The sequence below is a fragment of the Candidatus Frackibacter sp. WG13 genome, assembly GCF_900114655.1.
In the GTDB taxonomy this organism is placed as follows: Bacteria; Bacillota; Halanaerobiia; order Halobacteroidales; family Acetohalobiaceae; genus Frackibacter.
Genome location: NZ_FOTT01000007.1, coordinates 1 through 57,671 on the forward strand (window position 1 = coordinate 1; position 57,671 = coordinate 57,671).

The following is a 57,671-nucleotide window of genomic DNA, read 5'->3' on the forward strand; positions in this document are numbered from 1 at the left end:
TTCTTTCTTCTTGCTCTTTATCTTGATTCTTAATACTGCCATACATTATATTCCAGTTAGGTCCAAAAAAATTAGGCTCTTTAGCAAAGAGACTATCTTCTATCATAATATAATCATACTTCATACCATCCTGACCAAAGACATTGCCTACTAAACCTTCTTTTATAAACTTTCGATTATTATATTGATTTAATATCTCTTTATAACTTATATCATCCTTTGCTAGATTTAGTCCATATTCTTTCGCTTCTTTGTTTAATAGGCTCTTTAATGAAACCATATGGTAATAGTCATTATCATACCATGACTCACCATACCCTACTTCTATCCTCTGGCTTAATAACTTTCTTAAGTAATCTTTTGAAAAGTTCTTCTTTAATTGCTTTAAATATGGTTTAGGTCTAGTCTCAACTTTTGTTTCAGTATTTGCTGCTTTATACATTTGGGCTGCGCCTGGGGCAGCTCTTTTAAAGTAAACTGGAGCAGTCCCTTTCTGTTCTTTGGTTCGATAGACTACTATCTGATTACTTTTGTTTCTTTTATTGTAATGGATTAACCGGGGGATATCCTTAGCATGTTCTACTTCTTTATAAGCATATACTTGATATTTCTCTTTGCCATCTATTCTTTCAAAGGTATTCTCGATAATTCTGTCCATAATTGTTGTTGCTTTTTCTTTACAATCGAAAAAAGCAACAAATGAAAAGTCCTTATCTTTATCCTTAATAAACTCCCCAATCGTTGCTAATGATCCATAATGCATTGCTATATCTTTTAGTTTAGTTTCAACGTGATACTTTTCTTCTAACTGTTGACCATAGGTTTGAGCATCAAAGGCTTTAATATCTTTACCTAGCACTAAATTTTCTAACTGAATAAATAACTTTTCAAATGGTCCATCTTTGATAAAAGCCTTCATACCACCGATTAAGCCAGGAGCATCTATCCTTCTTTCTTGAATTAGTGGTCTGTTATTATATTCTTGTCTTAAACAGAGATTACTATCTCCTATGAATCTAGTCATATCGAACCATTCTACTATGTTATCGATTACTATCGTTGTATAATCCCCGAGTCTTAATTCGTTACCTTGGTCATTATTCTCTTTGATTAATATCTCTTTTACCGAATTAGAAATAGGTTGAGCTAAAACCATTAAAATTAAACCAGCTACTGTCCCTATTGGTATAGTACTTTGAATTAATAGTGACCCTAACATCATCATTGTTTCCATTACATGGGCTGCAATCCTGTTATACTTGGCGATTAATTGTACATCTTCTTTGAACTCTTCTATCTTCTTAGCCCTTTCTACTTTCCCAAGGCTTTGTAAATTATTATACTTATCCCAACCTTTTACCTCAACTATTGCTGGAGCCCAAACCGCAAAGAATGCCCCTAACTGTTCTCGACCAATTTTTTTTGTTTTAGCTAAGTCTTTCTCAAAATTTATCCTCTTACCTTTATTAAATTTATCATAGACCTTCTTAGCCTCATTGATTGTCTCTGCCATACTATTAATATCTTCTACTCTATCCTTCGTCTTACTAATTACTGCCCCTACTATATTACCTGATATCCTTTCATTCACCACTTTGATATCTTCATCCTTAATCAAGCCACCTTCCACCTCTCGATTTGCTAATTCTACTTCTATTTCACTGTGTAATAAGGTACCATCTACTGCCTTTTCACCAACTTTAGATAAAATCGGATGCCCTTTAGAATAAGGGATGTAATTATTCTTTCCTATGCCTGTTCTACCTTTTAGTTGATATGGCTTCTTAGCAATATCAAATGTAAGTTCGCCAGTTTCTGTTATTAACTCACTAGCACTATTCCATGAATCTATAGCTGTGATACCTAAGTCAGTTAATGCTAAGAAGGCTTGTTGAGCTTTATTCTGTTCTTCTTGTTGGATGTTGTTGATTGTTCTGGTGTAGAATTCTGCTTGTTTATTTAATTGGTCATTGGTGGCATTATTTGATAATGTATTGTGAGCAAAAAATTCACCCGTTTCTTTTACATAAAAACCTTCTTTCCCATTATATCTATCTTGTGCAGCATTACCATTTACATATATAATCTTTTTAATCATTTCATTCTCCTTTCTTTATTTTTATTTTATCAAATTTATTTGTCCATATAGAAGTTACTTCCCCATTTTTATTCTTAAATTTTTTATTTATAATAATACCAGCATTATTATAATTGCTTACTATCCAAGAAAATAATTCTTTTTTATTGCTATTAATAAAGAAACGTTTATATTCTATTTGGTTCCCATCCTCATTATACTTATATTCTTTCCACTCCTCTATTTGACCATCTTCATCTTTAACGATAAACTTTATTTTATTTCCTCTATTATCATATCGCCATTCATACCAAGTATTAATTCTTCTCCCATTACTGATACTCTTTATCTTTTGTCCTTTTTCATTGTATTCAGTAATAGTTGAAGCAACAGTTTCTCCATTATAAATTTCTTTTCTTATTTGCTTTTTTCTTCCTCCATTCTTATAACGCTCAATTACATATTCTATTTTAATCTCTTCATCATTTGAAGTTATAATCTTTCCACCCATTGGTTCACCCTGCTTATTATAATTTATCTTTTCAATCTCGCCAAGGTTATAATAATTAATTCTTTTTCTATACTTCAAATTCCCATTATCCCAATATCGATAATCAGCACCTTTTATATTGTAACCTGATTTATTTTTAGTCCGCCATTTTATCCTTTGACCTTTATCATTATATCTATAAACAAAATGCAAATAAGAATCATTAGTGTCTCTTATTTCTTCTAATACATTACCCTGTTTATCATATTTCCAAATCCGTTTTTCAATTATTTCTCCATTTTTATTATAATTTATTTCCTTTACACGATTACCATATCTATCATACTGATACTTTTTATCTAAATACTTCTCTCCCCTTTTCAAATTTTTATAAATAGTTGTTGCTACCACATACTTCTCATTAGGACCTAACTTTGACATATCTAACTCTGAGCCATCTAATAATTCATCTTGACATCCGGTAATCACCACTAAAATCATTAAAATGCTTAATACAAACGCTATTCTTCTAGTCTTTTTTCTCATTTTCTATATCTCTCCCCATTTCAAAAATAGTGACCGTATAATAAATATATCCCGAAATCCCTATACCTCCACTATTTAAAAGTGCAATAGATAAAACTAAATTAACCACAACCATTATAGACAGAATTCCTAATAAAGTCTTAAACTTTGAATTAAAATTAAGCATTTGAATTTCCCTTTCTAATAAGCAATTAAAATTTTTGCTTACCCGCTTCTATTCTACCAAACTTAATTATATATGTTATATAATTACAAATATATTATATTATAACTAGTTCTATCAATCAAGAAATTTTTACCATTGAACCTAGAATAATTAAGTATATCTATAAATAATAAAAACTCTTACTTATATCTCAATATATAAGTAAGAGTCACAGTTAATTTTTGAATAGCAAACTATTAAATAAAATCAATGTAAATAATCGTCCAGTTCTTTACTCCTTTCTGATGTCTATCTTCTTAATTAGCTATTCTCCTCTTTAATTCTAAAATCTTTTCTTTTGATAAACCAGTCGCTTCCTCTATTTCTTCTATATTTAAATTCATTTTTAACAAGTTCTTTGCTACATCTTCTCTAACTTCTTCCCTTAATTTTTCAGCGATAGTCATCAATTCTTCACTCCTTTCTGATGATATTTCTTTAGTTGCCTTTTCTAAATCATTAACACTCAAGTCTTCCTTAGCATTCATCACATACCGAACTATAACTTCAAAATACTCAATTCCTTTTTCTTTCTCTTCTAGTTCTTCTAATACTCTTAAAGCTTTTTTAAAACGCTCTATAAAGTCTTCTCTAAATACTCCTCTTAAAATCTCCAGGAAGACTCTCAGCTTAGCTCCACCTCTTATTTCATCGTCACTATACCTCGACAAATCATAAATTAAATATTGATAATCGGGTACATACTTATCTACTACTTCTGATATATTTACTAATAAATCATTTAAGTTTAAAGCTCCATTCCATTCTCTTTGACCATGATAAATAACTAAGGGAATAATTATCGGCAAATTATCCTTCTTATCCTGTTTAAATTTTGATTCCCAGATCCTTAACATATATTTTAATAGCTGTAATGCTATTTTAGAAGAATGGTAACTTTTATGTTCGAATAAAAAGTATAGATAACCTTCCTTATCTTGAATCTCTACCTTATAAAGCAAGTCTGAAAATACTTCCTCTAATTTATCATCAATAAAACTATCCTTTTCTATTTTTAATTTATCTATATTTATTATATTCAATAATTCCGATGGAAGATAATTTTTTATAAAATCTTTACTAGTCTCTAAGTCTCCCAAGACCTCTTTGAAGAATTTATCATGAGGATTATTGATATTACTCATTTAACTCAATCCTTTCTAATTAAATTATACCATATAACAAGCTATCTGTTAAAATAGATTAGATGATATATATAATTACAAATACATTATAATATAATCACTTCTATCAATCAAGAAATTTTTACCATTTAAAGATAATAACCCTACCTTTCCCTTATCTTTAGTCTGTGTCTGGTCTGTGTAAGTCTGCGTATAATTATTATAATCAAAAAAGCTCCCCGAATAAATCAGGGAGCTTCTACTCTCATCTTATTTTATAACTAAATTAACCAACTTTTTAGGCACAACTATTGTTTTAACTACTTCTTTATCTTCTAAATACTCTTGTACTTTATCTTGGCTTAAAACAATTTCCTTTAAGTCCTCTTCGCTAATATCTGCATCTACCTCTACCCTGTCCCGAACTTTACCATTAATCTGTACAACAATTGTGATCTCATCTTTTTTCAATGCTTCTTCATCGTAATCTGGCCATTCTTGTTGATGAATACTATCCCCATAACCTAATTCAAACCAGATTTCTTCGGTCATATGTGGTGCAAATGGTGCTAGTAATAAGATAGTAGTCTTGATTGCAGTTCCTAATAGCTCAACATTCTCTTCTTCAACATCGTTGAGGTAAGAATAGATAGCGTTTACTAACTCCATAACTGCACTGATTGCTGTATTAAAGTTCTTTCGTTCATCTAAATCAGCACTTACCTTCTTAATTGCTTGGTGTATCTCACGATTAAGTTCTGCTTCTTTTTTATCTAAATCAGAGAGTTCTAAGTTATCTAAGTCTAACTCCTTAATTTGCTCTACATAATCAGAAGCTAATCGCCAAACTCTATTTAAAAATCTTGATGCTCCTTCTACTCCTTCGTCACTCCATTCTAAGTCTTTCTCTGGAGGCGCTGCAAATAAGATGAATAAGCGAGCAGTATCTGCACCATATTTATCGATAATTTCCATCGGGTCTACTACATTACCCTTAGATTTGGACATCTTTGCTCCATCTTTAAGAACCATTCCCTGAGCAAGTAGCTTTTCAAATGGCTCTCTAGCATCAGCTAGCCCTAAATCATTAATAAATTTCATAAAGAAGCGTGCATATAGCAAATGTAAAATAGCATGTTCAATTCCACCGATGTACTGGTCTACGTTCATCCAATAATTAGACTTTTTAGAATCAAATATTTGCTCATCATTCTTAGGGTCAGTATATCTTAAGAAGTACCAAGATGAATCAACAAAGGTATCCATAGTATCTGTCTCGCGTTTAGCATTAGCTCCACACTCTGGACAGGTAGTACTTATAAAATCATCTGCTTGGGCTAATGGTGATTCACCAGCCCCTGTAAATTTAACATCTGTTGGTAGTTCTACTGGCAATTCTTCTTCTGGTACTGGTACGACTCCACATTCATCACAATAAACAACTGGGATCGGAGTTCCCCAATAACGCTGACGAGATACTAACCAATCACGCAGACGGTAATTAACCTGTCTACTACCAATATTATTCTCTTCCATATAATTTGCTATCTTTTCAAAAGCTGCTTCAACGTCTAAACCATTTAGGATATCAGAATTAACTAACACCCCATCTTCTGTATATGCTTCTTCTAAAGTTTCACCACTTAAATCTTTATCTTCAGGTTCTACTACCACCTTTATCTCTAAGTCATACTTCTTAGCAAAATCAAAGTCTCGCTGGTCATGAGCCGGTACCGCCATAATTGCACCTGTTCCATAACCCATTAAGACATAATTAGCTACTAAAATAGGAATTCTCTCTTCAGTCATTGGATTAATAGCATACGACCCGGTAAAGACTCCTATCTTTTCCGACTCAGGTGAAGTTCTTTCTTCTTCATCCTTCTCTTCCATTTCAGCAACAAAGTTAAGAACTTCTTCCTCTTCTTCATTACCTGCTACTAATTCTTTTACTAATGGATGGCCTGGTGCTAAAACCATATATGTAGCCCCATAGATAGTATCTGGTCGAGTAGTAAATACCTCTAACTCTTCATCTAATTCCTCTAAAGGAAACTTAATCTCAACTCCTTCACTACGACCAATCCAATTTCTCTGCATAATCTTTACCCGTTCTGGCCATTCTTCTAATAGTTCATGGTCAGCTAATAGATCATCAGCATAATCAGTAATCTTAAAGAACCATTGTGCTAAGTTCTTTTCTATCACCTCAGTATCACATCGTTCACAAGCATCATTAACTACCTGCTCATTAGCTAATACCGTTTCACAGCCAGGACACCAGTTAACAGATGCTGCTTCTTTATAAGCTAATCCTTGCTTATAAAGCTGTAAGAATAGCCATTGAGTCCATTTATAGTAATCAGGATGACAAGTCGCTACTTCCCGGTCCCAATCATAACTAATTCCCAAACTTTCTAACTGCTTCTTCATGTTAGCAATATTATCCCAAGTCCAGTTATTAGGATGGATATCACGTTCGATTGCCGCATTTTCAGCTGGTAACCCAAAAGCATCCCAGCCCATTGGATGCAAAACATTATAGCCTTGCATTCTCTTAAACCTAGCAATCACATCACCGATTGAGTATACTCTAACATGCCCCATATGTAGGTTCCCAGAAGGATAAGGAAACATCTCTAATGTATAATACTCTGGCTTGTCTAAGTTTAATGTGCTTTCAAATAAATCGTTTTCCTCCCAATGCTGCTGCCATCTTTCTTCAACATCTTTAAAATTGTAGTACTCTTGCATCTAATCTGCCTCCTCTATACTTATAGATGAAATTTAAATTATATAAATTAAATTTAAAATTAAAAAAATCCTCACCACTAACAACGAATCTTCATTGCTAGGGACGAGGATTTTTAAATCTGGTGGAGATAGGGGGATTCGAACCCCCGACCTCTTGTCTGCCAGACAAGCGCTCTCCCAACTGAGCTATATCCCCAATACTTTTTCAATTCACACCCTACATTATAAGCCATCTAACCTAGCTTGTCAAGCAATTTTTGATTACTCTTGCCAATCTAATTCTTTAGCATCGCCCCATAATCTTTCCAACTCATAATACTCTCGTTCTTCTTGATGGAAGATATGGACAATAACATCACTATAATCTAATAATACCCAGCGAGCTTGGTCCATACCTTCCTTTCTTGTTAACTCTATATCAAATTCATCTTCTAATTCATCCATAATAGCCTTAGCAATAGCTTTCACCTGAACATCCGTCTTACCACTACAGATTACAAAGTAATCAGATAAGATTGAAATGCCAGCCAAATCTAAAACAACAATATCTAATGCTTTCTTATCATCAGCTGCTTTAGCTACTGTTTTTACTAATTCTTCAGTCTTTATTTCCATTAAATTAGCCTCCTACGTCTATTCTCAATAATACATTCCTATATTTAATAAAATTTCCCATTCTCCATATAAAGTATTAGTTACTAATAAAAAAATTCCTTTATAAAATTAGAATTAGACTATAACTAATTTATATTTTCTCCTAAAATAACTTTAATATCGACTTCATTTTTATTTTTTTCCTCTACCTCTTGCCAAACTTCTAATTCTCCATGCAGATAATTAGCCATTTTTTCTGCATTCTGTTTAGCAGAAGACTTATAGATAACTTTAGTCTTAGAATAATCAAAGCGCTTAGCATTACCTACCTTAATAATATTATAACCAGACTGAGATAATAAATCTCCTATTTCATTAGCTAAACCTACTTTCCCATTACCATTCAGAACCATAACATTCAATTGAGAATTATTTAGATAATCTTTACTTCTAATCAAACTTGAAGTTACTGCTTCTAATTTAGCTTTATCAGGAACCCAATAGCTGATCCCATCAGCATATTTAGGGGTGCCTGGTAGAGTCTCCATCTTAATCTTACTTCTATTAAAGTCTCTAATCTCATCAGTCAACTCCATGGCTAACTTAAGTCCTTTAGTCATTGGTAAGTCTGTCTCAATATTATCTGATAATTGCTTAATAAGTTTTGGAATTTTAAATATTACTTTGGGAGTTAATATCTTATCCATTACTGCTTTTATGAATTTCTGTTGTCGTCTAATCCTACCAATATCACCTAATCTATCATGTCTAAATCTAATATACTCTAAAGCCTGTTGACCATATAAAGTCTGATTCCCAGCCGGAATATCTATATATAAACCTCCTGCCTGGTCAATATACTTTAAATCTTTAGCCACATTTACTTCTATTCCACCTAAAGTATTAATAATAGACTTAAACCCATTAAAATCAGTGCTTATCGAATAATCAATAGGAACTTTAATTAACTTCTCTACCGTCTCCTTTATTAATTCCGAGCCACCATAAGCATAAGCAGCATTCAATTTATGATAGCCTTCCTTCCCTGGAATCTGTACTCTTGTATCCCGAGGTAAAGAAAGAATACCTATTTGACCATCTTTTAAATCAACACTAGCTACCATTATCGAGTCTGCTCTATTAATTCCTTGATTTAAAGCATCTGAACCTAAGATTAAAAAGTTTAATTTCTGTTCAACTAATAACTCCTGTTTATCACTAATCCCTAAGTCATTCATTAACCCAAATACGCCTACACTAACTATTATACTTAATAATATAACTAAAATAGACATTTTTAAATAAAGCTTCTTTCTAGCACGTTTCGTCTTACGTTCTTCTTGTGCTTTAAGACGATCCTTTTCAAACCGATTATACTTACTCATCATTTTCACCCTTTCTAAGAAAAGCATTACGAGTAAGCAAAGTCTGGGGGTGAATCAATTTTTGGTTATTTAAATGGTACATTAAAGTATTATCACAAGCAATTCTAATAGCAAGATCAATATTGACTTTAGCCTTCTTTCTTACTTCAATGATACCTGGACAACTCCGTCCTGGTTCTATATAATCTGCTAATAATATAACCTTCTCTAAAAGATTCATCTCTTCAGAACCTAAAGTATGAACCCGAATCGCATTTAATATCTCCTCATCATCAACCTCGAATTCCCTTTTAGCAAGTTCTGCTCCCACAGGTGCATGCAACAAAGCAGGCACCTTCTTTATGACACCGTCTATTACTATACCAAACTCATCGGCCATTTTCAATAGGTTATTGTTGGTTATCCCTTTAGCACAGTCGTGTAATAACCCGGCTATCCTCGTCTTTTGGGGATTGACACCATATATTGTAGCCAAATCAATAGCTGTATCTCTTACTCCTAAACTATGCTCTAACCTCTTTGGAGAAATCATCTCTTTTAATTTATCAATTCTCTCAACCTCTAACATTGATGTCACCTCAAATATAGTTTTCGTTTCTTGATATATGCCTCGACCGTCTGAGGTAGTTGATACTTTATTGGTCTCTTAGCCCTAACCCTATTTCTAATATCAGTCGATGAAATTCCTAATCCAGGAATTTTCAAAAGAGAAATCTGGTCTTGGTACTTTTCATAAAGACCGGTCTTAATTCTAGATAATGAATAACCTGGTCTAGTCGCAGCAATAAATCTACACTCTTTTAAAAGGGTCTCTGCTTCCTTCCAAGTAAATATTTCTAGTATAGCATCAGCCCCGGTAATAAAATAAATTTCTATCTCTTCAAATAATCCATTTACAGCCCTAACAGTATCTATCGCATATGAAGGGCCTTCCCTTTCTAATTCAATCCTCGATACTATAAATTTAGGATTAGTCATAGTAGCTAGAATAACCATAGTATACCGCTCCTCAGCATCAGTAATATTCTGATTATTCTTGTGTGGAGGACTAGCTGATGGAACAAAGACGACTCTATCCAATTCATATTGATAAGCTGCCGCTTCAGCAGTGACTAAATGTCCATTATGGATTGGATCAAAAGTCCCTCCCATAATTCCAATTCTCTTGATATCTTTATTAACTAAGCTTTTTAGCATTGTCTTCAACCCCTATAGTTATTATCTTCTATACCTATTATAATATAACAATTAACCTATTCTCTCAAGGAAATTTTAAAATAAAGAAGATATAATAAGAATGTTCTTTTTAAACTAATGAGTAATTAGTAACCTTCCTGGACAAAATAACATAAAATAAGTTAGAAGGTGATATTTAATGTGCAGACGAAATGATTTCAGTTTTTCTATATTTGATTCATTGTATAATCAACCGATGAATGAAATAGAAGAGAATAACTTTTATCTATTAAAGCTAGAAAAATTAATTAAAAATAATCCAAAAGAGACTTTAAACTATTTATTCTTTAACTACTATTATCCAAGAAGAAAAGACCTAAATTTAGAAAAGTTCGAGCGAATCTTGCGATTAGTAATTGACAGAACTTACTTACAAGTTATTAATTATATTAATTATTTAGAGGAACCCTATAAAAACGCTTTAGAAAATTTTGACCAGTACCAATTACTTTGTAAATTCATTAAAAAGATTAGAAGTAAATTAAGAAGATTATTAGAAGAAATGCTATACGATGAAGAAACACCCCGTGCTGTAAAAGGAGTAATTAAGAATGGAATATATAAGATGGCCAAGTTCGATGCTTATGCAAAACGAAAACTTCAAACTGCCGAGCATGAATTTGATAGTGAAGAAATAGTAAATAATATAACAGAATATCTCCAAAACTCTGAAACACTTGCTGACCTTGCATATTTTAGTCAATTATACTTTTCTCAATCTAAAATAAAACCTATTGAAAATCAACTACAAACTAAATCTCTTAATAAATTTACTCAACAATTTCTTAAAAAACAGTTATTAAATCCTCATAAGAAAGAAAAGATCCTTAATAGATTAAAGAAATTCATCGATGAATATCCTCTAAGAGAACAAGCCAAACAGGCCTATGCTATTTATTTAACCCTAGGCAAATCTATTCCTTGGGAGAAGCATCCTTTTATCAAACGCCTCTTAATTAATAGCCATTTAGAAGCTAGAGTGAACAGAGCTAAACTATACGATATTAAAGACAACTAAACATGAACAAAACTGGTGGTTTAATAGTTAACCACCAGTTTTTTACTTTTACTAATAAATATCATATATTTTTTATCCAATGCAGGAATATATAAGACTTATATCTAATATTATGTATTGAACACATATTTTTATATAGGGGGTAAGTTTTATAAGTTTAAAGGGGGTGAAATAATTGAAAAAGAAGATTTTAATTTTAACTGTACTAGCTTTTGTATTATTACTAAGTAGTAATGTACTAGCAGCAGGTACACCAACAATCCCTAAGTCGCATCCCGTCTTTAAAGACAGCATGGATGCCACAAAATGTGCAGATTGTCACAAAGTTCCAGAAGAAATGAATACTAAGGACGGTGCATTCTGTAACCAATGTCACCAGTTCGGCCCTGCACACAAGACAGGACCTAAGCCTGCTCACCAGGTAGAGCTTGACTGGAAGGTAAAGGACTGTGAAAATTGTCACCGTGCTCATACGGGACCTAATCCGACTCACCAGATTGCTACTGACACTAAAAATGCTGATTTATGTGTTAAGTGTCACGTACCTGGTAACAGACCATCTAGTGAATTAGCAACAGCATTTTGTGCTAGATGCCATAACTTAGGTGACCCTAAGCAACATATTAGCCTTAAGGGTAAGAAGGCTAATGTCTGTGTAAGATGTCATAAAAGAGAAGACTAAACTCTCTTAAATTTTTATTATTTTAAAACAAAAGCCCTATTCCTCACTTATAAAGAGGAATAGGGCTTATTGTATAATATCACACCTATATCCCTTTCGGTAGTTTGACAATCATAGCTTTATACCTTAGATTCAAACCTTTGCGACTTTATCTTTCAATAAATGTGCCATTATCGAGGAATATCATAAGACTTTTATTTTATTGTTAATTCTACATATTTATTCTTCTTTTCTAATATTATAACAAATTACTTAGATTTTATCAAGCATTATTTTATCAAAATAGATATTAAAAATCTCTGAGGAATATTCCTCAGAGATTTTTAATCAAAATTTATTATATATTACTAAGCCTTCTTACTTTTACCTTCGCTTTCACTACCTGGAGGCGTAATTCCCAATCTCTTTGCTGAATGATCACGTCCCATAAAGAAGTTAAGCCAAGAAGCAGTATGATGAAAATCCCAGTTAACCGGTGGAATCTGATATTCTTGTAACTGCTTTTCTTCACCATATGCTTTTAATCTATCATAGACTCGTACATATAGACATTTCTTCTCATTAGGATATACCTCGCAATAACCATCTCTACTACCGCCACAAGCTCCGTTACGCTGATTTTTAGGGCATTGTGACATTGGACAGATATATGCTAAGTCGAATAATGCACAATCTCCACACTCTTGACAATCATTAGAAACAGTTTTAATAACTCGTTCCATAAATTCAAATGGTTTTTCTAGTGAACTATCGTCAACAGATTTACATAGATACTGCATCGGCTTAAAGAACGGACTATCTGGTTCAAATAGAGCATGATGCATAACTCTAAATGTTCTATTCATTAAACCCTTGCTCGGTTTATGAGTTCTAGCAGCTGGCTGTTTTGTATTTAAGCCAGTTTCCTCGTCCTTTTCGAAGTAATAAAATCCGTCTTCCATTGGAAATTCAAATTCATGAATATAATCTTGCCAGTTAGGTGCTAGCTCTTCACCTTTATCTACAATAAACTCTACATCTTCAATCCCCATACCGTGTCCACCTAAGTGAACTCCAGCATAGCCCATACCTTTCATGTAAGCATACATCTTAGCTGCCCTCATTAAACGAGCATGCTTACCTTTATCATCAGCTTCTTTTTCTTCAGCCAATTTATCGACTAACTTATCAGTTACTACACAACCAGGAATACGATTAGCGTTCATTGCTCTACTTGCGCCATAAGATAATACATAAACGTTACCAATAACCGGAATATCCCAATCATTCATTTCAATAAATTGAATTAATTCATGAAACTTACGAGCATCGTATCCTAACTGAGGAATAATAAATTTAGCTCCTGCTTCTATCTTCTTCTTCAGCTTATAGTACTGAACCATCTGTTCAGATTCTAATTGCTTAAATGGTGAAACTGCTGCTCCTGGGAAGAAGTTAGTCTCTTGTAACTCAACACTTCTACCAAAAGCATCCTTATACTTTAATCCATCATTCAAATCCGTAACCATTTCTAAAACTTGAGTAGGGTCCATGTCATATACAGGTCTTGAACGACTATCATATCCCCCCACTGGATAGTCTCCGGTCATAACCAAAATATTATTAACTTCTTCCCTTTCTAGAGAATACAAAAAACTCTCCATCTGGTTACGGTTTTTGTCCTTACAAGTAAAATGCACTAAAGCTGGAATTCCAATTTCTTCAGCCTTCATACCTAAGTATTCAGCTGAAATCGCTGGATTCCCTCCAGGATTATCAGTAATAGTTATCCCATCAACTTTGTCACTTTCTGCTGCCTGCTCTGCTCCTTCAAATATAAATTCTTGATTTGCTTCTCGTGCCCCTCGTCCAGGTACTAGCTCCCACGTTACAGTAAATTCATCCTTGTTAAGAATAGACTCCTTAAGCTTATTCTGTCCCATAATTAATAATCTCCCCTCTTGAGTTTAATAATTAATTTATTTAAAACTGCATTCCTTTATTATGCAGTTATAAACCAAAATACTTCCTAGTTAAATATTCTAACTTAGTCTCATAATAGAATATTTTGAAAATTATAATTTTCTGAAATTAATCTACCTCTTTTACATATATGAGTAAATATTCCTTTATTTATTATACTTATTCTAGGGAGGGTATGCTTTATCCTTTTTTTATTGACTTTTTTATAAAAAAATTCTATTTATTACTATCTAGAAGCAGATAATACAAATTAAACAAATCTCATAATTAAATTCTGAGCATAATTAAATACCTGTTATTTTTTAAAAGCTATTAACTAAAACTCTTGTATAAATGTTTTTGGAATAACGTTACCCATTCTTTTTTGACTGGAAAAACAGTAACCAATTAAATAAGATTCATCTCACTCCAGGGACGTTTTCCAACTCCCTTCGGTCAAACAGAAAACGTCCTTATCTTCCGTTCAATAAATCTTATTTAATACTGTTTTTAAGGTCTGCAAAAGAACGGGTAACTTTGAGTAAATAAAAAATTAAACGTCACATTTATTTCAAACTTTCTTCATAGCTTCATCATATTTTGATTATACAATATAATTACAGAACAAAAAAGAAGACTCCCGCTGGGAACGAGAGTCTTCAAATCGTACTTCTTACTTTATTTAACTTAGCTTAGAATTACTAATTAAAATCCGCCTTCTAAGCCTAAAGTAATGATGTCTGCTGAATAATCGTTAGCGTTTGTACCGTATAATGCTACATCACTTGGCGTCTCATCGTATTCAACACGACGTAAATCTAAAGTGACATCCAAGTTATCATAGATAGGTACAGCTTTAGTTAAGTTAAGACCAAAGTCTGTATACTCATTCTTGAAACTTTCATTATTAATATTAGATACAGATTCTTGACCTTCAATGTAATTACCATAGAAATTGGCACTGAAGTCTTCACTTGCTTGATATGTTGCATTCACGTTATAAAGATCGTTATTGACTTTAGTAGTATATTCAAGGATTGTACCTGAACCATCCGAGTTAAAACCATTTACTGCTTCGAAAGTTTGGTCAGAATAAGATAATCCCAAGTCTAAATTAACTACTGGCTGATAATTCACACTAAATGTTTGAATTTCATTTTCTCTTTTAGCATCCTCATAATGCCCTGCTGGATAACCAACATATGCTCCATAATGAGAGCCATCATCTTCTTCCTTTCTATATTTACTAGTTAATTTTAAATTGTCAAGTACTTCCCATTCAACTTCAAAATCAATTTCTTCATTATCAGCTATTTCTGTTCCTTCTTCTTCAATTGCTGTATCTTTATAATCCAAGTCGAGTTTGACTGTCTCTATCGGATTATATAAAAAGCCTAGTTGATAACCATCTTCTGTAGTTTCTCCTGGTCCATGTGCTCCTTTATCTTTCTCTTTAGTATAAAGATAACCTACCTCTGCCTTTAGTTCATTATTTAAATAGTGTTCTCCTTTAACGTAATACTTATCTTTTTGATTATAGAAATTCTTATTCAATTTCTTCCACTCACCTGAACCATCTCCTGGCCAAGCTGATATATGATCATCAGATGTGTCATTAGGGGTTCCATTATCAAAATAATAAGCAAAGTAATCAATGTTATTTTCTGTTTCTGTACTTTTATACCCACTGTGTAAATAAGTATCCTTATTAATTAATAACGTAGTGTCCATACTGCCTATGAAACTATCTGAATTTGTATTACCATAAGTAGTCTTTCTTTCTTGAACTGTTTGTGTAGTATCCACTAAATTACCATTATTATCATATGCATTGTGACTATAAGCATCAATATATCCTGCTACAGAGAATGCTCCATCTCCTCGAGCATCTTTCAAACTTAATGTTACATCAAAACGATCATTAAATATCTTATGAACTTTTAACTGATCAATTCCTCGGTCTAAACTTCTTGTTTCGTGATCTTGATACTGCCCATCTTTATCTCCTATATTATCTGTTCCCAATGCTTCCGCCGGTTCCTGTAATACACTACCAGTATAACTATCTTGAGTATGAGCTAAATAAAAATCATATCCAGCATAACTAAACTCAGTACCTACAGTTGCATCTTGACTCGTTTCATTAATTGGCGTATTCATTAAAAATTCAGCATGAGTTTCATATAAATCTTTTGTTAATACTGATATGCCTTCTCTATCTAACTTTCTTTTAGAAATAAAGAATTTAGGTAACCCTTCTGGAGTAATTGTCAAATGCATTGAGTCTTGTGTTCTAGTAAAATCATAAGTATGGTGGTCAGCATCAGCACCATTTTCATAGACATAATCTCTTTCACTACGTTTAACTCCAAAATTGTAAAGACCATACTCTTTTAATTTCAATTCATAAGTAGGCGTTGGATCTCCTACATCTCCTAGACTGAAACGAGCTAAATCTAAATATCTATCAGCTTTATCAGTTGTTGGAACAAAAGTAGCATCTAAATTTAATAGACGTAAACCATCATCTAAATTAATGTCTGAATTATAAACTCCTTTATTTCCATCAACACTGACTGACCGCAAACCTAATTTATAATCTACCGCTTCCAGCTTAAGTGCTGAAGTATCCAGTTTAGCGTTTGGCGTCCCTGCCTTCATCACATTAATATCTTTAGCATGTACAGGAACTACTAAAATACTTAAAACCAATATTAAAGTCAATGAACATTTTATTTTCTTCATTACTTAACTCCTCCTTCCTATTTTCAATTTATTCTTCTAGCATCATGAAATCTTCATTAGAACCATGAATAGTTCCGTGACAATTTGTACAGTTAGCAAAATCAGTAGTGAAAGCTGCATTACTATCTACGGCAGGATTAGCATCTAAATAATAATAATGCCAGCTTTTTACTTCGCCGTGACAACTTAAACATAACGTGTCAGTTTTTTGATACTTTAACATAAATCGATTCTGACTACCGTGTGGCGTATGACAACTTGCACAACCCTCTTCAGCTACTACAGAACTATGTTGATTTACAAATGGACCTTCTTTTTCAGCATGACAACTCACACAAGTTTCATTTGGAATGTCATTAGCTCTTCCAGCTAGTGGAGTATGCTTCTTTAATGACGCATTTACGTCACCACCTGGACCTCCGTGTGGAGTGTGACAGCTTGAGCAAGTCATTTCACCACTCTCTAAGTTATGACTATTTCTCTGAGCAAATTTCAACTTCACATCCTCGTGACAACTATAACATAACTCTGGCTCCTCCATCTTTAATGTAGCCTTGTTAGATTGAGTTGTCTTCTTGTCATGAGATTCGTGACAATCCATACAATTCACATCATTTAAACTGTGCTGTGAACGTTTAAATTGGAATTGAGTCTTTACCTTACCGTGGCAGGATAGACAAGCTTCTGAAGCTTTTGCCTGAGCTTCTACATCTGCCGGCATCGCAACTACTGCTGCTAATGCCAATACTAAAACAAAACTAAAACTTAACAACAGATTAACTTTTTTAGTACTTTTCATTAATTAGTACCTCCTTTCGTTTTTAAAACCATACTTAACTGTGAACCTTTCCTCTCCATCTTTTAATTTATTATAATTCCTTTATTCCCCTATCCATTTATCCCCCCTTCATCTAACTTGATATTTATATTTAAAAAGTTAGATTCCTCTGGACAAACTTTTATTATAGAATAATGCTATCTATATCCAACTATCTAAAATAATTAAAACTTCTAATATGCGATTAACTTTCTGTTATATGTATATAATATTCGGTTATAATACATAATTAGACATAAATGTCGTTAACCCTTTCACAAGTAGTTGTTTTTTAAAAAATGTGACATTTGTCACATGAATACCATACGGCAGTATGATATATGTCACATTCCATCTCTTTATACTTCTTTAGTTCATAAATAGTTCATATTTATATTTAAACATCTATCATATAAATTCCTGCAATTTTCTCTATTTTTCTCTTAAAAAAGAGAAAAAATATTAATTAATTGGGTATTTTAACCAAATTTTTATCTTAACATACAAAAATCCGGATTAAATTGCACTATAATACAATTCAATCCGGATTCAGTATATTAATCATATAAATAACTAATTAATAGTCTATTTTCGTAAATAATTAGCTGCTTTTTCAATATTTTCTCTAGTTGCCACTAGAAAGACTTTATTATTACTATTAATTCGCTTATTCCCACGTGGAATGATCAATTCATCTACTTCTTGGTCAAAAATCCCTGCTATTACACACTTTTCAGGAAATCCTTTGCTATTTACTATCTCTGAAACTGTCAACCCTGAACATTTTGCTTTTTCTGGAATAGTAACAATCGAAATCTCTGCCTTACCATCTTCTAATGAAATAACCTTTTGAATCTCTGGTTGCTCAATATCCACTACAAATTTATCGACCATCATCTCCATTGCGCCAGCAATATTAGTTGCTCCAGCCATCTTATAAGCACTTTCATACTCTGGCTCTCTCATCCTTACTAATATTCGTTCTAACCCATAGTTCTTAGCTAATAATGAAAAAGCTAAATTATCAGCATCATTACGCATTACCCCCACAGCTACATCACATTTTTCAATTCCAGCCTCTCTTAAAACATCTATCTGGGTTGCATTACCACAAATACTAATTGCCCCATATTGAGAATAGATTCGCTCACAAATCTCGCGGTCTACATCTATAACTACTACATCATGATTAGCTGCCAATCTTTTAGTTAGATTACGACCAACTATTCCACCACCAGCGATTATAATATACATTATATATCACTCCTACTTATTATCTGCAGATTTTCTAATACCGTCTGTAAATTCGAGAGTTTTATTAAAATTCTCCCGTTACCTAACTTTTTTGACTAATATATTACTTTATAAACAATTTATATCAATTGATTATGCGTGAAAGCCAACTCTTTAGCCGATATTACTCTACTTTAACTATAGACTATTAATTATCTCTGTCTTAGTCTTAACCTTATTTTTTAGTCTGTGTTTTGTCTGCGTCAGTCTGTGTCCAAAACTTTTTAAGGTTCTAATGTTTTTTCCTTAGCCTTAATCTAAACCTCAACCTAACCTTTACTTCCAAGCCTGCTTAGTAAACAAAATAAATACCGGTAAAATCTCAAGTCTTCCTGCTAACATACCAATAATATAAGTTAACTTAATTACTGGTGATAATGAAGCCATCTTCTCCACACTAAAATAAAAAGGACCAATATTACCAACTGCTGAAAACATTCCGGAAAACGCCTGTAATGCAGATAAGTCGGAAAATAAAGCTGTAATCATACCACCGATTAAAATTAGAACTAACCAACCAAAGAATAGAGCAGCAATCTTTAATACTTCTTCGTCTTCAATAATTCTTTTATCTAATTTCACCGGCAAAACTGCCCTTTTAGGCAAGTAGATCTTTTTAATTTCGCGAGTGAATAACTTATTTAAGATAGCTATTCTGATAACTTTAATACCACCAGCTGTTGAACCAACACAACCACCGATTAACATTAACATAAGAAATAACTGCTTAGCTATCGCTGGAAAGAAGCTAGCCATTATACTTTCTGTTCCATAGCCGGTAGTAGTTATAATTGAAACTACCTGAAAAAGAATTGTTCTAAAATCAGATTCTAAATTAACTAAATCTAAACCTCCATTCTTCACTACTACTCCAACAAAGATTAATAAAGTAACACCTAAAATTAATCCCCAAAAATATCTTAACTCTAAGTTATTAACTAATTCTTTAATATTCCCAGTTAATACTTTAAAATGAACTAAGAAATTAATTCCGCCTAATAACATAAAGAAGATTATTATATATTCAATAACTTTGTAAAATGGATGCCCTATCTGTTGAAAGTGCCCAATACTACTGTCATAATTAGAGAATCCACCAGTTGATAGAGTAGTTAAGCTATGGATTAAAGCGTCATAGACTGAGACTTGAAATATAGTTAACAATATAATCTCTAAAAGAGTAAAGCCGATGTAAATTCCCCATAGGATCTTAACAGTTCTAAAAACATTAGGCACCGGTCGCGAAGTACTTATTTTATGGCTTTCAGCAGTAAATAGCTGCCAAGCGCCACCTTCACTACGAAAAGTAATAACTAAAAAGAAAGTTAAAATCCCTAAACCGCCTAACCACTGAATTAAGCTCCGCCAAAAGATAACCGATTTAGGCATCTGCTCTAATCCTTGAAAGACAGTAATTCCGGTTGTTGTAAAGCCACTCACTGCTTCAAAAAAAGCATCTATAAAGCTTTTTCCTAATCCAATTTGAAAGGGAATTGACCCAATTATAGAAAATAGAAACCAACCCAAACCACAAACTACCATACTAGTAGTCAAAGTTAATTTCTGTTTTTGTTCAGTAGTCCAAGTTAATAAAATACCAATAGCTAATGATATTAATGCAGGAATTAAAAACGACTTATATAATAGCAAACCTTCCTGATATAAAAGAACTAATATAATAGGAATAAATAATACTATTCCTAAACTAATTAATAGAGAACCTAATAAATAAAAGATAGTGGAGAATTTCTGATTAATTACCATTGTTTAAATTACTCCTTTCAATACATCTCTTCTCCACAAACCATAAAATTCCTCTGAAATTATGCTCTTATTATCGGTTAGCCCTTCCTTTTAACCTAGTAAGTAGTTGATAGTCATTGCCATCGACCCCACCTAATTTAACTTCTGGCTTTAATTTACCATGAAAATCACTGCCAGCCGTAATTAATACCCCTTCTTCTTTTGCCCAAGTAGTAAATTTAATTACCTCTTTAGGAGAATGGTAAGTGCTATAAGCTTCTAATCCATCTAAACCTCTCTCAATTAACTTATATAAAATCTCTTCATTCTCATCTAAGCTAATAGCCGACCCAGGATGCGCTAATACTGCTACTCCTCCTAAACTATGGATCAATTCAATTACTTCCCTAGCATCAGGTAATTCATTCTTAATATATGCTGGTTTTCCTGGTAAAAAGTAATCTAAATAAAAGTTAAAATACGGCTGACCACTTCTTTTACCATCTAAATAAGGTATTAATCTCTCATCATCCTCATTCAAACCATTATTGAGTAATACTTTAGCTATTATTCCTCCTACCGGAAGAATAGATGCTTCTTTCTCAACCACTTGCCAAGATAATTTAAATCCCATCTCTTGCAACAGTTTAACTCTAGCCTTAGCTTGCTGATACTGACTATCACGAATCTGCTTAGTAACTTCATCTAACTCCGATGATTTCCAATCTAAATAATAACCTAAGATGTGTAGATTCTCTTCTTGGTATTCAGTATCAAACTCAATACCCGGCACTACTTCGATATTATATTCTCGTCCTGTTTTAATCGCTTCTTCTAAACCATCTACAGTGTCATGGTCAGTAATAGCCACTGCTTCCAACTGCTTCTTAGAAGCTAATTTTATAATATCTGCTGGCTTAAACTCTCCATCAGCACTATAACAAGTATGAATATGTAGATCTATTTCTGACATCTTATAACCACCTCTCTTCTTACATTAAAAAATAAACATAATGAGTTTTATAATTATAAAAAGTCCACAAGAGTATTAACCCTAATGGACTTTATATTTAACATTCCCTTATTTAACTTCTTTATAAAACTTTAAAGATAAGACCCATTATAGCCGCCTCATCAACGCCTTTAACTGAAATCCAATAAGCCTTCTTACCTTTCTGATAGTAGTAATTATTCATTCCCATTCCTTTAGTCTGGAAGAAACGAGTTCCACTAACTTGAAATACACTCGGCTTGGCAAATACATCACTATTCTTCATAATCATTTCAGTCATTACCTTAATCTGCTCAGCAGCCTTTGCTTTTGTCTTAGCTTCTGAAAGCCAAATCTTAACTTCCTTCTGCCCTCCACCATAAGTTGCTACATAACCATCTACTATATCTATACTAGTTCCGTGTAACTTTTCAATACTCTTAATTTCTTTTTGACCTGATAAGAAGTTGTTTAGCTTCACACCGGCAACCTCTTTCGGAAACCCATACTTGTTTGTCTCAACCTTAACATCTGTGTCATGTGGAGATTTTTTTGAAGTTTTTCCTCCTTGTTGACCTCCTCCGCTTTGACCAGTAAGCTGTTCCATAGAAACTCCTGACTCCTCTTTTGGAGTCCAATTCGATTGATTAGTAGCAATTAAACCAACCAATAATAAAACAGCTAGACCTAAAATTATTAGTTTTTGCTTATCCATTCTCTATTCCCCCTTAGATTTAATAATTCTTCCTTTAGAATTAATTTAATTTATCTAGAGTTCTTTTAATAAACTCCACTTCTTCTTCTAAGTTCTTCTGTTTCTTACCAACAAACATAGTATAACTAAATATAATAATCCAGATTATTAAATAACCAGCAAATAAGTAATCTAAATTTTTCATCCTAACGCCTCCTCAAATAAGCCTTAGTTACTTAATTATATTGTAATTTTCGCAATTCTTCTTTCATTTCCTTAACTTGATTCTTTAACACTTCTACTTTAACTCTTCTTAATAATAAATAGAAGTAGATAAAAGTAAAAGCAGCAATACTAACTAATAGAGTCTGAACCATAGTAGGTGCTAAATTCATACCGCCACCTTCTATAACTTGAGGATGAATTGTTCTCCACCATCTAATAGACATAAAAACGATAGGCACATCTACAAAACCAACTATCCCAAAGATAGCTGCAAACCGTGCTTTCTTTTCACTTTCATCTGCTGAAGCTCTAAGTATAATGTAAGCAATATATATAAACCATAAAATTAAAGTAGTAGTCAACCGCGGATCCCAAGTCCACCAAGCATTCCAGATAGGTCTTGCCCAAATTGGACCAGTAATCAAAACGATAGTAGTAAATGCTACCCCAATCTCTGCCGAAGCCAAAGCAATATTATCCCAGAATGTACTACGCTTCTTAAGATAGATGATACTACCGACAAAGACTACAAAGAAAGCAAAAAAAGCAATCCAGGCTGCTGCTACATGAAAGTAAAATAGCCTCTGAATATGTCCCATAACTCTTTCAGTTGGTGCATATTCAAAAACCATATAAAGAGCTACCGAAGTAACTAAAAAGGCTAACCAACCTAGAATATTGCTATATCTATTATCTTTATCAAATGTCTCCAATATCTACACCTCCAAAACAAAATCAAATAACATAAACGGAACCGTGATAAAAATTAAATCATAAATACCTAATACCTTCAACCAGGGCAGAATCTCACTCATTTCCTCACCAATGAAGATAGCCCCTGTCGATTCAACTGCTCCAATTACTAAAGGAACAATTACCGGAAAGAGAATAATTGGCAATAATACTTCACTAGTCCTAGTATTAGCAGTTAATGCTGCTAAAAAAGTCCCAATAGCAACAAAACCAAAAGTTCCTAACAAGATTACTAAAATTAATTTCAATATAGAGCCACTAAAGGAATAATCAAATAAAATTATAAAGATTGGTAAAGAAATGGCTTCCATAATCAACATCAAAACTAAGTTAGTAATCACTTTTCCAAAATAGATTGCACTTCTATCAGCAGGACATAACATTAAACCATGAATACTATTATTCTGTTTCTCAGCTACAAAAGAACGATTCAATCCTAGAATCCCGGCAAAGATAAAAGCAACCCATATGATTCCCGGAAACACTTCTTTTAAAGTCTCATCCGTAGGATCAAAAGCAAAACTAAAGATTACTATTACTAAGAAAGCAAAAATTAACATTGAACTTAACATTTCTTTTGTTCGAAATTCTGATTTCAAATCTTTCCAGACTAATGCTTTAATCTGCTTAAAGAAAGTCATCTGCTACTCCCCTAACAATTCTTTATATTTCTCTTGTAATTCTAATAAATTAAAATCATTACTTACCCCTTCAAACCTGACTCTACCATTAACTAAGATTAAAAAGCGATCACTTAAATTTAATCCTTGTTGAAAATTATGAGTAATCATTACTATAGTTCTTTGAGTAGTATTAAGTCCATTAATTACTCTATTTAACATTTCGATAGCATGCTGGTCTAATCCTGTATATGGTTCATCTAATAATAAAATTTCTGGAAAATGTAAGATAGCCCGCGCAATAGATAACCTTTGCTTCATTCCCCTAGAGAAAGTACGTACTAAATCATGAAGACAGAAGTTTAAACCTACCTCATCTATCACATCAAAAATTCGATCTTTTAAATTATTCACTCCATACATTTCACCATAGAACTTTAAATTTTCGTAAGCCGTTAAATCACCATATAAAAAAGTATGATGGGAAATCACCCCAATATCTTTCCTTAAATGAATTGTATTCTCTACGACTGATTCGCCTGCAATCTTTAATTCACCTGTAGTCAAGTCAGTTACCGTAGAGAGCAATTTAAGGAGAGTAGTCTTCCCGGCTCCATTTGGTCCAAAAATACTTAACACTTCTCCTTGATTTAAAGAAAAATTGATATCACTCAATATATTCTTCTTTCCTATATCTTTCTTTAATTCTTTAACTGCTAATAGTGGCTGATTCCCCATTGCTTTCACTCCTTAAGCTTTTTAACTAGCTTCTTCTTCCTTCATAACTTCTACAGCTAACTTCTGTAATCTACCTTTTAGTTCTTTATAATCATCTTCTGATAACTTATTCATCTGATAATCAAGCTCTATCTCACCTAACTCAGAAAAGATAGCTTCTTTTCTTAACTCTATATCATCTTCTAGAGTATTCACTCGTTCCCTATAATCAACTATATCTATTTCTTCTTCCGTTACAATCGGGTAACCTATTAAGTAAAGTACCATCGCTCCCAAAACGAGACCGGTTATTAAGCTCATAAGAACCCCTCCTTAAATCTATATTATAGGTATTTTTTAAACTCTTCATCTAATTGTTCCTTGTATTCCTCTTCCTCTTCTTTGCTTAAATGTTCCGTTGTCTTATTACTAGTTCCAAACTCATAAGCAGCAGACCACTGACGAGCGAAGTAATAGATAACTCCTCCCCCAACAATAATGGCTAAGAAAGGCATAATCCAAGCAATCAGATTAAAGCCTTTTTTAGTTGGAGCTGCATAGACCTGTTCTCCATACTTTTCAATAAAGGAAGTAATTATCTCTTTTTTAGTCATACCTTTATCTACCATACCCGCAATAGTATTCCTCATTTCATTGGCAGCATCAGTCCGACAGACTGAGACTAACATCTCACAACCTACCATCTTAATCTCTTTTGCTACATCTTTGACTGTTAAAGCATAGCTAACTGCCGAAGTAAAAACCACCATAATACTAACTAAAACTAAAATCGTAGCAATTTTCTTACGCATCTTTATGCATCTCCTTTAGCAGTTCAATAGAACGCTGTCGGTCATCTGGCCAAACAGCAATTAAAGTACCAACAATCAAAATATTGATACCAAAGAATAACCAACTAACTAGAGGATTAATAACTACTTTTAAGATCGCCTGTGCTCCACTATCTGACCATCCTGCTAAAATTATATATAAATCTTCTTCAATTCCACTTTTAAAATCAACTTCAGTAACAGGTTCTTCCCAAGTCTTAAAGTACTGTTTAGCCGGTCTTAATGTGGTATATGGTTTTCCATTCTTCTTGACACTTAAGTTTGCATAAACAGTATCCTTATTAGGGTCCTTTTGCACCTTTAAACCATGGTAAGTAATATCATACTCTTCAAAATGAATGACTTCTCCTTGATTAACAGTTACCTCTCTTTCTAATTTATAAGCACTCGAACCCGTAATTCCTATAATCATAATAACAACAGCTAAGTGAACTATATAACCACCATATCGACGACGATTACGTGAAACTAATCTAAATAGAGCCGTCATTAGTCCTTCATCTGTCATCTTCATTCGTGCCTTAACACCACGATAGAACTCCATAATAATAGTTAAAAATACAAAGAATGAACTTGTTAAAGCTAATAATGGATAAATTTCATTAACTCCCATAGTTATATAAATCCCTGCTGCAAAAATGATACTTAAAACTAAAGGAGCTAAGAAGTTTTTCCTAAAGTTCTGCCATGAAGACTTCCGCCAAGCAATCAATGGACAGATTCCAGTTAAGATTACTAATAAGATACCAATTGGAACGTTTACCTGATTAAAGAATGGAGGTCCTACTGTAACCTTAACACCTCTTACTGCCTCAGAGATAATCGGATAGATAGTTCCCCAAAAGACAGCAAATGCTGAACCAACTAATAATAAGTTATTAAATAAGAAACTACTCTCTTTAGATAAAGTAGATTCAAATTCATTTTCACTCTCAAGGCTCTTACGTCGAATAGCAAATAAGTTAAGTGACCCTGCTAATATAACTCCCATAAAGATTAGGAAGTATAATCCAATCTGAGACTCGCCAAACGCGTGAACCGAAGATAAGATTCCACTTCGAGTTAAGAATGTACCAAATAGAGTTAAAGCGAAAGTGATGATAATTAATAATACATTCCAAATCTTTAACATACCTTTCCGTTCCTGGATCATCACTGAATGAAAGAAGGCAGTACTAGTTAACCATGGCAATAAGGAAGCATTTTCCACCGGGTCCCAAGCCCAGTAACCTCCCCAACCTAACTCTACATAAGCCCACTGTCCACCAGAAACTATACCGATACTTAAGAATAACCAAGCAATGAGCGTCCATCTTCTTGTTAACTTAATCCAGGTAGCACCTGTCTTTTTTAAATATAAAGCCGCCATCGCAAATGCAAATGGTACTGCAAAACCTACATAACCAAGATAGGTCGTTACCGGATGAATTACCATTCCGACATTCTGTAACATTGGATTTAACCCTTGTCCATCTTGAGGTGTAAATCCTAACTGAGCAAAAGGACTCGCTTCAAAATTTAATACAAGTGCAAAGAAAAGACTAATAAACATCAATACTGCACTAGCATAAGGCCGCATCTGTGCACCTTCTGGTTTCTTAGAAGATGCAATAATAGCTGCATAAATAGATAAAACCCAATACCATAATAATAATGAACCACTATTCCCCGCCCAAAATGCTGATATCTTATAAGCTAAAGGCAGAGCAAAATTAGTGTAATGAGCGACATACTTAATACTAAAATCACTAGTAACTAATGCATACAATAAAGCAGCAGAAGCTACAGTAGTCAAAATAGCATTAGCAAAGACTCCATTCTCGGCACTCTTTAATAACCTCTTATTCTTCTGCTTTAAACCTAAAATATAAGCTACTATTGAATAAATAGTAACAACTAAAGATATTAATAACGCTATCGAACCAACTTCAGCCATCTTAATTCCTCCTGACTATATTCTTATTCATTATTTTTTGCTTCTTTAACTCGTTCTGGGTTTTCCTCTTCATACTTAGAAGGACATTTAAGCATCAATTTATCTGCTTTAAAGTAACCTTCTTTAGTAAATGTTCCTTGTACAATAGCTGTTACACCCTCCTTAAAATTATCAGGTCTAACACCACTATATCTTACAGCCATAACCTCATTCCCATCTTTCTCTTTAATCTTAAAGTTTAGCTGTAATTCTTCTGCATTCCAATCTATGGATTCACCTATAATTAAACCAGAAACTTTTAACGGCTTACCATAAACCTCCTTGCCTTGGGCTAACACTTCTTCAATAGTTAAAAAATAACTAGAAGAACTACTAATTCCAGAAAACATTAAATAACCAAATCCAATTAATAGGATAAGAATTCCTATTCCCATTTTAGTCTTTTGATTCATAATTATCTCCTCCTCGAAGATAAACTAGAGGCTAATTTTCATCTTCTATATCTTTTAATATATCTTTATAAGTCTTTTCACTAATCTTTCCATCTAATAATAATTGACGAGCTCGTTTCTTCTCTTCTGATGGATTTAAGTCATTCTTTAAATTAGCTTTAGACTTTGATTTAGATTTACGATTATTCTCTACAGGCTTAGACCTTTTAGATTTATTATTACCTGCAGTAGCAGATTCATTATTCTGCATTGTATAATAAATAAAGTAACCCATAACACCTAAGATAGCTACTACTAAAATAATTACCATTGGATTATTGCCAGAACCTGCTTGAGTGGCTGGTTGCTGCTGAGTAACCGTTGGTTGTGTGCTTTGACTATTCTGAGCTGTTACTGAAGCATTAGTTGTAGTTCGGTCATAATTAACCTTTAAATCTACACTTGCCCCTTCTTTTAAATCTGTTAACTTATAAATATGTTCTTTAAGACCATATTGGTCCCTTTGAATTCCTACTTCCTCTAAATTAGCTGTAAAGTTACTAGCTTGGGATGGTTCAGTAATTCTAAATGTAAAGTTCTGCACTGGATAAGTAGTTACATAATTAAAATTGAATTCTCTACTATTATTGTTAATCTGTAATGGATTAAAATAAAACTCTAAATAAGCATGGTACTCTTCACCTGGCTGTAACTTACCTGTCTTCCAGACGATTAATTTCTTATCTCCTTTAACTTTTACATCATATAACTGACAATTATGTTCTCCTGCGTCCGTTATTTCACAAACACTACCAAGATTAATATCTTTAGGAACTAAAAACTCAACAGTCCCAGAATAAGTTTTTGATGTTGTATTCTTTAGATAAGCATCATAAGTACCTAATACATCCGGACTATCATACTCTGGCTTAAATTGAATCTGCATAGTAGTTGCTTTTAATGATCCTTTAGCCTGAGCCGTAGTACCAATAATTAATGCCCCTATCATTAATAATAAGACTACAATACTCTTCTTTGATAAATTATTCATTTTCTTCCTCCTCTTTATTATATATCTTTGTAAATAAGGATGTTTAAAATAAATCTAACTAACCCAACACCTCCTAACTATACCTTATTATACCTCTCAGTACTTTAACTTTATCTAATCTACCACACATTATACCTTTCTTCACTAGTATAATTCTATAAGTCATATACAAATCCTTTAAAACGCTTTTACCTTTTTTGTGAAATTTTTGTGAATAAAAAAACCAACCGACTTCAACTTGCAAATCGGTTGGTAGAATTACTACTAACTATTCTCTAATTTGACCGCTACCATAGATAATAAATTTATTAGTAGTCAATTCATTAATACCCATTGGACCACGGGCATGAAGTTTTTGAGTACTAATACCGATCTCTGCTCCTAAACCAAATTGTCCACCATCGGTAAACCGAGTAGAAGCATTGACATAAACCGCTGCTGCATCTACTACTTTTAAGAATTCTTGTGCTCTATGATAATTATCAGTGATGATTGCTTCTGAATGCTTAGTGTGATATTTATGAATATGGTCTACTGCTTCCTCCAAACTATTTACTGTCTTAATAGCTAAGATATAGTCTAAATATTCTGTCTCCCAATCTTCTTCAGTAGCAGCAATAATATCCAATCCCAAATCCTGAACTACCTCATCACCGTGAATTTCTACATTCAACTCTTGTAATTCATCTATTACTTCCGGTAATAAATCTTCAGCGATATCTTCATGAACTAAGAGAGTTTCCATAGCATTACAGACACCAGGTCTTTGCGTTTTAGCATTAATAATTATCTCTTTAGCCATATTTAAATCGGCTTCATTATCGATATAAGTATGGCAATTCCCAACTCCTGTTTCGATTACTGGTACTTTTGAATTATTAATTACAGCCTGAATTAAACCCGGCCCTCCTCGTGGAATTAAAACATCTATATACTCATTTAATCCGAAAATAACTTGCACAGCTTCCCGGTCAGTAGTTTCAATTAATTGAATAGCTCCTTTAGGAATTCCGTTTTTATAAGCTGCCTCAGCAATAATCTTGGCGACTACCTTATTAGAATTGATCGCCTCCGAGCCACCTCGCAAAACAATAGCATTTCCTGCTTTTAAACATAGTCCAGCGGCATCCACTGTCACATTAGGTCTAGCTTCATAGATCATACCGATAACACCTAAAGGCACACGTACCTTACCAACCTGCATACCATTAGGTCGTTTCTTCATCTCTATAACCTCACCAATTGGATCACCAAACTGTTCTACCTCTCTTAATCCGTTGGCCATCTTTTTAATTCGCTCTTCAGTCAGCAACAGCCTATCCATTAATGCCTCAGATAAACCTTCTTCTTTTCCATATTCTAAATCCTTCTTATTCTCAGCCAAAATCTCTTCTGCATTATCCTCTAATGCATCAGCCATAGCCAACAATGCCTGATTCTTAACAGTAGTGTCTAAGTTAGACAAATTTCTAGCTGCAGTTTGAGCTGCTTTTGCTTTGGTAAGCACCTCTTCTTTGATACTCATCTGCTCATTACTCCCTTCATTTTAAAATTAACAACATCCAAAAATTTTATAATAACGCTCCTCATTTTTTGACTAAAAAACAGTAATCAGGTAACTTCACAATTACTTAAGCTTTCTAAAAACAGGCCAAATTATCACGATGAATAACCTCGTCATAATCCTTATAGCCAAGTTTAGCTTCAATTTCTGTGGACTGTAAACCTTTAATCATATCTACTTCATTGAAAGAATAGTTAACAATTCCTCGACCAATATGCTCTTCATTCTGAGTCATAATATCTACTACATCACCAGCTTTAAAGTCTCCTATTACATCTACTATTCCACAAGCCAAAAGACTTTTACCTTGACTTAATAGTGCTTTAGCTGCTCCCTCATCTACAACTACTCTACCTTGTACTGAAAGATTAAAAGCAATCCATTTCTTGCGAGCCGCTAATTCTTTCTGTTCAGGAATAAAGATAGTCCCTGGATTCTCTCCTTTAGCAATTAAGCGTAGAATATCGTCTTGACTACCGTTAGCTATCACCATAGGAATTCCTGCCTTAGTGCTTATCTTAGCTGCTCGTACCTTAGTTACCATACCTCCGGTTCCACGGTCAGTTCCGGCTCCTTTAGCTAAACCTTCTAATTCATCATCAATCTTATGTACCTCGGGAATTAGTTCTGCATCTTCATCTTGGCGAGGATCACCAGTATAGATTCCTTCTACATCCGACAGTATAACCAGTAAATCAGCATCGATTAAGCTTGCTACTAAAGCTGATAAGGTATCATTATCTCCAAACTTAATCTCATCTACTGCTACGGTATCATTTTCATTAATTACTGGAATGATATCATAGTCTAGTAATTTAAATAACGCATTACGTGAGTTCAAATATCGCTTGCGTTCTGTAATGTCACTTTGAGTTAATAAGACTTGGGCTAAAGTCTGACCATATTCACCAAAAATCTTCTCGTAAATCTTCATTAATAATCCTTGACCGACTGCCGCCAAAGCCTGTTTTTCTGGAATTGTCTGCGGAGACTTCTCTAACCCTAACTTTCCACGTCCAGCACTAATGGCTCCCGAAGTTACTAAAAGGACTTCTTTATCTTGATTCTTAAGGTCAGCTATCTGACGAATTAATAATTCGATTCGTCCTAAATTCAATTTCGAAGTCTCATGAGTTAAGGTACTACTCCCTATCTTAATTACAATTCTTTTTGCTTCTTTTAAATCTTCTTTAATTGACATTTAAATCACCAGCTTACAATTAATTAATTTGGTAAATTATATTTAGGGTCCTCGTCATTGCGACGATATATAAGACATACATTTCCAATTACCTGTACAACTTCTGCACCACATTTCTTAGCTAATTCTTGTGCTGCTTCTTTGGCAGTGTAGAGAGAATTATTTAAAATTCTCACTTTAATTAGTTCTCTTGCTTCAATAGTTTCATTCACCTGTTCTACAAGACTAGAACTGATTCCATCTTTCCCAACCTGAATTACTGGTTTCATTTGATTCCCTTTACTTCTTAAATAACTTCTTTGTTTCCCGCTTAACATCCTGCATCCCTCCTTAGAATTCTATCTATTAAAAATTAATCTTCATGATATTCAAATTCTATACCACCAATTCTAACTGTATCACCTTCCTGAACTCCTTCTGCTTTTAAAGCTTCTTCAACTCCCATCTTCTGCATTGTTCTTGCTAGATGGTAGGCCGCATCTTCATTAGCAAAATTAGTCATTGCTACTTTTCTTTCTATCTCTTTGCCTTCAACTATATAGATTCCATTCTTCTTACTAATGAAGAAATTCTCTTCTTCATCATCAAGTTGAGGCCCTTTAATTACTACTTCCTCTTCTTCCTCATCTACCTCAATTATATCTTCAGCCTCTTGAACTAATCTATCAACTCTTCTAATCAGCTCTTTTACTCCTTCCCCCGTTACTGCTGAAATAGGAAAGACTTCGTAACCTTTCGCTTCTAATTCCTCTTTTAATCTTTCAATATTCTCCCGAGCTAAAGGTAAATCCATCTTATTAGCAGCTACTACTTGTTCTCGTTCCATAAGCTTTGAATTAAATTCTTCTAATTCTTGATTAATTACTTCAAAATCTTCTATCGGGTCTCTTCCTTCCATCCCTGATACATCCAAAACATGTACAATTACTTTAGTTCTCTCTAAATGGCGTAAAAATTCATCGCCTAAGCCAACTCCCGAATGAGCACCCTCAATTAAACCAGGAATATCAGCCATAACAAAACTACTATAGTCTCCTGTCTTAACAACACCTAAATTGGGCTGTAACGTGGTGAAGTGATAATTACCAATCTTAGGTTTAGCAGCAGAAACATTAGAAATCAAAGTTGATTTACCGACGTTAGGAAAACCTACTAAACCTACATCTGCTAGCAATTTTAATTCTAACCTTAATCTCTTCTTTTCACCAGGCTCTCCGTTCTCTGAAAATCTAGGTGCCCGTCTAGTAGAAGATTTAAAGCGAGCATTACCTCGTCCTCCTCTTCCCCCCTCAGCAACAACTACTCGGTCACCGTCATTTGTTAAGTCTGCTATTACTTCTCCGGTCTCTTCATCATAAACAACAGTCCCTGGCGGCACACTTATTATCAGATCATCACCGTTTTGACCATGCTGATTCTTACTCTTACCATTCTCCCCATCTTCAGCTGTATAATGCTTCTGTTCTCGAAAATCTAATAGAGTATTTAAACCTTCATCTACTAATAAGACTACATCACCACCTAAACCGCCATCACCACCATCCGGACCACCTTGTGGTTCGAACTTTTCACGTCGAAAGCTAGTCACTCCGTGTCCACCATTACCACCTTTAACCTCAATACTGACCTCATCAACAAACATAAAGAACACCGCCCTTTGTTACTACAGTTTATATGTAATCTGCCAGTTATTATATCCATCTATTAAAAAAGTTATAGTCTATGATGCTAAAAAACTCCCAGCAGATAACTACTGGGAGTCAAAAGTCTATCTTATTTACGCCATCATTTCTAACTGCTCTTCAGTATAAACACTAACCTGACGAGTCTTCTTACCTTTTCTTTCGAAAGTAACAAAGCCATCAGACTTAGCAAATAATGTATCATCACTACCACGACCAACGTTCAATCCTGGCTTAAACTTAGTCCCTCTTTGTCTTACAATAATACTTCCGGCAGAAACATATTGTCCATCATGACTCTTAACTCCTAATCGCTTGGAGATACTATCTCGACCGTTCTTAGAACTTCCTACTCCTTTTTTCTGAGCGAATAATTGAAGATTCATTTCCTTAAGCATCGTTCCTACCTCCTTCCTCTTCAACTTCCTGTATTTTTAAATTATCTGGATAAGATTCTTCTGTCTTTTGTAATCCGGTAACCATCACCTCTAAAATTAAGCCTACCTCTTCTTTAGAGGCATATTCAGCTAAGCTACAATCTAACCAACCATCATCAGTTTTAACTTCTACATCTAATGATAAGTTTTCAGTTAAACCAAAGATTGCAGTCTGTAAGATAGCTGATACTGCAGCACAAACTATATCATGACCATGCTCATCATATTCAGCATGCCCCTTTGCATTAAAGGCAACTATTCTATCTACTTGATTACGCTTAATAGTTACAGTTATCATCTTAAGCCTCTATCTTATCAATAACTACTTTAGTATAAGGCTGTCGATGACCTATCTTTTTACGGTAATTATTTTTAGGCTTATATTTAAAAACGATAATCTTATCGCCTTTACCATGCTCTAATACTTTACCGACTACTTTAGCACCTTCTACTGTAGGCTGTCCAACTTGTAGTCCACCATCAACAGAAAGCATTTTAACATCACTAAATTCTACTTCTTCACCTTCGGCGGCATTCAACTTTTCAACTTCAACGATCTGTCCTTCTTCTACTTTATACTGTTTACCACCTGTTTGAATAATTGCATACATTATCTTGACACCTCCTATACCTAAGACTCGCCAGTAACTAGGCAAACATAACGTTATTTTAAGGCCCGTACTGTGCGGTTTTGGTAAAAAAACTATACCATTTAAAAATACCACTTACAGGTCAACATTCTAGCATATTTCAAAGCTAATGTCAAGTAATATCTAGGCTTTGCCCAATATTCAATTAACAACTTCCGCTTTAGCATAAGTACGATAAACATCAGTAATCTCTACTTTAATAGTCTCACCTACTAAATGACCACCTTCAATAATATCTATAATAAAACCTTCAATCCGAGAAATTCCATCTTGTTTATTCGTTACATGTGTCTCTTCAACATCTACTTTAATTGTTTCACCTACTTCTACCGGTGAAGCTAATTCAGCTATCTCTTTTCTTGTACCGATATCTACTATCTGAATATCCTCCATATGTAATTCCTCTGAACCTTTAACATAAATATGTCTATCTAATTCTTTTTCTAATTCTTTAAGGTTATTTCCTCCTAAGCCAATTAAACGGGAAGCAACCCTTGGATGTACTTCTAATAGTACAGCATCGTCATCATGTTCATTAAAGAGGTGTCTCAACTTCCGAATTGCCTTCAATGCTACTGTATCCTCAGATAAGACCCTTCCTCGGCCTTCACAGTAAGGACAGGAGGTCTGTAAGAACTCTTCTACTTCTTCTTTTTCTTTTTTACGTGTCATCTCTACTAGACCTAATTCAGTTAAACCTAAGATCGTCGTCTTCGTCTTATCTTTTGCTAATTCTTCATCTAATACAGATACGACTTCTTCTTTATCGGCTGCATTATCCATATCTATAAAGTCAATAATGATAATTCCACCGACATCTCTTAATTTAATCTGACGGGCAATCTCTTTAGCTGCATCTATATTAGTCTTGAGTACTGTATCTGCTAAATTAGTACTTCCAACATACTTTCCTGTATTCACATCAATGGCCGTTAAAGCTTCCGTTCGATCAAAGACAATATAACCACCACAGTCTAACCAAACTTTTCTTTGTAAAATTTCATCTATGGATGATTCAAGGCCATAATACTCAAATATCGGTTCATCCTTATCATATAATTTCACTTTTGACTGCAAGTGTGGTGAAATAAAGCTTAATAATTCTTGAATCTCTTCATACTCTTCTTCATCATCAATTAACATTCGACTAATCCTATTAGTAAACTTATCTCTAACTAATTTGTTAACCAGACTCAAATCAGAATGAATTAAAGCCGGAGCACTACTATTATAATAATGATGAATAATCTTCTTCCACAACTTAATTAAAAAATCTAAATCATGTTTTAATTCCTCTTTAGACTTATAAGCGGCTGCAGTACGAACAATAACGCCTTTATCATTAGGCTTGACCTCTTGTGCTATTGACTTTAATCTCTTTCTTTCAGCTTTATCAGTAATCCGTCTTGAAACTCCTACATGATCTACCGATGACATTAAAACTAAATATCTACCAGGCAAGTTCAAATCACAAGTAGCTCTAGCCCCTTTCGTCCCTAAAGGTTCCTTGGTAATCTGTACCATAATCTTCTGTCCAGGTTGAACTACATCCTGAATCGATAATTTCTTCTTCCTCTTCTCTGAACTCACCAGTGCTAACGCATCACTAACATGCAAGAAAACATTCTTTTCTAAGCCAACATCCACAAAAGCAGCCTGCATCCCGGGTAAAACATCAGCTACTCTACCTTTATAGATATTGCCTACTATTATTTCATCATTATCCCTCTCAAAATATATCTCGGATAACTCTTTATCTTCTAAAATTGCTACTCTTGTTTCGCGCGAATCAACATCAACTAAAATCTCCTTAACCATAACTTCTCATCTCCCTGTTAAAATTCCAACATTTATTCTAAGGCTACTTCAAAAGGAGTAAGTAACTCTTCTTTGCGTTTAACATACATCCCCAAACGATGAACATTAGTTAGATTAAACTCTTCACTGATCGGATATCTTTCTTTTAAAGCCTTAACTAACTCTTCCGGTCTTAAGTTACCACTACTTCCGGTTTGAATTAATGTTCTAATAAGAATACTTTCGTCTTTAACATCTGATAATCCTAATTTAAAAACCATCGGTCGCAAATTAAATTTTCGATCAGATTTATTTCTACGCTTACGTACAACTATAATCTCCTCTTCTTCCATAAAATCTTGTAGCATCTTTTCTATTTCTTCTTGTTTCACTTCTTCTTTAAGTTGTAGTTTTATTTTATATTCGGCTGCATTAATCTGTGCCATTAACGATTTAGTCTGTTGAGGAATCTCTTCTACTTCTAAGACCTTAATTCCTATAGGTAATTCTAGATTTAATTCCTGTTTAAATTTAGCCACTCTATACTTTTCCTTTAATTCGAAATCGATATATTCACTAGAACTAGTAATCCCTACTGCTAGTGCTGAACCAAATGAAATTAACGGTCGCGGATTATATCCTTGTGAAAATCCAATTGGAATTTTCGCTCTTCTTAATGCTCTAGTTAATGTATTCATTAAATCTAAATGTGAAATGAACTTAACCGGATCTCTTTTAGCTAATTTTGCTCTAATTTTCACTATACTTTTCACCGCCTATTAAGCATTCATCAATAGCTAAATTCTGTAAGATACCACAGGTAGTACATTTGTCTGATCTGCAATCTGAAGTCAACTCAGCATCTAATGCCTTCTGATATTCTTCTTTTAAATAATCCTTTGTAACCCCGATATTGATATGATCCCAAGGCAGTCTAGCTCCTAAATCAAAATTACGATAAGTATAATCGTCTAAAGATAGACCAGATTCATTAAATGCTTTTTGCCACAACTCAATATCAAAGTGTTCAGACCAGCTATCAAACTTACAGCCTAACTCCCAAGCCTTAAATAACACTTCATTTAACCGGCGGTCTCCTCGGGCAAAAGCTGCTTCTAATAAACTCAAGTTTGGTTCATTCCAGCTTAACGATAAACCTTTACCACGAAGATTTTTCTGCAAGTAATTAATCTTATCTTTTATTTCAGTTAATCTATTAAAACTAACCCATTGAAAAGGAGTATGTGGCTTAGGAACAAAGGTAGAGACACTGACATTCACCTTTATCTTCCCAATCTTTGCTACTTTTTTAGCAAGTGATACTATCCCGGCTAAATCCTCTTCAGTTTCTGTAGGTAGTCCCAGCATAAAGTACAATTTAACCCTTTGCCACCCAGAATCATAAGCAGCTTGTATAGTCTTTAATAGGTCTTCTTCAGTAACCCCTTTATTAATCACATCTCTCAACCGTTGAGTTCCTGCCTCCGGCGCAAAAGTCAAACCTGTTTTACGCACTTTCTGTACTTTTTCTGCTAATTCAATAGAAAATGAATCAGTCCTTAAAGAAGGCAAACTGATACTAACCCCTAATTTAGAATAATCATCTACCAAATTACTAATCAATTCTTTCACTTGTGAATAATCACTAGTACTTAATGAAGTTAAGCTCAATTCTTCATATCCGGTATTATTAATTAAATCAGAGCTTAATTCTTCTAACCGTTCTTGACTCTTTTCTCTCACTGGTCGATAGATCATTCCTGCTTGACAGAATCTACAACCTCTAGAACAGCCTCTAGCTACCTCTAAGTTAATGCGGTCGTGGACTATATCCATAAAAGGAACTAAGAATTCAGTTGGGTAGTATACTTCATCAAAATCTGTAATTACCTGTTTAAGAATCTCCTCTGGCACTTCATCATTTTCGACCTTTAAGCCTAATACTTCTGTTTTCCCATAATCTATCTTATAAAATTCTGGAATATAAATACCGGGAATTTGAGCTAACTCTCTTAATAATTGATCTCTTGTAGCTTCTCTATTCTTCCCCTCTTTGTATCTATCTATCAGTTCCTCAATTAGCTCTTCAGCCTCTCCAACTACTATTAGATCAATGAAGTCTGCTAACGGTTCAGGATTAACTGCACAAGGACCACCTGCTATTACTAGCGGGTCCTCTTTAGTTCTATCCTTACTCTTTAAAGGAATCTGAGCTAGGTCTAACATATTTAATATATTAGTATAGCTTAATTCATATTGTAAAGTGAAACCAACAATATCAAATCTATTTATAGCTTCTTTACTCTCTAAACTGAACAAAGGGATCTTCATCTCACGAATTTTATCTTCTAAATCAAACCACGGAGCATAAACTCTCTCTGCTACTATATCATCTCTTCTATTAAGCAGATGATATAAGATCTTAATCCCTAAATGCGACATTCCTACTTCATATCTATCAGGAAAAGCTAAGGCAACACTAACCTTATCTTGACTAAATTCTTTATGAACAGCATTTAATTCATTCCCTAAATATCTAGTAGGCTTACTAACCTTAGGCAATATCTTTTCTAGTCTCTTCTCTATTTCTTGCCGTTCCATAGTAATTGCTTCCTCCCTAAATGTAAAAAGACTAATTTTTAAGCTTAGTATCTATTAATTAAAGATATTTTATTATTTATTTTTTCACTACTATCTGTTTACATTCTAGATTAATTTTGAAAAACCTTTATTTACCACTACATTTACTACTACTTTAAATCAACTCTTTCATTGATGTATTAATCCCCAAGTCTAACATCCCATTAATTACATCTTCTTCAGTCAAAGTCGCTACTATATCTAAGTCATAGTCTAAAATAACTACCGTATGAAAACATCTAGGTTTAAATTTCTCTATAATCTGTTTAATTAATGTATTTTCCATAACTATCAATTCCTGATTCCATAGGACTCCTTCTTCCCGCAGTCTATCTTCTTTCTGGGTTAAGTATCTTAACATTATGTAAATACTACTGCTGTCTTCTCGACAAGCAGAAATATAGATAAAAAAAGCAATTATCAATAATAAAATATTAAAATATCCTAGCCATAAACCAATAATAGCTAAAATACCAACAATTAAAGCCAAATATTTACTCAACTTAATTGCTAGCTTAGTTGCAGACCGAAAACCTAATCTTTTCGTTTTAAACGCTCTAAATATTCTTCCCCCATCCAGTGGTAAAGCGGGCAGTAAATTAAATAAACCAATAATTAGGTTACACTTAATAAAAAAGATTCCCCAATTAACTGAAAATAGAGAGTATCGCAAACAAATCACCATGCTAATAGCTAAAAACAGATTACATAAAGGGCCAGCTAATGCAGTCTTAATCTCTACCTTAGGATTTAGCTCTAAAAGGTCACCATACTTAGCAACGCCCCCAAAAGGTAATAATTCAACTTCATCGATAGGAACAGAATTATTTTTAGCTACAACCACATGAGCAAGTTCATGTATAAAAGCAACCCCAAAAGTAATTAATGCTTTATCTAAAAGACGTAAGTATCCAAAAATCAAAATCACCAGTAAAAATAACAAGTTTAACTTAAACTTAATCCCTTTGACCTTAATTATATACATTTGCATTCCACCTTAATATACTCATTCATTATAAATATATTAAGGTGGGATTTAGGTTATGATACTCTAAAAGAGTAATTTCTGCTTACGTACATTCACATTAATAATTAAACTAATAGCTAAGATATTAGTTAATAATGAACTACCACCATAACTAACAAAAGGTAATGGGATACCTGTAATCGGCATAATTCCAATTACCATCCCGATATTTTCAAAGATGTGAAAAAGAAACATAGAAATAACACCCACTACTATTAACTGACCAAAATCATCTCTAGCATCTAAAGCAATCTTTATTGCCCTCCATAATAGAACAAAATAGCAGATTAAAATCACACTTGCACCTAAAAATCCAAGCTCTTCTCCTAAAACAGAAAAGATAAAATCAGTATGCTTCTCTGGTAAAAAACCTAACTGTGTTTGAGTACCATCAAAGAGTCCTTTTCCTAATAACCCACCAGAACCAACTGCAATCTTTGATTGAATTATATTATAACCATACCCTAATGGATCTAATTTAGGATTCCAGAAGATAATCAATCGCATTAATTGATACTCTTTTAATGGAATCGGAACTCCGAACTGAAAGTGGGCTATTAACATCCCAGCAACTGAAAGGAAAGCCACTCCTACTATACTAAAATAATACTTGGCATTGGCCCCAGCAATATAAAAAACACCAGCAAAGATTGATAACATCACTAAAGCTGTTCCTAAGTCATTCTGTAATAGCACAAGTAACATAAATGGAAGAAAATATAGACAAGCAAAGATAAAATGCTTTAATTCTGTTAACTTCTTTCTACGCTTAGCTAAAAAATCAGATAAACTAATAATTAATCCTAACTTAACCAATTCAGAAGGCTGAAAGTTAACAGGACCCAATTGCAACCAACTTTTTGAACCAGAAATTTCTGTTCCAAATATAAGAACACTAATTAGTAGAATAATGCTTCCTACATAAATTACATCAGAATAATCTCTTAGAATACTATAATCAAATCCTAAACTTATAATCAAAAATATAATACCTAAGATAGTAGCAATTAACTGTTTAATGACAAACCTATTATTTAAAAAACTATAATCCTGGGTAGCACTATTAATGATAAGTATACCGCTTGCAATTAAGATAAGCACTGTAATTGGAACTAAATAGTCTAAATTCTGCAACAACCTCCTTGGCCGCATTAATTCTACCTCCCCTAGATGACCATCTCCATTATCAATTATATATTAATTTAATAGAGTAGTCTACCCATTAGGCAAAAAATCAGACCAGGTTCCCCTGGTCTGATTATAAATTATTTTCTAGCTCTACGTTTTAATTCCTTAACAGGAATATTAGCTACTAAAGCTAATGCATCATCATCCTGTTCTTGGAAATCTATATCTAATTCATGTCTTTCAACTTCAACATATTTAGAAACTACTGTAAGTAACTCCTCTTTCATATTATCTAATAGTTCAGGAGAAATACTGATCCTATCGTGAATTAAAACTAACTTTAAACGTTCTTTAGCTAAATCTTTACTATTGGCCTCATCACTAAAAAAACTTTTAATCTTGTCTAACACTAAATATTCCCCCCTCTCAAGTTATGCTAGTCCAATCATTCGCTTAAACTTATTGACCAATCCTTCATCTAAAGACATTAACGGAACCTCTTCTCCTATAATTCTTCTCACAATATTATCAAAAGCTTGACCTGATTTTGCATTATTATTTAAGACGATCGGTTCCCCTGTGTTAGTAGATACTACAATCTTCTCATCATCAGGTACTACCCCTAATAATTTGATTGCTAAAATTTCAATCATATCATCAATATCCATCATATTGCCTTTCTTAACCATATCCATTCTAATTCGATTAATAATTACTTCTGGCTCTTTAATACCTTCCGCTTCTAACATCCCTATTATTCTGTCAGCATCTCTTACAGCAGAAACTTCAGGAGTAGTTACAATAATAGCTCTATCAGCACCAGCAATTGCATTCTTAAAGCCTTGTTCAATTCCTGCTGGAGAATCAACAATTACATAGTCGAACTCTTCTTTTAATTCAGAACATAATTCAGCCATCTCATCTGGATTAACTGCTGTTTTATCTCTAGTTTGCGCTGCTGGTAATAAACAGAGACTATTATATCTCTTATCTTTAATTAAGGCCTGCTCTAATCTACAGTTACCTTCCACTACATCAACAATATCATAAACTATCCTATTCTCTAACCCCATAACTACATCTAAATTTCTCAAACCAATATCAGCATCTATTAAAGCAACCTTATTGCCTAATTTAGCTAATCCAGTTCCTAAATTTGCTGTGGTAGTAGTCTTGCCTACCCCACCTTTACCTGAAGTAATTACTAATACTTTACCGGCCATATAAACTCCTCCCCTTTTTTAAGCTTATTAATTTCTTAAATCCTCAATTAAGATAGTATCATCTTTTACTGAAGCAATTTCTGGGTTATTAGGATGTTTCACCTCACCATCAGGTGCTCTACAAATCTTGTTACCAATTCTTAATTGCGTAGGCTGTAAACGAAAAGCAACAATTGTTGCTTCATTGCTTCCATCTACTCCAGCATGAGCAACCCCACGGAAAACACCCATTACTACAATATCTCCTTTTGCTACTACCTCTGCTCCAGGATTTACATCACCTATAATTACTATATTCCCATCATACTCAACTGACTGCCCAGAACGCAAAGTACGATGCAAAAATAAAGTAGATGTTTCAGGTTCATGCTCAATATTTTGAGCTTTATCTTGAAGATTACTTTGCATATCATCTCGAATAATTTCTATGACTGACAAACCAGGTAAAGAAGCAAAAGTATCAATTAATACTTCCTTTTCTTCAAAACTTAATTCTCTTCTCCCAACTTCAATTTTAATCTTAGCATTTATAAAAAAATTTTTAGCCTTAGTCACTTTCTCCTTTAAGTCTTCCACTAAATAATCGAACCTTAAATCCTCATCTAAGGTAATTATTAAATGTCCTGCTTCCCACTTAAAGAGAATCCTATCTTTCTGCATAATCTACTTTCCCCCTGGTCTTAAATCACCATATTAAATCTCTTATATTTAATATTTCGTGAAAAAGTTTACATTCCCTTTTTTTATGCAGGAATTATTTGCTTTTTAGATATTATTCTTCTTTTTCCTCCGATTTCATCTTTGAGTCTAAATAACTACGTAAAATCTTTTTAGCAATTGGAAGCGTATTACTACTTGAATCACCATATTCTAAAAAAACAGCTATCGCTATCTGCGGATTTGAAGCAGGAGCGTAACCTGCAAACCAGGCATGATTATTTTTGCCAGGACCAGTCTGAGCAGTTCCTGTCTTTCCTGCTACCTTAAAATTAAAATCTTCAAATGCTGACCTAGCCGTTCCATAGGTTGTAACACCTACCATCCCTCGCTGTAAAATTCTCAAAGTTCTATCTTCCACTGGCAATTTATTAAGAACTTCAGACTTGAAATCCTTGACAATATTACCTTTATAATCGATTACTTTATCTACTATCTGTGGTGAATATAAAGTTCCTCCATTCGCAACAGTTGCTACCAAACTGGCTAATTGCACTGGAGTTGTTCTTAAATTCCCCTGACCAATAGAAAGATTTATAGTATACCCTGGTAACCAAATTTGATTAATTCGTTTATCAAAAGTCTTCTTTCTCCAAGCAGCATCAGGTACTAGACCACTTTCTTCATTAGGAAGATCGATACCGGTTTTACTACCTAAACCATATTCCCTAGCATATTTTTGTAATAAACCTTTATCTAACTTATATAATCGATGACCTAATTTATAAAAGACCGTATTATTAGAAAAGGCAATTGATTCAATAAAATTAAGAGACCCTTGTCCTCCAGTCCACCAGTTCTCAAACTTTATATTTCCTACTTTATAATAACCGGGATCATAGAAATGACTTCCTCCAGTTATTCCTAATTCTTCAATTGCTGCTGTCCCTGTAACTAACTTAAAGATTGACCCAGAAGGTGGAGTACTTCTAATCGCACGATTAAATAAAGGTCGTAGAGGGTTAGTATTTAGAGCACGCCACTTACTAATCGAAATCCCACCGGAAAAATATGATAGGTCATATTCAGGAGCACTTGCTAAAGCTAGTACTTCTCCTGTCTTCGGATTCAGCGCAACTACTGCTCCTCCAGTTGGAGGTTGTACACCTTCATTCACACTACTACTATCATTCTTCTCTCCTTGTGCCATCTCTTTTCGCAGTCTTTTCAATCCATTCTTTAAATACTTTTCAATAGCCTTTTGTAATTCAAAATCTATATTTAATACCAAATCATTACCAGAAATCGGCTGATCAATACCTAAAGTCCGTATCTTCTGCCCTAAACTATTAACTTCAATCTGCTTTCTACCATCTATTCCTTGTAAGTACTTTTCATATTCTTTTTCTAAACCTGTCTTCCCAACAATATCATTAGCCTCATAACCTAAACTACTAAGTCTTTTTAGCTGTGAAGCTGATATTTCTCCTACATAGCCTAACATGTGACTACCAAAACTATTATAGACATAATCCCGCACTGGGACTTTATCAATAATTACACCTGGCAATTCATTCTTTCTCTCTTCAATTATTACTAGTTCCTTTTGACTGATATCTCTCTTTAAAATAATAGCCTTATTTTTTAACTTATCATTAACCTTTTCTTTCATTTTTTCAAAATCAATATTTAAAATCTTACTTACTTTCTGTAAAGTTGAGTTTAATTCATCATTAGCTTTTTCAGGAATAATTGAAACAGTATAAGCTAAACGATTCGAAATTAAAATCTTACCATTCTGTGCCCTTATCTTCCCTCGTGGAGCTTGAATCTCTCTAATATCAATCCGATTACCGTTTGCCAACTCTTGATATTTTTCACCTAAGACTACCTGTAAATAAAATAACCTTCCAACCAGAATTATAAATAAAAGAATAATTATCATTCCAAAATATTTTACTCGTTGGTTAAATCTATCTTCAACATCCAACCTTATTGCCTCCTATTCACCAAAATAATGAGTAAATAATATGGTACACCCACAAAAAGGTCACCTTTCGCGGCAGAATACATTTTTCGAAACATCTAAGGTTCGTATCCGCCAAAAATAAGGCTTCCTAATCTATAGGACGTCCTGTCCTGAGATTAGCTCACCACGTCCTGTGGTTCGGCCATATTTTCAGCTCCTACTCACCAAGATGTTGACCGAAAAATGTATGATTTGCTCAATATGACCTTTTTGTGTTCTAATCATTTATAGTCTTAAATGATTCATTTATGCTTCATCTAGCTTTTTATGTTTCAATCATATCATTCTTCAAAATATTTATTATTAATAAAGTAAATAGTTGGATATATAGCTAAGGCTAATATAAGATGATAGACAGTTAATGGAAATATAATCTCTTTAAAATGGTTCCATAACTCAACCTTTAACATAATGTGATCTGTCAATAAAACAACTAAGAGTTGATTTAGAACTGTAGCTAATATCATAGTAAAAAGAGGAGTAATAATATTTCTATGATATATCTTCTTTTCTAAAAACCCAAATATATAACCTAGAAGCATTTTAGTTACTGTATTAATCCCAAATAAACCACTAGAGAATACATCCTGTAAAATACCAGCTATAAACCCTATATATGCTCCTTGTCGATAACCATTAAGTAAAGATAAGCTAATTACTGTAATTAAAAGTAAGTCTGGAGTTATCCCCCAGACAGGATTAAACGCAAATATAGTGATTTGTAAAATCAATGAAATTAATATTAGCAGAATATATACTGGATACCGCATCCATCTGCCTCCTGTAATTAAAAATCAGTAATAACTAACACTTCTTCAAAAGTACCTAAGTCAACAAAAGGTTTTAACCTTGCTGAATGGGTTAAACCATAATCTTCAGGTTCTACCTTAACGACTTTACCTATCAAGACTCCTTTAGGGTAAAGCTTAGAAAGTCCTGAAGTTATTACTTTATCTCCAACTTCAACATTAGCATCCCAAGGAAGTTTATTCATCTTTAATAAATCTGTTTCTGCTAAACTCCCATTAACTATTCCTATTTCTCGTGATTCTTTTTTAGCAATTAAGCCACCAATAGTAAAGTTAGAATCATTAAGCAATAGTACCTGAGCACTATAAGTAGAAACCTGCTCCACCCTACCTACTAAATAACCATTATAAGTAACTACTAACATCTTGGGTTCTAGCCCAGACTTGCTACCACGATTAATAGTTACTATCTGGGACCAGTTATCAGCACTCTTGCCAATAACCTTAGCACCAATAAAAGTAAATGGTTTTCGAATTTTGAATTCTAACAGTTCTCGTAATCTATCATTTAACTTTGCTGTTTCGTTCAATTGGTGTATCTTCCAGTTCAACTTTTTAACTTTCTTTTGTAACCTGTTATTCTCTTCTTTTACTTCTTTGTAGTTAAGTAAAACATTAAGAGTATCATTAAAAGTATCATTGACCCAATTTATCACACCTAAAAATGGGGCGACCGCATCAATGACTAAACCTTCTCCCCAATCTTTTTCAGGAGCCACAGCTCCAACCAAATTAACCAAAGTTAAGATCAAAATCAGCATTACTAAGATTAAAATGAAACGATGATGTTTTTTGAATAAACCAGCCAAGCATACCACCCACTTTAAGATACTTTCTTATATTCTAGGATAAACGTTTAGGACTAATTAAAACATCTCGTAAAGTATTTAATTCATCTAACACCTTGCCAGTTCCATGCACAACACAATTAAGTGGGTCTTCAGCTAGATAGACCGGCATTCCGGTTTCTTCACATAGTAACTGATCTAACCCGGTTAATAGTGAACCTCCTCCAGCCATGATAATACCTCTATCCATAATATCAGCAGATAACTCCGGAGGTGTTCGCTCTAAAGTATCTTTTACTGCTCTTATTATATCGTCTACCGGTTCTATTAATGCTTCTTTAATCTCTCCCGCACTGACCTTAATTGTCTTTGGTAAACCATTAACTAAATCTCTACCTCTAATATCTACTTCTTTATTCTCTTCAGTTCCATAAACCGAACCAATCTCCATCTTAACAGATTCAGCAGTTCTTTCACCGATCATTAAATTATATTGACCTTTAATATAATTAACAATCGCCTCATCCATTTCATCACCGCCGATTCGAATCGATTGCTTAGTAACTATACCGCCTAAAGAAACAACGGCTACTTCAGTAGTTCCTCCACCTATATCAACTACCATATTACCTGTTGGTTCATGAACAGGAAGTCCAGCTCCAATTGCAGCAGCCATAGGTTCTTCAATCAAATATGCTTCTCTTGCTCCAGCATGTAAAGCAGCATCAATTACTGCTCTCTTTTCTACTTCAGTTACCCCGGAAGGAACACAAACGATAATTCTAGGTCTTACTAATCGCTTTCTTTTATGTGCTTTAGTAATAAAATGTCTTAACATCTTTTCTGTAATCTCAAAATTAGCAATAACTCCGTCTTTCATAGGCCTAATTGCCACAATATTGCCTGGAGTTCTACCAATCATCTTCTTTGCTTCATCGCCTACTTTTAAAACTTCTTGACTATCTTGCCTAATTGCTACTACTGAAGGTTCTGTAATTAAAACACCTTTCCCTTTAATATAAACCAATGTATTAGCCGTACCTAAGTCAATCCCCATATCTCTAGAAAATGGCGCAGTTAAAAAGTTCATTACCATCTTTATTTGCTCCTTTCTCCCAACTTTATTTAAAATGACCTCTCTCTTTAAGACTAATATAATCTTTATTACCGATAATTAAATGGTCTAAAACTTCAATGCCAACTAATCTGCCAACTTCATATAATCTTTTAGTCACCTTAATATCTTCAGTACTAGGTTCAGGATTCCCACTAGGATGATTATGCGCTAAGATAATTGCTGCACTGCTACGTTTAATCGCAGGCTTGAATACTTCCCGTGGGTGAACAATAGAATTATTTAAACTACCTACTGAGATCTCTTCTATAGAGATTACTTGATTCTTGGTATCCAACAATAGAATAACAAAGTGCTCCTTACCTAAAAAGGATAATTTAGCTAATAGCAAGTTAGCAACATCACGAGGCGAAGTAATCACCTGCTTCTCGCTTTCAAAACTAGCCATCCTAATACGACGACCTAACTCGATAGTAGCAGTGATTTGAGCTGCCTTAGCTACTCCAACCCCTTTAACTTCTTTAAGTTCTTCAATACTCAACTCTTTTATGAACTTCAATCCACCAGCATGCGTCAACAATTTATTAGCTAACTCTACAGCTGTATCGGTCTTAGTTCCTGTTCTAATAATTAAAGCTAATAATTCTGCTGTAGACATAGCCTCAGGACCAAACTTAACTAATTTTTCTCTTGGCCTCTCTTCTTTCGGTAAATCCTTAATCGTCAAATTATATTCCACCAAACATGTCACCAACCTTCTTTCAGACTAACCGATAACCTAATTCTTGACAGATTACAAATAACTTTGTTAAAGGTAAGCCGACAACATTAGAGAATGAACCAGTAATCTTATCTACAAAGATTGCTCCTCTTTCTTGAATAGCATATGCTCCTGCTTTATCCATTGGTTCACCTGTTGCAATATAGTCCGAAATCTCCTGGTTGGTAAATTGACGCATAGTTACTTCTGTCACTTCATAAATCACTTTCTGGTTAAGAGTATTAGTATCAATAACTGCTAATCCTGTTATTACTTGATGTTCTTTTCCACTTAACTTAGATAACATCGTAAAAGCCTCATCCTTAGAATTAGGCTTGCCTAAAACTTCGTCTTCATAAACTACAATAGTATCAGCACCAATAACTAAACTATTCCCTACTCTTTTAGCTACATTCTTCGCCTTAGATAAAGCTAAATGCCGTGCTAGTTTAGTAGGACTTTTAATCCTAATCTGACCCTCATCTATATTACTTGGAATTGTAACAAAATCCACACCAATCTGTTCTAATAATTCTTGTCTTCGTGGTGAAGCAGAGGCTAGTACTATTTTTTTCATTATCACTCCTCCATCTGCTATAAAAAAGACACTATTAAACTGACTTCTTCATTACTACGTAAATTCCTGTTTAAATCAAAGATTTAATCTTAAATGTTCTTCTAAATAGATAACTGCTAAACCAATAAATATTCCCGTAGGTAAAGCAAATAATAATAGATAAGGTAAATAATAAATTATACCCCAGTTATCTATAATTAAATATGCTACTAATATTTGACCAACATTATGGGCCACGGCACCTAACAAACTAACTCCTATTAAACTAAATTTATCATTTAAATACTTATACGCCAAAGCCATTAAAGTAAAGCTTAATAAACCACCAGCTAAGCTCAAATAAAAACTAGTAGTCATGAACGTACCAATTAAAAAGGAAGAGATGATAGTTCTCAATAATAATACCTGAAAACCAGCGCTGTAGCCAAATAATACCAATGATAATAAGATCATAATATTAGATAGACCTAGCTTAGCTCCAGGTACTATGATTGAAGTAGGGATTAATGCCTCAATCATATGCACTACTACAGCTAAAGAAGCAAATAGAGATATATATAACAAACGTTTATATTCAATCACAATCTCCCCTTCTTCCTTCCTATTTATTATAACAAAACAAATTGAATAATAATCAAGTTTTAAATTATAATTGGAATTTATCCAACATAAGTAATCTTACTCTTTTAACCTAAAATTATTTATCTATTACTTCTTGCACAATTAGGTCTACTACCTTATTGATTTCTTCATCAGCAAATAACTTGTTAGAATTATCCTTATTCTCAACAATAGTCAGTACCTTATCATCATCTAAGTCAAATAAAGGTTTAGCAAATTTAGTTGGTCGAAATATCTCTATCTTTGGTTTATCACCTGTCTTATATCCTTCAGTTATAACCAAATCAATATCTTCACTGATATAATTAGCAAGTATGTCATCTAAACCAACCTCTGTATCCAATTCTCTAATCATAGCTAATCTATTCTTAGCCGATAAGATAACTGTTTCAGCGCCAGCTTTACGATGTTTCCAACTATCCTTTCCTGGCTTATCTATTTCAAAGTTATGAGCATCGTGTTTAATCGTTGCTACCTTATAGCCCCTCTTTATTACTTTAGGAATTAATTGCTCTAAAAAAGTAGTCTTCCCCGAACCAGAATTCCCTACAATAGATACAACCGGTAACACCTAAAATCACCACCTATTAGTTCTAATAACACAAATTAGAATTTTAATACTTTAAACTCCATAAACATTCTTCTTCATAATTAGAGAAAATTCCTTTAAGTTATAGCTATTATTTAAAACAAATTCCTAGATTATCACTTCTGCTACGTATTGACAATTAAAACAGACTTTTTGCTCATTTTTAGCTGTATAAAACTCATCATCACATTGTTGACATCTAGCCTTATATCCAGAAAATAACTCATAATGCCTATCTAAATCATTCGCTGCAAGTTGAACCTTATTATTATTCTTAAAATCAGTCAATCTTACAGCATTATAGAAACAACTAATCTCACATAACTGACACGAAGTACAAAATAATGGGTTAAATTTAAAAGTTAAACGCTCCTCTTCTTCTTCTACCTTAAGCGCATCGGTTGGACAAAGATGACTACAACCTTGACAGAAATCACAGTCAGAACTAAATTCAAGCCAAGGCAAGTTAGTTGATCTTATATCTAAGCTTTTTATTAATTGTAATAATCTATCCTGTTTTGAAGGAAGAGCTCCCTTGTCCTTGAGCTGCTTAGCACTTGCTTGTCTAACTCCTTTTCTTAAGACTTTAAAAAGATCACGCCGATTAAAACTTTCTTCTGAAGTTTGGCTATTATTAGCCTCTATCTTATTAAATTTTAATGAACTTCTTTTTTCTTCTATCGGCTCATCATTAGTATAATAAATTCGGTTCTGAATGGAATTTGCTTGTAGTAAGTCTTGGCAAGTAGACAATACTTCTTTAAATAATTCTTCTCCAATTTGCATTTTACAATCTGTACAATCTGTATCTACAATCCAAATATCTGTTGCTCCTGCTAATAGACCTTCTAAGAGCAACTTCTCATCTAGTCTTCCTAAACATACTATTTCTAATCCATCCTTAAACTTCCTTTTATGTTGAGAACAATAGATTTTAAGCCTAGATTCTTTATTTGCTAAATTCCTAATTTCACTAGTTAATTTAGCATTAGACCCTTCTAAGATATTAAAGACTCCTGTCGGACAGACTTGATAACAGAATCCGCAACTGTTACAATTATCTTTTTTGACTATTAATTTTCTGCCTTCAACGTTAATTATACTATTAGGACAGACTTCAGCGCATCTATTACAAACCTTTTGCTTAAAACGATAATTCAGACATAATTCCTCTTTAACCTCTAATCGTGTTAAATTAAAATTACTAAATAATTCGAATATCTTTCCTAATCCTAACATAACCTTATCTCTCCTCAATCTTCTTCAAAATATAATTAGGCTTGATAACTCCTGAATTAGGTAATGAATTGTTCGCTATTAAATTTTTTTCTTTGTTAGATAATTCAACTTCTTGCTTTAATTCTATAGCCTGCATTAAACAACTCTCTACACATTTCGGTAACATCTTATTATTTAATCTATCTAAGCAAAGATCACATTTGTAAGTCTTCATCTTAGTTTCTGAAAAATAAGGTGCTTGGTATAAACATCGTTTGGCACAACGCTTACAGCCAATACATTCTTCTGAATTAACGGTTACTATCCCATCTTGTGGTCGCTTATTAATTGCATTAACTGGACATACCTCTTGACAAAGCGGTTCTTGACAGTGGTTACATGAAATAGAAATAGGATGAGGAAGTACTCTTCTTAATTGTCCATCTATTTCTTCGTTTTTTTGTACACAAGCAATTACACAACTGTTACATTCTGTACATAACTCTTGATTAAAGATAAAATAATACTGGGTCATCTGTTGTCCCTTCCTTAATCTTTATTATTTAAAAATCCTACGCCTAAAATTTAGACGTAGGAATTTTATAATTACTTTTTATTATAGCTTACTCTTCATCTTTATCCTTTTCAGTATCAATCGCTGTTGCATCTTTAAATTCTCTAATTCCATCACCAACTGCTTTTCCTATCTCTGGCAACTTACTAGGACCAAAAATAACTAAAGCAATAACTAAAATCAAGATTAATTCTGTAGGGCCTAATCCAAACATTTTATTTCCCCCTTTGAATTTTAATTATTATTCTTTATTTGCTTCTTTCTAAAGTTAAGTAAGGTCATTAAACAACAAATTAGTCAAGTCAATAATATATGTTATCTTTATTCTAACATAGGTAACCCTAAATATCAATTAGTAAATATTAAAGATAATGTTAAGTTACTGCAGAGTTACAAAAAGCTCTACACCTAAATACTAAGTGTAGAGCTTTTATTAGCCTACTTAGTTTAAAACTATTCTGTAACGTGACAACTTACACAGTTAGGACGTTCTGGATGAGAAGTTACGGTTGCTCCCATAACTCCCTTTTCGTGACAAGCTAAACAGTCTTGTCTATCTTCTATACTATGAGGTACAGTGGGTGGATACCCTTCGTTAGGGATAGCTTCTGCTTCTACTTTAAAATCTTTCTTCAACGCTTTCTTTACTCTTGGGTCATCTGGGTTACAACCAGTTAATACTAATAAACCTAATACAAGAACCAATAGTCCTATGATTAACTTCTTATTATTTATCATCTTATTCACCTCCGGAGTTATGCCTTTTCGACTTTAACCGCACAAATTTTGAATTCAGGTTCTTTAGATTGTGGATCAAACGCATCTTTAGTTACTAAGTTAATTAAATGTTTGCTATCGAAGAATGGCACAAATAACATCTTTGGTTGTGGAACACCACGTCCACCAACCTTAGCCTTAATCTTTAATTCCCCACGACGAGAAATTAATTTAACCATATCCCCACTCTTAATACCTAAACGTCTTGCATCATCCTTATGAATCTCGACATAAGCCTCCGGAACTGCTTGCTTCAATTCAGGGACTTGCATAGTCATCGTTGCTGTATGCCAATGCTCTACAACTCGTCCAGTTGATAAGATGAATGGATACTTCTTATCAGCAGACTCTGCAGGTCCAGTATATTCCCGGGCATAGATAACTGCCTTTCCATCTGGTTTACCGTAGAACTCAATTCCTTCTTTTACATATGGATCATCATTTGCTACATAACGTCGGGTCGTTTCTTTACCATCTACAACTGGCCAGGTTAGCCCTCTTGTATGACGATAAGCATCATATGGTGCTAAGTCTTTACCAGTACCGAGAGTACACTTTCTATATTCTTCAAAGATCTCTTTCTCTGGATGGTCTTTATATGGGAATAGCTCACCATATCCTAATCTTCTAGCTACTTCTAAGAACTGCCATAGGTCTGGCTTAGCTTCACCTGGTGCATCAACTGCTTTTTCAAAATGTTGTGTTCTTCGTTCGGTATTACCAAAAAACCCTTCTTTCTCTACCCACATGGCTGATGGTAGTATTACATCAGCATACTTGGTGGTCTCTGTTGGATATACATCGGAAACTACTAAGAATACATCTTCTAATCCTTGGCGATACTTATTAAAGTTAGGTAGTGAATGGGCTGGGTTGGTCGTTGTTACCCATAATGCATTGATATCACCTTTATTAATCGCCTCAAACATAGCCATTGTATGATAACTCGGCTTAGGAGGAATCTTATCTACATCAACACCCCAGTGTTTAGCCATCTCTTCTCTATGTTCTTTCTTCATAACTACTCTATGAGCTGGTAACTTATGTGTAAATGTACCTACCTCTCTTGCCGTACCACAAGCACTTGGCTGTCCTGTTAAAGAGAGCGGGGAAGAGCCTGGTCGACAGATTTTACCGGTTAATAGGTGTAAGTTATGAATGGCTTGGTTAATAGGTACTCCCTGTATCTGCTGATTGACTCCCATTGTCCATAGACTTAAACTCTCTCGCTTAGGGTCAGCAAACATCTTAGCCGCTTTTACAATATCATCTGCATCTAAACCAGTGATTTTAGCTGCCTTTTGTGGTGTATACTCTGCTAGAAACTCCTTAAATTCATTTAAAGTAATATCTCTTCCATCCTGTTTTAGATTAGTATGGCTATTAATAAAGTCTTCATCGATTAAATCTTCTTCAATGATTACATAAGCCATGGCATTTAATAAGGCAGTATCAGTACCTGGCTTAAATGCTAAATCTAAATCTGATATCTTATTAGTTCTAGTCTCACGAGGGTCAGCTACGATCACCTTTACATCTGAACCTTTTCGCTTTCGCTGTACGACTCGCGAATAAAGAATTGGGTGGCATTCAGCCATGTTCGCACCAATAATGAAGAAAAGATCGGTCTCTTCAAAATCAGCATAGGCTCCCATAGGTTCGTCTTTACCATAAACAGATAAGTAGCCGACTACAGCACTAGCCATGCATAATCTAGCGTTACATTCCAAGTTATTAGTACCGATAGCCCCTTTCATTAACTTACTCAATACATAACCTTCCTGAACAGTAGATTGTCCAGAAGAAAAGACAGCTACAGAGTCCGGACCATATGTATCTATAGACTCTCTATATTTTTTAGCTACTAAATCCAATGCCGTCTCCCAATCTGTTTCAACCATCTTTCCATTCTTGCGAATCATTGGCTTCTTTAATCTATCTTCTGTAGCATTCATTAATTTTCCTAAAGAATAACCTTTGATACATAAGAACCCTTTATTTACAGGATTCTTCTTATCCCCTTTTACTGCAACTACTTTACCATCTTTAACGCCAACTAAGACTCCACACCCTGTTCCACAGAAACGACAAGGCGCTTTAGTCCACTTATCAACTTCACTACTTGCCTTCGCAACAGAAAGTAATGACTTCTCCTTAGGATTAACTCCTGCTGCTGTCATTACTGCCGCTGCTGCTGATGCTTTTAAAAAACTCCGTCGTGTAAGTTTCATTAACTTCCCTCCTGAATAAATATTGATAGTTCTAGCTCTTATATAACTAATTTAAGAGACTCATTTCATCATTATTCTTAAAGACTTCTTCTTCATAATTTATATATGAAGGAAATACACCAATAACCTCATCTAAATCTTCTATCTCTTTTATCTTATCTTCTAATATATTAGTATTTTGTGCTTCAATAACAACTACTACTTTCCCAGTCTCCTCAGTCTCATAAAGAGTTAAAGCTTCTTTGTTCTTAAGTAAGTTTAAGACTCTTTTAACTAAATTCTCTTCATATTCAACTAAAGCTCCAGCTATTAACACTCAACCCCCTCCCTTCTAAAATTATTCTGCTAATATATGTGATAAAAAGAACTAAATTAAGTAAAATAAAACTGACTAACTAATTCAATACTCCTTTTCATGACTTATATCATATTTTAACTTTATTATATTATTTTCTTAGAAAAGTTCATATGATATTTATCATAATTTTATCTAAAAACAAAAAAACTCTACCATGAGTAGCCATGATAGAGTCATTCAAAGAACTTCATATTTTGAGAAACTTACATAATTTTGTCTTTTTAACTAACCTCCAGTCGTAACAGCTTCTAAACCAGTAGCATCTTTAATAATTAAATGTTTGCCTTGACCAGCTATTAATCCTTCATCTTTAAAATCACTGATAACTCTAATAGCTGTCTCCATAGAAACACCTAACATCTCTGCCATCTCAGCACGTGATAGACTCAAACTCAATTCCATTCCATCTATTAAAGCTTTATCGTCAGCTGTAGCCAAAGAAATTAATAAATTAGCTACCTTCTCTCTAGCAGTTTTGGTACCTAATAAGAAAATTCTCTCATAGGCAGTACTAACTTCTTCAGTCAAAGTTGCAATGAACTTCTCTGTTAAAGAAGGATTAATAGCAAATAATTCATTTAATCTAGTTTTATTTAAATAACAGACTACTGAATCCTCCATAGCTTCAGCTGTATGGCCATAATTACTCTTCTTTCTTAAGGCACAAAGCCCAACTATTTCTCCTGGATTTATCACTCTAAGAATCTGACCTTGTCCAGCCGAGGAATGTTTATATAGCTTTACTCTACCAGATTTAACAATATAACAACCATGCATCTTTTCGTTTTGACGAAAGAGAACTTCACCTTTTTTCAACTCCTGGTCAACTAATAATTCTTCTACCTTGACTAACTCTTCTGGAGTTAGATCTGCTAAAATACTATTCATTCTAACTGAACATTGTACACATCTTCTCATCTTTAAGCCCCCCTGCCTTTATTTCTTCTTTTAAAAAGATTCATTTACAATTCTAAGCGCGCGGTTATAATCTTCTCTAGTATTCACATTAAAAAAAGAATATAGATTAGGACTAAACTCTCTAATCTTTTCTTCCTCTATATATTGTACATCTACTTTAGGCCAAAATTCCATAATTCGATATCTATTTTGCTTAATAACTTCTTCAATGCTAGGAAGACAGTCTTTACTATAGATAGCATGCAACGGTTCAAAATTATTACCAACCCTAGGCACTAATATATCTGAAGCAGAATGGTTAAGCATATACTCTATTAGTTCTAAGCTTAATAACGGCATATCGCAACCTATAATTAAATTATATTTATCAGGACTTGCTTGTAATCCAGCATGCATTCCACTCAAAGGACCTTGATGAGTAAAGAAATCATCAACAACAACTTTAGCCCTACATTCATTATATAATTCCTTATCTTTAGCAGCTATAATTACTTTTGAAAATATTTCATTTAACTTATCTACTATGTGAGCAATCATAGTCTTTTCTCCAAATTCCATCAAAGGTTTATTAGCCCCCTTCATTCTAGAGCTTTTCCCTCCTGCTAATATTATAGCGGCCATTAATTTCTCCTCCTTATTAATTAAGAGAATTTCATAATTAAACTCCAAGCATAATTAAGACGGACTCTTCAAGCGTCAGTCATTAATTATGCAAGCCTTAATTAGCTAATAAATCTTTAAACCCTGTGCTCTGCCATTCTTTACCACTAGTAGTCACCAACATTCCTTCAATATCCGCATGTTCCGCAATATACTGTTTTGCTTTATCAAAGCCTAAAAGGAATAATGAAGTAGAGAGCAAATCACCCTTTAATGACGAATCAGCAATTACAGTTACACTAGCTAACCCTCTAGCTGGATAGCCAGTATTTGCATTTAAAATATGATGATACCTCTTCCCGGCTTCCATAAAGTACCTTTCATAATCACCAGATGTAACCACATTAGTGCCTTTGACCTCAATAACCTTAAAGTAATTATCATTTGGGTCTTCTTCATCATCTCTTGGATTCCGAATACCTAAACGCCACTTCTCTCCATTATATTTAGTTCCAATAGTTTTTATATTCCCTCCGGCATTAATTAATACTGATTTTATCCCTTTATTTTTAAGAAAGTTAGCAGCTTTATCTACTATATATCCTTTCGCTACAGCACCTAAATCGATCTTCATTCCCGGTTTTGCTAGCATAATAGTCTTTTCCTCTTCATTAATGATAATATCTTTATAACTGACTAACTTAAGCTTGTTCTCAATTGCTTGAGGTGTAGGCACCTTCTTCTCATCTGTTCCAAACCCCCATAGTTCAATTATTGGAGTAACCGTTATATCAAATCTTCCTTCTGTTAACCTACTATATT

At 33.6% G+C, this 57,671-nt stretch carries 58 protein-coding genes, 1 tRNA gene, 1 riboswitch and 1 other annotated feature (1 of these 61 running past the window's edge); of the genes, 2 read left to right on the forward strand and 57 right to left on the reverse strand.

Annotation, left to right across the window (positions count from 1 at the left end; all coding sequences use genetic code 11):
- The 9 genes from BM077_RS05120 to nadD all read right to left on the reverse strand — a co-directional run.
- Positions 1-2,098: hypothetical protein (locus BM077_RS05120; RefSeq protein WP_143078996.1), on the reverse strand; the 2,098-nt coding region annotated here is incomplete at its 3' end.
- 1 nt (position 2,099) lies between these two features.
- The gene (locus tag BM077_RS05125) at positions 2,100-3,113 is read right to left on the reverse strand and encodes a hypothetical protein (RefSeq protein ID WP_089748741.1); all 1,014 of its coding nucleotides are present in this window, start codon (positions 3,111-3,113) and stop codon (positions 2,100-2,102) included.
- A gap of 462 nt (positions 3,114-3,575) precedes the next feature.
- Positions 3,576-4,463 (reverse strand): Rpn family recombination-promoting nuclease/putative transposase, encoded by an 888-nt coding sequence (locus BM077_RS05135; protein WP_089748743.1) that lies wholly within the window; start codon positions 4,461-4,463, stop codon positions 3,576-3,578.
- A 249-nt stretch (positions 4,464-4,712) separates the two neighbouring features.
- Positions 4,713-7,196, reverse strand: coding sequence for a leucine--tRNA ligase (leuS, locus tag BM077_RS05140; RefSeq protein ID WP_089748744.1), 2,484 nt, complete (start codon positions 7,194-7,196; stop codon positions 4,713-4,715).
- A gap of 120 nt (positions 7,197-7,316) precedes the next feature.
- Positions 7,317-7,392: transfer RNA gene (locus BM077_RS05145), tRNA-Ala, on the reverse strand.
- 65 nt (positions 7,393-7,457) lie between these two features.
- On the reverse strand, positions 7,458-7,811 hold the full coding sequence (gene rsfS / locus BM077_RS05150; protein WP_089748745.1) for a ribosome silencing factor: 354 nt from the start codon (positions 7,809-7,811) through the stop codon (positions 7,458-7,460).
- A gap of 125 nt (positions 7,812-7,936) precedes the next feature.
- Positions 7,937-9,175: an LCP family protein gene (locus BM077_RS05155; protein WP_176941648.1), complete on the reverse strand. Its 1,239-nt coding sequence runs from the start codon at positions 9,173-9,175 to the stop codon at positions 7,937-7,939.
- Positions 9,168-9,743 (reverse strand): bis(5'-nucleosyl)-tetraphosphatase (symmetrical) YqeK, encoded by a 576-nt coding sequence (yqeK, locus tag BM077_RS05160; RefSeq protein ID WP_089748747.1) that lies wholly within the window; start codon positions 9,741-9,743, stop codon positions 9,168-9,170. The genes BM077_RS05155 and yqeK overlap by 8 nt, the downstream gene beginning before the upstream one ends.
- A 5-nt stretch (positions 9,744-9,748) precedes the next feature.
- Positions 9,749-10,372, reverse strand: coding sequence for a nicotinate-nucleotide adenylyltransferase (gene nadD, locus BM077_RS05165; RefSeq protein ID WP_089748748.1), 624 nt, complete (start codon positions 10,370-10,372; stop codon positions 9,749-9,751).
- 178 nt (positions 10,373-10,550) lie between these two features.
- Here nadD and BM077_RS05170 point away from each other — a divergent pair, with 178 nt between their 5' ends.
- Both BM077_RS05170 and BM077_RS05175 read left to right on the forward strand, forming a co-directional pair.
- On the forward strand, positions 10,551-11,429 hold the full coding sequence (locus tag BM077_RS05170) for a hypothetical protein (protein ID WP_089748749.1): 879 nt from the start codon (positions 10,551-10,553) through the stop codon (positions 11,427-11,429).
- A gap of 175 nt (positions 11,430-11,604) precedes the next feature.
- On the forward strand, positions 11,605-12,111 hold the full coding sequence (locus BM077_RS05175) for a cytochrome c3 family protein (RefSeq protein ID WP_089748750.1): 507 nt from the start codon (positions 11,605-11,607) through the stop codon (positions 12,109-12,111).
- Positions 12,112-12,206: 95 nt separating this feature from the next.
- A riboswitch (cyclic di-GMP riboswitch) is annotated at positions 12,207-12,290 on the reverse strand.
- Between the two features lie 168 nt (positions 12,291-12,458).
- On the opposite strand, the gene BM077_RS05180 is transcribed toward BM077_RS05175, so the two are convergent.
- From BM077_RS05180 to BM077_RS05415, 48 genes are all read right to left on the reverse strand, one after another.
- Positions 12,459-14,033, reverse strand: coding sequence for a methylenetetrahydrofolate reductase C-terminal domain-containing protein (locus BM077_RS05180; RefSeq protein ID WP_089748751.1), 1,575 nt, complete (start codon positions 14,031-14,033; stop codon positions 12,459-12,461).
- A 724-nt stretch (positions 14,034-14,757) separates the two neighbouring features.
- Positions 14,758-16,797: a porin family protein gene (locus tag BM077_RS05185; RefSeq protein ID WP_089748752.1), complete on the reverse strand. Its 2,040-nt coding sequence runs from the start codon at positions 16,795-16,797 to the stop codon at positions 14,758-14,760.
- Between the two features lie 28 nt (positions 16,798-16,825).
- Complete coding sequence (locus BM077_RS05190) at positions 16,826-17,596, reverse strand: cytochrome c3 family protein (protein WP_089748753.1); 771 nt, start codon at positions 17,594-17,596, stop codon at positions 16,826-16,828.
- Positions 17,597-18,199: 603 nt separating this feature from the next.
- The gene (locus BM077_RS05195; RefSeq protein WP_089748754.1) at positions 18,200-18,868 is read right to left on the reverse strand and encodes a potassium channel family protein; all 669 of its coding nucleotides are present in this window, start codon (positions 18,866-18,868) and stop codon (positions 18,200-18,202) included.
- A gap of 315 nt (positions 18,869-19,183) precedes the next feature.
- Entirely contained in the window at positions 19,184-20,671 is a 1,488-nt protein-coding gene (locus BM077_RS05200) for a TrkH family potassium uptake protein (protein WP_089748755.1), read from the reverse strand.
- A gap of 70 nt (positions 20,672-20,741) precedes the next feature.
- Positions 20,742-21,623 (reverse strand): PHP domain-containing protein, encoded by an 882-nt coding sequence (locus BM077_RS05205; RefSeq protein ID WP_090003470.1) that lies wholly within the window; start codon positions 21,621-21,623, stop codon positions 20,742-20,744.
- A 121-nt stretch (positions 21,624-21,744) separates the two neighbouring features.
- A complete protein-coding gene (locus tag BM077_RS05210) occupies positions 21,745-22,356 on the reverse strand; it encodes a hypothetical protein (RefSeq protein WP_090095158.1) in 612 nt (203 codons plus the stop codon).
- 40 nt (positions 22,357-22,396) lie between these two features.
- Entirely contained in the window at positions 22,397-22,540 is a 144-nt protein-coding gene (locus tag BM077_RS05215) for a CcmD family protein (RefSeq protein ID WP_089748759.1), read from the reverse strand.
- 31 nt (positions 22,541-22,571) lie between these two features.
- Positions 22,572-23,273 carry a cytochrome c biogenesis protein CcsA gene (gene ccsA / locus BM077_RS05220; protein ID WP_218124656.1) on the reverse strand — a complete coding sequence of 234 codons (702 nt, stop codon included), beginning with the start codon at positions 23,271-23,273 and terminating at the stop codon, positions 22,572-22,574.
- 3 nt (positions 23,274-23,276) lie between these two features.
- Complete coding sequence (locus tag BM077_RS05225) at positions 23,277-23,954, reverse strand: heme exporter protein CcmB (RefSeq protein ID WP_089748760.1); 678 nt, start codon at positions 23,952-23,954, stop codon at positions 23,277-23,279.
- Between the two features lie 3 nt (positions 23,955-23,957).
- Positions 23,958-24,671, reverse strand: a complete 714-nt coding sequence (gene ccmA / locus BM077_RS05230; RefSeq protein WP_089748761.1) for a heme ABC exporter ATP-binding protein CcmA — start codon at positions 24,669-24,671, stop codon at positions 23,958-23,960.
- A gap of 21 nt (positions 24,672-24,692) precedes the next feature.
- Positions 24,693-24,971, reverse strand: coding sequence for a hypothetical protein (locus BM077_RS05235; RefSeq protein ID WP_089748762.1), 279 nt, complete (start codon positions 24,969-24,971; stop codon positions 24,693-24,695).
- A gap of 23 nt (positions 24,972-24,994) precedes the next feature.
- Positions 24,995-25,462, reverse strand: a complete 468-nt coding sequence (locus BM077_RS05240) for a cytochrome c-type biogenesis protein (RefSeq protein WP_089748763.1) — start codon at positions 25,460-25,462, stop codon at positions 24,995-24,997.
- Positions 25,455-27,437, reverse strand: a complete 1,983-nt coding sequence (locus tag BM077_RS05245) for a heme lyase CcmF/NrfE family subunit (protein WP_090003469.1) — start codon at positions 27,435-27,437, stop codon at positions 25,455-25,457. Before BM077_RS05245 ends, BM077_RS05240 begins: the two co-directional genes overlap by 8 nt.
- Positions 27,438-27,460: 23 nt before the next feature.
- On the reverse strand, positions 27,461-27,889 hold the full coding sequence (locus BM077_RS05250) for a cytochrome c maturation protein CcmE (RefSeq protein WP_089748765.1): 429 nt from the start codon (positions 27,887-27,889) through the stop codon (positions 27,461-27,463).
- Positions 27,890-27,920: 31 nt separating this feature from the next.
- On the reverse strand, positions 27,921-28,919 hold the full coding sequence (locus BM077_RS05255) for a hypothetical protein (protein ID WP_090003468.1): 999 nt from the start codon (positions 28,917-28,919) through the stop codon (positions 27,921-27,923).
- Between the two features lie 268 nt (positions 28,920-29,187).
- Positions 29,188-30,444, reverse strand: a complete 1,257-nt coding sequence (locus BM077_RS05260) for a glutamate-5-semialdehyde dehydrogenase (RefSeq protein WP_089748767.1) — start codon at positions 30,442-30,444, stop codon at positions 29,188-29,190.
- A 115-nt stretch (positions 30,445-30,559) separates the two neighbouring features.
- The gene (gene proB / locus BM077_RS05265) at positions 30,560-31,684 is read right to left on the reverse strand and encodes a glutamate 5-kinase (RefSeq protein WP_089748768.1); all 1,125 of its coding nucleotides are present in this window, start codon (positions 31,682-31,684) and stop codon (positions 30,560-30,562) included.
- A gap of 23 nt (positions 31,685-31,707) precedes the next feature.
- Positions 31,708-32,001 carry a ribosome assembly RNA-binding protein YhbY gene (gene yhbY / locus BM077_RS05270; RefSeq protein ID WP_089748769.1) on the reverse strand — a complete coding sequence of 98 codons (294 nt, stop codon included), beginning with the start codon at positions 31,999-32,001 and terminating at the stop codon, positions 31,708-31,710.
- 35 nt (positions 32,002-32,036) lie between these two features.
- Positions 32,037-33,326, reverse strand: coding sequence for a GTPase ObgE (obgE, locus tag BM077_RS05275; protein WP_089748770.1), 1,290 nt, complete (start codon positions 33,324-33,326; stop codon positions 32,037-32,039).
- 135 nt (positions 33,327-33,461) lie between these two features.
- On the reverse strand, positions 33,462-33,764 hold the full coding sequence (rpmA, locus tag BM077_RS05280; RefSeq protein ID WP_089748771.1) for a 50S ribosomal protein L27: 303 nt from the start codon (positions 33,762-33,764) through the stop codon (positions 33,462-33,464).
- Positions 33,757-34,101, reverse strand: a complete 345-nt coding sequence (locus tag BM077_RS05285; protein ID WP_089748772.1) for a ribosomal-processing cysteine protease Prp — start codon at positions 34,099-34,101, stop codon at positions 33,757-33,759. Before BM077_RS05285 ends, rpmA begins: the two co-directional genes overlap by 8 nt.
- A 1-nt stretch (position 34,102) precedes the next feature.
- Entirely contained in the window at positions 34,103-34,414 is a 312-nt protein-coding gene (rplU, locus tag BM077_RS05290; protein ID WP_089748773.1) for a 50S ribosomal protein L21, read from the reverse strand.
- Positions 34,415-34,427: 13 nt separating this feature from the next.
- Positions 34,428-34,504, reverse strand: a sequence feature (ribosomal protein L21 leader region).
- Positions 34,505-34,594: 90 nt separating this feature from the next.
- Complete coding sequence (locus tag BM077_RS05295; protein ID WP_089748774.1) at positions 34,595-36,271, reverse strand: Rne/Rng family ribonuclease; 1,677 nt, start codon at positions 36,269-36,271, stop codon at positions 34,595-34,597.
- A gap of 32 nt (positions 36,272-36,303) precedes the next feature.
- Entirely contained in the window at positions 36,304-37,011 is a 708-nt protein-coding gene (locus BM077_RS05300) for a TIGR03936 family radical SAM-associated protein (RefSeq protein ID WP_089748775.1), read from the reverse strand.
- Positions 37,001-38,851: a TIGR03960 family B12-binding radical SAM protein gene (locus tag BM077_RS05305; protein WP_089748776.1), complete on the reverse strand. Its 1,851-nt coding sequence runs from the start codon at positions 38,849-38,851 to the stop codon at positions 37,001-37,003. Before BM077_RS05305 ends, BM077_RS05300 begins: the two co-directional genes overlap by 11 nt.
- A gap of 154 nt (positions 38,852-39,005) precedes the next feature.
- Entirely contained in the window at positions 39,006-39,875 is an 870-nt protein-coding gene (locus BM077_RS05310) for a M50 family metallopeptidase (protein ID WP_089748777.1), read from the reverse strand.
- A 66-nt stretch (positions 39,876-39,941) separates the two neighbouring features.
- A complete protein-coding gene (rodA, locus tag BM077_RS05315) occupies positions 39,942-41,069 on the reverse strand; it encodes a rod shape-determining protein RodA (protein WP_089748778.1) in 1,128 nt (375 codons plus the stop codon).
- Between the two features lie 113 nt (positions 41,070-41,182).
- Complete coding sequence (gene minE, locus BM077_RS05320; protein WP_089748779.1) at positions 41,183-41,455, reverse strand: cell division topological specificity factor MinE; 273 nt, start codon at positions 41,453-41,455, stop codon at positions 41,183-41,185.
- A gap of 21 nt (positions 41,456-41,476) precedes the next feature.
- Positions 41,477-42,268, reverse strand: coding sequence for a septum site-determining protein MinD (gene minD, locus BM077_RS05325; protein WP_089748780.1), 792 nt, complete (start codon positions 42,266-42,268; stop codon positions 41,477-41,479).
- 27 nt (positions 42,269-42,295) lie between these two features.
- The gene (gene minC, locus BM077_RS05330; RefSeq protein ID WP_089748781.1) at positions 42,296-42,928 is read right to left on the reverse strand and encodes a septum site-determining protein MinC; all 633 of its coding nucleotides are present in this window, start codon (positions 42,926-42,928) and stop codon (positions 42,296-42,298) included.
- A 112-nt stretch (positions 42,929-43,040) separates the two neighbouring features.
- Complete coding sequence (gene mrdA / locus BM077_RS05335) at positions 43,041-44,915, reverse strand: penicillin-binding protein 2 (protein ID WP_090095160.1); 1,875 nt, start codon at positions 44,913-44,915, stop codon at positions 43,041-43,043.
- A 320-nt stretch (positions 44,916-45,235) separates the two neighbouring features.
- A complete protein-coding gene (gene mreD, locus BM077_RS05340; RefSeq protein ID WP_089748783.1) occupies positions 45,236-45,724 on the reverse strand; it encodes a rod shape-determining protein MreD in 489 nt (162 codons plus the stop codon).
- 17 nt (positions 45,725-45,741) lie between these two features.
- Positions 45,742-46,572, reverse strand: coding sequence for a rod shape-determining protein MreC (mreC, locus tag BM077_RS05345; RefSeq protein ID WP_089748784.1), 831 nt, complete (start codon positions 46,570-46,572; stop codon positions 45,742-45,744).
- Positions 46,573-46,606: 34 nt separating this feature from the next.
- Positions 46,607-47,647, reverse strand: a complete 1,041-nt coding sequence (locus BM077_RS05350; RefSeq protein WP_089748785.1) for a rod shape-determining protein — start codon at positions 47,645-47,647, stop codon at positions 46,607-46,609.
- A 25-nt stretch (positions 47,648-47,672) separates the two neighbouring features.
- Positions 47,673-48,353, reverse strand: a complete 681-nt coding sequence (radC, locus tag BM077_RS05355) for a RadC family protein (protein WP_255361574.1) — start codon at positions 48,351-48,353, stop codon at positions 47,673-47,675.
- A 34-nt stretch (positions 48,354-48,387) separates the two neighbouring features.
- Entirely contained in the window at positions 48,388-48,963 is a 576-nt protein-coding gene (locus BM077_RS05360) for a Maf family protein (RefSeq protein WP_089748787.1), read from the reverse strand.
- A gap of 75 nt (positions 48,964-49,038) precedes the next feature.
- Positions 49,039-49,545, reverse strand: coding sequence for a Gx transporter family protein (locus BM077_RS05365; RefSeq protein ID WP_089748788.1), 507 nt, complete (start codon positions 49,543-49,545; stop codon positions 49,039-49,041).
- 115 nt (positions 49,546-49,660) lie between these two features.
- Positions 49,661-50,155, reverse strand: coding sequence for a molybdopterin-guanine dinucleotide biosynthesis protein B (gene mobB / locus BM077_RS05370; RefSeq protein ID WP_089748789.1), 495 nt, complete (start codon positions 50,153-50,155; stop codon positions 49,661-49,663).
- 126 nt (positions 50,156-50,281) lie between these two features.
- Positions 50,282-51,412 (reverse strand): 4Fe-4S dicluster domain-containing protein, encoded by a 1,131-nt coding sequence (locus tag BM077_RS05375; protein WP_089748790.1) that lies wholly within the window; start codon positions 51,410-51,412, stop codon positions 50,282-50,284.
- A gap of 4 nt (positions 51,413-51,416) precedes the next feature.
- Positions 51,417-51,926 carry a 4Fe-4S dicluster domain-containing protein gene (locus tag BM077_RS05380; RefSeq protein WP_089748791.1) on the reverse strand — a complete coding sequence of 170 codons (510 nt, stop codon included), beginning with the start codon at positions 51,924-51,926 and terminating at the stop codon, positions 51,417-51,419.
- A gap of 88 nt (positions 51,927-52,014) precedes the next feature.
- A complete protein-coding gene (locus BM077_RS05385; RefSeq protein ID WP_089748792.1) occupies positions 52,015-52,179 on the reverse strand; it encodes a twin-arginine translocase TatA/TatE family subunit in 165 nt (54 codons plus the stop codon).
- Between the two features lie 239 nt (positions 52,180-52,418).
- Positions 52,419-52,703 carry a hypothetical protein gene (locus BM077_RS05390; protein WP_089748793.1) on the reverse strand — a complete coding sequence of 95 codons (285 nt, stop codon included), beginning with the start codon at positions 52,701-52,703 and terminating at the stop codon, positions 52,419-52,421.
- A 17-nt stretch (positions 52,704-52,720) separates the two neighbouring features.
- Positions 52,721-54,973, reverse strand: coding sequence for a molybdopterin-dependent oxidoreductase (locus BM077_RS05395; RefSeq protein WP_089748794.1), 2,253 nt, complete (start codon positions 54,971-54,973; stop codon positions 52,721-52,723).
- Positions 54,974-55,019: 46 nt separating this feature from the next.
- On the reverse strand, positions 55,020-55,289 hold the full coding sequence (locus tag BM077_RS05400; protein ID WP_089748795.1) for a chaperone NapD: 270 nt from the start codon (positions 55,287-55,289) through the stop codon (positions 55,020-55,022).
- A 267-nt stretch (positions 55,290-55,556) separates the two neighbouring features.
- Positions 55,557-56,249: a Crp/Fnr family transcriptional regulator gene (locus BM077_RS05405; protein WP_089748796.1), complete on the reverse strand. Its 693-nt coding sequence runs from the start codon at positions 56,247-56,249 to the stop codon at positions 55,557-55,559.
- A 30-nt stretch (positions 56,250-56,279) separates the two neighbouring features.
- Positions 56,280-56,870 carry a molybdenum cofactor guanylyltransferase gene (gene mobA / locus BM077_RS05410; protein WP_089748797.1) on the reverse strand — a complete coding sequence of 197 codons (591 nt, stop codon included), beginning with the start codon at positions 56,868-56,870 and terminating at the stop codon, positions 56,280-56,282.
- A gap of 97 nt (positions 56,871-56,967) precedes the next feature.
- Positions 56,968-57,671 carry the 3' portion of an FAD:protein FMN transferase gene (locus tag BM077_RS05415; RefSeq protein WP_089748798.1) on the reverse strand. It continues 322 nt past the right edge of the window, so only the last 704 of its 1,026 coding nucleotides appear in the window; the start codon falls outside the window, past its right edge; the stop codon is at positions 56,968-56,970.

What these genes read in the sequence shown, in the direction of transcription:
- BM077_RS05125 (WP_089748741.1), bottom strand. Translation starts at nt 3,113, where the DNA reads ATGAGAAAAAAGACTAGAAGAATAGCGTTTGTATTAAGCATTTTAATG.
- BM077_RS05135 (WP_089748743.1), bottom strand. Translation starts at nt 4,463, where the DNA reads ATGAGTAATATCAATAATCCTCATGATAAATTCTTCAAAGAGGTCTTG.
- leuS (WP_089748744.1), bottom strand. Translation starts at nt 7,196, where the DNA reads ATGCAAGAGTACTACAATTTTAAAGATGTTGAAGAAAGATGGCAGCAG.
- rsfS (WP_089748745.1), bottom strand. Translation starts at nt 7,811, where the DNA reads ATGGAAATAAAGACTGAAGAATTAGTAAAAACAGTAGCTAAAGCAGCT.
- BM077_RS05155 (WP_176941648.1), bottom strand. Translation starts at nt 9,175, where the DNA reads ATGAGTAAGTATAATCGGTTTGAAAAGGATCGTCTTAAAGCACAAGAA.
- yqeK (WP_089748747.1), bottom strand. Translation starts at nt 9,743, where the DNA reads ATGTTAGAGGTTGAGAGAATTGATAAATTAAAAGAGATGATTTCTCCA.
- nadD (WP_089748748.1), bottom strand. Translation starts at nt 10,372, where the DNA reads ATGCTAAAAAGCTTAGTTAATAAAGATATCAAGAGAATTGGAATTATG.
- BM077_RS05170 (WP_089748749.1), top strand. Translation starts at nt 10,551, where the DNA reads ATGTGCAGACGAAATGATTTCAGTTTTTCTATATTTGATTCATTGTAT.
- BM077_RS05180 (WP_089748751.1), bottom strand. Translation starts at nt 14,033, where the DNA reads ATGGGACAGAATAAGCTTAAGGAGTCTATTCTTAACAAGGATGAATTT.
- BM077_RS05185 (WP_089748752.1), bottom strand. Translation starts at nt 16,797, where the DNA reads ATGAAGAAAATAAAATGTTCATTGACTTTAATATTGGTTTTAAGTATT.
- BM077_RS05190 (WP_089748753.1), bottom strand. Translation starts at nt 17,596, where the DNA reads ATGAAAAGTACTAAAAAAGTTAATCTGTTGTTAAGTTTTAGTTTTGTT.
- BM077_RS05195 (WP_089748754.1), bottom strand. Translation starts at nt 18,868, where the DNA reads ATGTATATTATAATCGCTGGTGGTGGAATAGTTGGTCGTAATCTAACT.
- BM077_RS05200 (WP_089748755.1), bottom strand. Translation starts at nt 20,671, where the DNA reads ATGGTAATTAATCAGAAATTCTCCACTATCTTTTATTTATTAGGTTCT.
- BM077_RS05205 (WP_090003470.1), bottom strand. Translation starts at nt 21,623, where the DNA reads ATGTCAGAAATAGATCTACATATTCATACTTGTTATAGTGCTGATGGA.
- BM077_RS05210 (WP_090095158.1), bottom strand. Translation starts at nt 22,356, where the DNA reads ATGGATAAGCAAAAACTAATAATTTTAGGTCTAGCTGTTTTATTATTG.
- BM077_RS05215 (WP_089748759.1), bottom strand. Translation starts at nt 22,540, where the DNA reads ATGAAAAATTTAGATTACTTATTTGCTGGTTATTTAATAATCTGGATT.
- BM077_RS05225 (WP_089748760.1), bottom strand. Translation starts at nt 23,954, where the DNA reads ATGACTTTCTTTAAGCAGATTAAAGCATTAGTCTGGAAAGATTTGAAA.
- ccmA (WP_089748761.1), bottom strand. Translation starts at nt 24,671, where the DNA reads ATGGGGAATCAGCCACTATTAGCAGTTAAAGAATTAAAGAAAGATATA.
- BM077_RS05235 (WP_089748762.1), bottom strand. Translation starts at nt 24,971, where the DNA reads ATGAGCTTAATAACCGGTCTCGTTTTGGGAGCGATGGTACTTTACTTA.
- BM077_RS05240 (WP_089748763.1), bottom strand. Translation starts at nt 25,462, where the DNA reads ATGCGTAAGAAAATTGCTACGATTTTAGTTTTAGTTAGTATTATGGTG.
- BM077_RS05245 (WP_090003469.1), bottom strand. Translation starts at nt 27,437, where the DNA reads ATGGCTGAAGTTGGTTCGATAGCGTTATTAATATCTTTAGTTGTTACT.
- BM077_RS05250 (WP_089748765.1), bottom strand. Translation starts at nt 27,889, where the DNA reads ATGAATCAAAAGACTAAAATGGGAATAGGAATTCTTATCCTATTAATT.
- BM077_RS05255 (WP_090003468.1), bottom strand. Translation starts at nt 28,919, where the DNA reads ATGAATAATTTATCAAAGAAGAGTATTGTAGTCTTATTATTAATGATA.
- BM077_RS05260 (WP_089748767.1), bottom strand. Translation starts at nt 30,444, where the DNA reads ATGAGTATCAAAGAAGAGGTGCTTACCAAAGCAAAAGCAGCTCAAACT.
- proB (WP_089748768.1), bottom strand. Translation starts at nt 31,684, where the DNA reads ATGTCAATTAAAGAAGATTTAAAAGAAGCAAAAAGAATTGTAATTAAG.
- yhbY (WP_089748769.1), bottom strand. Translation starts at nt 32,001, where the DNA reads ATGTTAAGCGGGAAACAAAGAAGTTATTTAAGAAGTAAAGGGAATCAA.
- obgE (WP_089748770.1), bottom strand. Translation starts at nt 33,326, where the DNA reads ATGTTTGTTGATGAGGTCAGTATTGAGGTTAAAGGTGGTAATGGTGGA.
- rpmA (WP_089748771.1), bottom strand. Translation starts at nt 33,764, where the DNA reads ATGCTTAAGGAAATGAATCTTCAATTATTCGCTCAGAAAAAAGGAGTA.
- BM077_RS05285 (WP_089748772.1), bottom strand. Translation starts at nt 34,101, where the DNA reads ATGATAACTGTAACTATTAAGCGTAATCAAGTAGATAGAATAGTTGCC.
- rplU (WP_089748773.1), bottom strand. Translation starts at nt 34,414, where the DNA reads ATGTATGCAATTATTCAAACAGGTGGTAAACAGTATAAAGTAGAAGAA.
- BM077_RS05295 (WP_089748774.1), bottom strand. Translation starts at nt 36,271, where the DNA reads ATGGTTAAGGAGATTTTAGTTGATGTTGATTCGCGCGAAACAAGAGTA.
- BM077_RS05305 (WP_089748776.1), bottom strand. Translation starts at nt 38,851, where the DNA reads ATGGAACGGCAAGAAATAGAGAAGAGACTAGAAAAGATATTGCCTAAG.
- BM077_RS05310 (WP_089748777.1), bottom strand. Translation starts at nt 39,875, where the DNA reads ATGTATATAATTAAGGTCAAAGGGATTAAGTTTAAGTTAAACTTGTTA.
- rodA (WP_089748778.1), bottom strand. Translation starts at nt 41,069, where the DNA reads ATGCGGCCAAGGAGGTTGTTGCAGAATTTAGACTATTTAGTTCCAATT.
- minD (WP_089748780.1), bottom strand. Translation starts at nt 42,268, where the DNA reads ATGGCCGGTAAAGTATTAGTAATTACTTCAGGTAAAGGTGGGGTAGGC.
- minC (WP_089748781.1), bottom strand. Translation starts at nt 42,928, where the DNA reads ATGCAGAAAGATAGGATTCTCTTTAAGTGGGAAGCAGGACATTTAATA.
- mreD (WP_089748783.1), bottom strand. Translation starts at nt 45,724, where the DNA reads ATGCGGTATCCAGTATATATTCTGCTAATATTAATTTCATTGATTTTA.
- BM077_RS05350 (WP_089748785.1), bottom strand. Translation starts at nt 47,647, where the DNA reads ATGGTAATGAACTTTTTAACTGCGCCATTTTCTAGAGATATGGGGATT.
- BM077_RS05360 (WP_089748787.1), bottom strand. Translation starts at nt 48,963, where the DNA reads ATGAAAAAAATAGTACTAGCCTCTGCTTCACCACGAAGACAAGAATTA.
- BM077_RS05375 (WP_089748790.1), bottom strand. Translation starts at nt 51,412, where the DNA reads ATGTTAGGATTAGGAAAGATATTCGAATTATTTAGTAATTTTAATTTA.
- BM077_RS05380 (WP_089748791.1), bottom strand. Translation starts at nt 51,926, where the DNA reads ATGACCCAGTATTATTTTATCTTTAATCAAGAGTTATGTACAGAATGT.
- BM077_RS05385 (WP_089748792.1), bottom strand. Translation starts at nt 52,179, where the DNA reads ATGTTTGGATTAGGCCCTACAGAATTAATCTTGATTTTAGTTATTGCT.
- BM077_RS05390 (WP_089748793.1), bottom strand. Translation starts at nt 52,703, where the DNA reads ATGATAAATAATAAGAAGTTAATCATAGGACTATTGGTTCTTGTATTA.
- BM077_RS05395 (WP_089748794.1), bottom strand. Translation starts at nt 54,973, where the DNA reads ATGAAACTTACACGACGGAGTTTTTTAAAAGCATCAGCAGCAGCGGCA.
- BM077_RS05405 (WP_089748796.1), bottom strand. Translation starts at nt 56,249, where the DNA reads ATGAGAAGATGTGTACAATGTTCAGTTAGAATGAATAGTATTTTAGCA.
- mobA (WP_089748797.1), bottom strand. Translation starts at nt 56,870, where the DNA reads ATGGCCGCTATAATATTAGCAGGAGGGAAAAGCTCTAGAATGAAGGGG.